Annotated in this window: 46 protein-coding genes; 20 read left to right on the forward strand and 26 right to left on the reverse strand. The window is 70.5% G+C overall.

What is annotated here, in order from left to right; all coding sequences use genetic code 11:
• Positions 1-448: 448 nt before the first annotated feature.
• Both hemW and rdgB read right to left on the reverse strand, forming a co-directional pair.
• Complete coding sequence (gene hemW / locus VEA62_RS01610; protein ID WP_324817535.1) at positions 449-1612, reverse strand: radical SAM family heme chaperone HemW; 1164 nt, start codon at positions 1610-1612, stop codon at positions 449-451.
• Positions 1605-2207 (reverse strand): RdgB/HAM1 family non-canonical purine NTP pyrophosphatase, encoded by a 603-nt coding sequence (rdgB, locus tag VEA62_RS01615; RefSeq protein WP_324817537.1) that lies wholly within the window; start codon positions 2205-2207, stop codon positions 1605-1607. Before rdgB ends, hemW begins: the two co-directional genes overlap by 8 nt.
• A gap of 452 nt (positions 2208-2659) precedes the next feature.
• Between rdgB and VEA62_RS01620 the strand changes: the two genes are divergently transcribed.
• The 4 genes from VEA62_RS01620 (at position 2660) to VEA62_RS01635 (ending at position 4369) form a co-directional block, all read left to right on the forward strand.
• Positions 2660-3229 carry a DUF2975 domain-containing protein gene (locus tag VEA62_RS01620; RefSeq protein WP_324817539.1) on the forward strand — a complete coding sequence of 190 codons (570 nt, stop codon included), beginning with the start codon at positions 2660-2662 and terminating at the stop codon, positions 3227-3229.
• A 61-nt stretch (positions 3230-3290) separates the two neighbouring features.
• Positions 3291-3551, forward strand: a complete 261-nt coding sequence (locus VEA62_RS01625) for a helix-turn-helix transcriptional regulator (RefSeq protein ID WP_324817542.1) — start codon at positions 3291-3293, stop codon at positions 3549-3551.
• On the forward strand, positions 3548-4093 hold the full coding sequence (locus VEA62_RS01630) for a Smr/MutS family protein (protein ID WP_324817544.1): 546 nt from the start codon (positions 3548-3550) through the stop codon (positions 4091-4093). Before VEA62_RS01625 ends, VEA62_RS01630 begins: the two co-directional genes overlap by 4 nt.
• A gap of 3 nt (positions 4094-4096) precedes the next feature.
• The gene (locus VEA62_RS01635) at positions 4097-4369 is read left to right on the forward strand and encodes a hypothetical protein (RefSeq protein ID WP_324817547.1); all 273 of its coding nucleotides are present in this window, start codon (positions 4097-4099) and stop codon (positions 4367-4369) included.
• Here VEA62_RS01635 and VEA62_RS01640 read toward each other — a convergent pair whose 3' ends face one another.
• Positions 4370-5392, reverse strand: a complete 1023-nt coding sequence (locus VEA62_RS01640) for an adenosine kinase (protein ID WP_324817550.1) — start codon at positions 5390-5392, stop codon at positions 4370-4372.
• Between the two features lie 92 nt (positions 5393-5484).
• Here VEA62_RS01640 and VEA62_RS01645 point away from each other — a divergent pair, with 92 nt between their 5' ends.
• Positions 5485-6354 (forward strand): transporter, encoded by an 870-nt coding sequence (locus VEA62_RS01645; RefSeq protein ID WP_324817552.1) that lies wholly within the window; start codon positions 5485-5487, stop codon positions 6352-6354.
• A 165-nt stretch (positions 6355-6519) separates the two neighbouring features.
• On the opposite strand, the gene nth is transcribed toward VEA62_RS01645, so the two are convergent.
• Positions 6520-7269 (reverse strand): endonuclease III, encoded by a 750-nt coding sequence (gene nth / locus VEA62_RS01650; RefSeq protein ID WP_324817554.1) that lies wholly within the window; start codon positions 7267-7269, stop codon positions 6520-6522.
• A gap of 187 nt (positions 7270-7456) precedes the next feature.
• Here nth and VEA62_RS01655 point away from each other — a divergent pair, with 187 nt between their 5' ends.
• From VEA62_RS01655 to VEA62_RS01675, 5 genes are read left to right on the forward strand one after another with little or no spacing between them, the layout of a single operon-like run.
• Positions 7457-8563: an HlyD family secretion protein gene (locus VEA62_RS01655; RefSeq protein ID WP_324817556.1), complete on the forward strand. Its 1107-nt coding sequence runs from the start codon at positions 7457-7459 to the stop codon at positions 8561-8563.
• Positions 8563-10155, forward strand: a complete 1593-nt coding sequence (locus VEA62_RS01660; RefSeq protein WP_324817558.1) for a DHA2 family efflux MFS transporter permease subunit — start codon at positions 8563-8565, stop codon at positions 10153-10155. The genes VEA62_RS01655 and VEA62_RS01660 overlap by 1 nt, the downstream gene beginning before the upstream one ends.
• Positions 10155-10748 carry a TetR/AcrR family transcriptional regulator gene (locus tag VEA62_RS01665; RefSeq protein WP_324817561.1) on the forward strand — a complete coding sequence of 198 codons (594 nt, stop codon included), beginning with the start codon at positions 10155-10157 and terminating at the stop codon, positions 10746-10748. Before VEA62_RS01660 ends, VEA62_RS01665 begins: the two co-directional genes overlap by 1 nt.
• A gap of 58 nt (positions 10749-10806) precedes the next feature.
• Positions 10807-11556: a creatininase family protein gene (locus VEA62_RS01670; protein WP_324817563.1), complete on the forward strand. Its 750-nt coding sequence runs from the start codon at positions 10807-10809 to the stop codon at positions 11554-11556.
• Positions 11557-11582: 26 nt separating this feature from the next.
• Positions 11583-12044 (forward strand): hypothetical protein, encoded by a 462-nt coding sequence (locus VEA62_RS01675; RefSeq protein ID WP_324817566.1) that lies wholly within the window; start codon positions 11583-11585, stop codon positions 12042-12044.
• Between the two features lies 1 nt (position 12045).
• Here the strand turns inward: VEA62_RS01675 and VEA62_RS01680 are convergent, their stop codons facing one another.
• The 3 genes from VEA62_RS01680 to VEA62_RS01690 are packed head-to-tail and all read right to left on the reverse strand — an operon-like array spanning position 12046 to position 16483.
• Positions 12046-13491: an AMP nucleosidase gene (locus VEA62_RS01680; RefSeq protein ID WP_324817569.1), complete on the reverse strand. Its 1446-nt coding sequence runs from the start codon at positions 13489-13491 to the stop codon at positions 12046-12048.
• Positions 13492-13549: 58 nt separating this feature from the next.
• Entirely contained in the window at positions 13550-14407 is an 858-nt protein-coding gene (locus VEA62_RS01685; protein WP_324817572.1) for an alpha/beta hydrolase, read from the reverse strand.
• Positions 14408-14443: 36 nt separating this feature from the next.
• Complete coding sequence (locus VEA62_RS01690; RefSeq protein WP_324817574.1) at positions 14444-16483, reverse strand: AsmA family protein; 2040 nt, start codon at positions 16481-16483, stop codon at positions 14444-14446.
• Positions 16484-16659: 176 nt separating this feature from the next.
• On the opposite strand from VEA62_RS01690, the gene VEA62_RS01695 reads away from it, so the two are divergent.
• Complete coding sequence (locus tag VEA62_RS01695; protein ID WP_324817577.1) at positions 16660-16998, forward strand: hypothetical protein; 339 nt, start codon at positions 16660-16662, stop codon at positions 16996-16998.
• A 68-nt stretch (positions 16999-17066) separates the two neighbouring features.
• On the opposite strand, the gene VEA62_RS01700 is transcribed toward VEA62_RS01695, so the two are convergent.
• Positions 17067-19187 carry a S9 family peptidase gene (locus VEA62_RS01700; protein ID WP_324817579.1) on the reverse strand — a complete coding sequence of 707 codons (2121 nt, stop codon included), beginning with the start codon at positions 19185-19187 and terminating at the stop codon, positions 17067-17069.
• 130 nt (positions 19188-19317) lie between these two features.
• On the opposite strand from VEA62_RS01700, the gene VEA62_RS01705 reads away from it, so the two are divergent.
• The 7 genes from VEA62_RS01705 (at position 19318) to trxA (ending at position 29432) form a co-directional block, all read left to right on the forward strand.
• On the forward strand, positions 19318-20181 hold the full coding sequence (locus VEA62_RS01705) for a GNAT family N-acetyltransferase (RefSeq protein WP_324817581.1): 864 nt from the start codon (positions 19318-19320) through the stop codon (positions 20179-20181).
• A 7-nt stretch (positions 20182-20188) separates the two neighbouring features.
• Entirely contained in the window at positions 20189-20647 is a 459-nt protein-coding gene (gene tsaE / locus VEA62_RS01710; protein WP_324817584.1) for a tRNA (adenosine(37)-N6)-threonylcarbamoyltransferase complex ATPase subunit type 1 TsaE, read from the forward strand.
• A complete protein-coding gene (gene amgK / locus VEA62_RS01715; RefSeq protein ID WP_324817586.1) occupies positions 20640-21725 on the forward strand; it encodes an N-acetylmuramate/N-acetylglucosamine kinase AmgK in 1086 nt (361 codons plus the stop codon). The genes tsaE and amgK overlap by 8 nt, the downstream gene beginning before the upstream one ends.
• On the forward strand, positions 21722-22450 hold the full coding sequence (murU, locus tag VEA62_RS01720; RefSeq protein WP_324817590.1) for an N-acetylmuramate alpha-1-phosphate uridylyltransferase MurU: 729 nt from the start codon (positions 21722-21724) through the stop codon (positions 22448-22450). The genes amgK and murU overlap by 4 nt, the downstream gene beginning before the upstream one ends.
• Entirely contained in the window at positions 22447-25524 is a 3078-nt protein-coding gene (gene addB, locus VEA62_RS01725) for a double-strand break repair protein AddB (RefSeq protein WP_324817593.1), read from the forward strand. Before murU ends, addB begins: the two co-directional genes overlap by 4 nt.
• Positions 25521-28988 (forward strand): double-strand break repair helicase AddA, encoded by a 3468-nt coding sequence (gene addA / locus VEA62_RS01730; RefSeq protein ID WP_324817597.1) that lies wholly within the window; start codon positions 25521-25523, stop codon positions 28986-28988. Before addB ends, addA begins: the two co-directional genes overlap by 4 nt.
• Before the next feature lie 102 nt (positions 28989-29090).
• Complete coding sequence (gene trxA, locus VEA62_RS01735; RefSeq protein WP_324817599.1) at positions 29091-29432, forward strand: thioredoxin; 342 nt, start codon at positions 29091-29093, stop codon at positions 29430-29432.
• A gap of 1 nt (position 29433) precedes the next feature.
• Here trxA and VEA62_RS01740 read toward each other — a convergent pair whose 3' ends face one another.
• From VEA62_RS01740 to VEA62_RS01795, 12 genes are all read right to left on the reverse strand, one after another.
• Positions 29434-30720: a folylpolyglutamate synthase/dihydrofolate synthase family protein gene (locus tag VEA62_RS01740; RefSeq protein WP_324817602.1), complete on the reverse strand. Its 1287-nt coding sequence runs from the start codon at positions 30718-30720 to the stop codon at positions 29434-29436.
• 5 nt (positions 30721-30725) lie between these two features.
• Positions 30726-31619, reverse strand: a complete 894-nt coding sequence (locus tag VEA62_RS01745; RefSeq protein WP_324817604.1) for an acetyl-CoA carboxylase carboxyltransferase subunit beta — start codon at positions 31617-31619, stop codon at positions 30726-30728.
• 10 nt (positions 31620-31629) lie between these two features.
• The gene (gene trpA, locus VEA62_RS01750; RefSeq protein ID WP_324817607.1) at positions 31630-32460 is read right to left on the reverse strand and encodes a tryptophan synthase subunit alpha; all 831 of its coding nucleotides are present in this window, start codon (positions 32458-32460) and stop codon (positions 31630-31632) included.
• The gene (locus VEA62_RS01755) at positions 32457-32879 is read right to left on the reverse strand and encodes a hypothetical protein (protein WP_324817609.1); all 423 of its coding nucleotides are present in this window, start codon (positions 32877-32879) and stop codon (positions 32457-32459) included. Before VEA62_RS01755 ends, trpA begins: the two co-directional genes overlap by 4 nt.
• A 3-nt stretch (positions 32880-32882) precedes the next feature.
• Entirely contained in the window at positions 32883-34067 is a 1185-nt protein-coding gene (trpB, locus tag VEA62_RS01760; RefSeq protein ID WP_414641783.1) for a tryptophan synthase subunit beta, read from the reverse strand.
• Positions 34068-34129: 62 nt separating this feature from the next.
• Positions 34130-34768 (reverse strand): phosphoribosylanthranilate isomerase, encoded by a 639-nt coding sequence (locus tag VEA62_RS01765; RefSeq protein WP_324817614.1) that lies wholly within the window; start codon positions 34766-34768, stop codon positions 34130-34132.
• A complete protein-coding gene (locus VEA62_RS01770; protein WP_414641784.1) occupies positions 34765-35484 on the reverse strand; it encodes a pseudouridine synthase in 720 nt (239 codons plus the stop codon). The genes VEA62_RS01765 and VEA62_RS01770 overlap by 4 nt, the downstream gene beginning before the upstream one ends.
• Positions 35485-35498: 14 nt before the next feature.
• Positions 35499-36398, reverse strand: coding sequence for a class I SAM-dependent methyltransferase (locus tag VEA62_RS01775; RefSeq protein WP_324817618.1), 900 nt, complete (start codon positions 36396-36398; stop codon positions 35499-35501).
• A 19-nt stretch (positions 36399-36417) separates the two neighbouring features.
• Complete coding sequence (locus tag VEA62_RS01780) at positions 36418-37173, reverse strand: dienelactone hydrolase family protein (protein WP_324817621.1); 756 nt, start codon at positions 37171-37173, stop codon at positions 36418-36420.
• Between the two features lie 555 nt (positions 37174-37728).
• On the reverse strand, positions 37729-39333 hold the full coding sequence (gene purH, locus VEA62_RS01785; protein WP_324817623.1) for a bifunctional phosphoribosylaminoimidazolecarboxamide formyltransferase/IMP cyclohydrolase: 1605 nt from the start codon (positions 39331-39333) through the stop codon (positions 37729-37731).
• Between the two features lie 69 nt (positions 39334-39402).
• Positions 39403-40146, reverse strand: a complete 744-nt coding sequence (locus VEA62_RS01790; protein WP_324817626.1) for a hypothetical protein — start codon at positions 40144-40146, stop codon at positions 39403-39405.
• Between the two features lie 34 nt (positions 40147-40180).
• A complete protein-coding gene (locus tag VEA62_RS01795; RefSeq protein WP_324817629.1) occupies positions 40181-40708 on the reverse strand; it encodes a prolyl-tRNA synthetase associated domain-containing protein in 528 nt (175 codons plus the stop codon).
• Between the two features lie 51 nt (positions 40709-40759).
• Here VEA62_RS01795 and VEA62_RS01800 point away from each other — a divergent pair, with 51 nt between their 5' ends.
• The gene (locus VEA62_RS01800) at positions 40760-41500 is read left to right on the forward strand and encodes a DUF6065 family protein (RefSeq protein WP_324817649.1); all 741 of its coding nucleotides are present in this window, start codon (positions 40760-40762) and stop codon (positions 41498-41500) included.
• 125 nt (positions 41501-41625) lie between these two features.
• On the opposite strand, the gene VEA62_RS01805 is transcribed toward VEA62_RS01800, so the two are convergent.
• The 6 genes from VEA62_RS01805 to VEA62_RS01830 all read right to left on the reverse strand — a co-directional run bounded on the left by VEA62_RS01805 (position 41626) and on the right by VEA62_RS01830 (position 46234).
• Positions 41626-42174 carry a CC0125/CC1285 family lipoprotein gene (locus VEA62_RS01805; protein WP_324817630.1) on the reverse strand — a complete coding sequence of 183 codons (549 nt, stop codon included), beginning with the start codon at positions 42172-42174 and terminating at the stop codon, positions 41626-41628.
• An 82-nt stretch (positions 42175-42256) separates the two neighbouring features.
• Entirely contained in the window at positions 42257-42889 is a 633-nt protein-coding gene (locus VEA62_RS01810) for a LysE family translocator (RefSeq protein WP_324817633.1), read from the reverse strand.
• Between the two features lie 43 nt (positions 42890-42932).
• Positions 42933-43541, reverse strand: a complete 609-nt coding sequence (locus VEA62_RS01815; RefSeq protein ID WP_324817636.1) for a hypothetical protein — start codon at positions 43539-43541, stop codon at positions 42933-42935.
• 108 nt (positions 43542-43649) lie between these two features.
• Positions 43650-44117, reverse strand: coding sequence for a translation initiation factor IF-2 (locus tag VEA62_RS01820; RefSeq protein WP_324817638.1), 468 nt, complete (start codon positions 44115-44117; stop codon positions 43650-43652).
• Positions 44118-44224: 107 nt separating this feature from the next.
• Positions 44225-45454 (reverse strand): argininosuccinate synthase, encoded by a 1230-nt coding sequence (locus tag VEA62_RS01825; protein WP_324817641.1) that lies wholly within the window; start codon positions 45452-45454, stop codon positions 44225-44227.
• A 504-nt stretch (positions 45455-45958) separates the two neighbouring features.
• Entirely contained in the window at positions 45959-46234 is a 276-nt protein-coding gene (locus VEA62_RS01830; protein WP_324817644.1) for a type II toxin-antitoxin system Phd/YefM family antitoxin, read from the reverse strand.
• Between the two features lie 119 nt (positions 46235-46353).
• On the opposite strand from VEA62_RS01830, the gene VEA62_RS01835 reads away from it, so the two are divergent.
• The coding region (locus VEA62_RS01835; RefSeq protein ID WP_324817646.1) for an SDR family NAD(P)-dependent oxidoreductase at positions 46354-46753 on the forward strand (400 nt) is incomplete at its 3' end.

Genomic DNA, 46753 nt, shown 5'->3' on the forward strand with positions numbered 1-46753 from the left:
TTCGGGCCTTGCCGGATCACCGTCGGGGCCATTGCTGACCCCGACGCGGGGCGGACATGACGGCATGAAGCTGACGTCAGCAGTCCGCACTCCAACAGCGCGCGGCGAGCAAGCGGGCAGGATCCATCCCCGCCCTCGAGGACCCCCGGACTTTCCGTCATCCGGGCTTCATCGCTCGACCACAGCCCGCCGTCGTCGAGGAACGTGGATCCGACGCCCTCCCCATCGACGGGATGGGTAATAGTATTGGCCGGGTTTTTACCAGGGCGGGTTCGTGACGCTGGCGCGGGGAGGATGCGCCGGGAAATCAGTGGGTTGGCTGTTCGAAGTATGGAGACAGAGGCGGGATTTGCAGCGCAGCAATTCCCGCTTTCATCATCCCGGGGTCTGCGCGGCTGCGCCGCTTGCCCCGGGATGACGAAAGGAAGGGAGACCGGCGCCGCCGGTCTCAGGCGAGCAGGGCCTTCAGAACGGCGTCCAGTACGGGACGTCCCCGCGCGGTGGCCGCGAGGCGGTCGGCGGACTGGACGAGAAATCCGTCGGCGAGGAGATCGGCGAGCGGCCCGCCGTCCGTGGTCAGGCCGAGGGCGGCGAGCCGGGCGAGCGGGACGCCCTCGACGGTGCGCAGACCGAGCAGGATCCTTTCCTCGTCGGCCTCGAAGGGTGTCTGGGCCTCATGCTCCGCCCACGGCGCGCCCGCCGCGACGCCGGCGATGTAGTCGCCGATCCCGCGGTGGGCCACGGTCGCGGTGCGCGCGTCGGCCAGCGTCAGCCGTCCGTGCGCCCCCGGCCCCACGCCGAGGTAGTCGCCGCCGCGCCAGACGTGGAGATTGTGGGCCGAACGGGCGGCGGGGCCGCGGGCGTGGTTGGACACCTCATAGGCCTCGAAACCGGCCCCCTCGAGCACGGCCTGGGTCGTTTCATAGAGGGTGGCGGCCATGTCCTCGTCGGGCGGCGCCCAGGCACCGCGGGCCACGGCGCGGCCGAAGGCGGTCGTCGGCTCTATGGTCAGCTGGTAGGGCGAGACGTGTTCGAAGCCGAGGTCCAGGGCCTCGGTCAGTTCATCGGTCCAGCGGCCCGGCGTATGTCCCGGCCGGGCGTAGATCAGGTCGATCGACAGCCGGCCGAAGACGCGCCCGGCCACGGCCACGGCCCGACGCGCCTCGTCGGCGGAATGGTTGCGGCCGAGGAAGGCCAGCGCCGCGTCGTCGAGCGCCTGCACCCCCATCGACAGCCGGTCGACCCCGGCGTCGGCGAGGGCGGCGAACCGGCCGGCTTCCGCGTCGGTGGGATTGGCCTCCAGGGTGATCTCGATCTCGCCGCGCGGGGGGAACAGGACCCGGGCGCGTTCGATCACCGCCGCCACCGCCTCCGGCGCCATCAGGGAAGGCGTGCCGCCGCCGAAGAAGATCGAGGCGAGACGGCGCGGCCCGGTCAGGTCGGCCTGCGCTTCCATGTCGGCGAGGATGGCCGCGACCAGCGCCGCCTGCTCCTCGTTCCGCCCGCGATCGCGCACGACGTTGAAGTCGCAATAGGGGCAGATGCGGGCGCAGTAGGGCCAGTGGACGTAGAGGGCGAGGTCTGTCCCGGGGTCGAGTACTGGATCAGTCAATCAGCGCCGCCTTGAGCTTTTCGAACGCCCGGGCCCGGTGGCTGATCGAATCCTTCAGCTTCGGATCGAGCTCGCCGAAGGTCCGGTCGTAGCCTTCCGGGATGAAGATCGGGTCGTAGCCGAAGCCCCGATCGCCGCGCGGCGGGAAGGTCAGCCGGCCCTCGACGCGCCCCTCGACCACCACCGCCGGGCCGTCGGGCCAGGCCACGGCGAGGGCCGAGGTGAACCAGGCGCTGCGGTCATCCGAGCCGACCTCGTCCAGCCGCTCCTCGACGCGGCGCATGGCGAAGGCGAAATCCTTGTCGGGACCGGCCCAGCGGGCGGAGAAGATACCCGGCGCGCCGCCGAGCGCCGCCACCGACAGACCGGAGTCGTCGGCCAGGGCGACCTCGCCCGAGCGGTCGGCGGCGTGCCGCGCCTTGAGCAGGGCGTTGCCGGCGAAGGTGGTTTCCGTCTCCTCCGGCTCGGGCAGGTTCAGCGCCCCGGCGGTGACCACCTCGTAATGTCCACCCAGCAGGGCCTCGATCTCGGGGACCTTGCCGGGATTGTGGGTCGCCGCAACCAGGCGCATCCCCTTGATAAGCTTGAGCTTCATGCCGTTCACGCGCCTTGTAACGATCCATTGCCAAAGTTTAATATCGTTAAACGATATGTAACATGACTTCCTGCCGCGCACGGCCTATCTATTAACCCAAGGACGGACGCCGCACCGTTCCTTGATCTGAAGCAAAGACGCACGATCAATGCAGCGGCACAACCAAAGAGGGGTGAAAACATCCCTCGCTCAGGATCGAAAGAGAACGACAATGAACACCATGAACGCTTCCTACTTCATCGAAAAGGTCGGCCACGGCGTGCTGAACGCCTTCCTGCTCGCCGCCCTGCCGACCGCTCTGGTCGCCACCCTCGTCCAGGCCCTGTGATCCTTCTTCTGCTCACAGGAGCTTTGACGATCTGCATGACAAACGCGATGTATAAGACCGCGCGTGGGTTCGCCGGACCCCGCGCGGCATTCGCGCCTGGACTTCCGGCCTGAACGAGGCCCGCATGCGATTCCCGAAGACGAAGGCGCTCGGGATACGCACACCTTCCCTGCCCCATCTGAGCCTGGTCTCGATCTCCAGCGTGGCGAGCACGGCCTGCACCGTCGCCTTCTGGGTCCTGTCCGTCGGCGCCATTCTCGTCCCCGTCGCCGTCGTGGCGCTGAAGCTGCTGGGCTGGTCCCTGGTGACCGCCGGAACCGGCGAGGACGCCATCGTGATCCCCCTGCCCTGGGCCTATGTGCTGCTGGTCGCCACCGCCGCCTTCGCCTATCTGTCCATTTCCGCCCTGATCTTCCGCCTGCTGATCGGCATCGTCGCGACGCTGCGCCTGGGCGATCCCTTCCATCCGCAGAACGTGCGCCGGCTGCACCAGATCGGCGCCGCCTTCGCCTCGGTCACGCTCGGCGTCTGGGTCGGCCAGTTCCTGGTCGCCCGCTTCGTGCGCGGAGCCATGGAGGCGCCAAGCCTGTTCGACCTGATCACCCCGTCCTTCGCGGTCGTCATCATCGTGGTGATCGCCGAGGTCTTCCGCGAGGGCGCGCGCCTGCGCCGTGAATCCGAACTGACCATCTGAGAGCGGATCGCGCGCCGGACCCGCTTTTCGTCCACGCGCCCGCCGGTATAGAGAGTTCCCCATGGCCATCCGCGTACAGCTTGACCGCATCCTCCTCGAACGGCGCATGTCGCTGACCGAGCTGGCCGACCGCGTCGGCGTGACCCTGGCCAATCTGTCGATCCTCAAGACCGGCAAGGCGCGGGCCATCCGCTTCACGACACTGGACGCCCTGTGCCGGGAGCTGAACTGCCAGCCGGGCGACCTGCTGACGCAGACGCCGGGGCCGCAGGACGCCGGCTCGGACGAGGATCCGGACGGGAACGCCCCCGGCACGACATGAGCCGCCGCGACGACCTGAGCCCGGAAGACCGCCGCATCTGGGCCCGGGTCGCGGGCTCGGTGACGCCGTCGAAGCCGAGGAAGGCGCCGCGGGTGACGCCGGGCGTCGCTGTCGCCGATCCGCCCGCCGCGCCTGCCGCGAAGGGGCCGGTCAAGACGCGGGGCGTACCCGCCCCCTACATCCCGCCGGTCAGCGCCCCGGCCCGGTCACGGGGCCTGCCCGAGGAACTGGAGCCGCGCCGCCAGCGCCGGCTGTCGCGCGAACGCGATCCGATCGAGGCCCGCATCGACCTGCACGGCTACGGCCGTTTCCAGGCCCAGGACGCCCTGACCGCCTTCCTGATCGGGGCCCAGGCGCGCGGCTATCGCTCGGTGCTGGTGATAACCGGTCAGGGCCGGCGCGGCGGCAGCGGCGTGATCCGCGCCTCGGTCCACGAATGGCTGCAGGGCCCGGCGCTGCGAGGGGTGGTGTCCGGCTTCGCCTCAGCCGCCCGCCATCACGGCGGCGACGGGGCGCTGTATGTGACGATCCGGAGAATGTGAATCATGGCTCATCTGGTCGCCATCCAGACCTCGACCGGCGAATGGCAGGCCTATGTCGTGGCCCATCCGTCCAACCGCTTCGTGGGCGACGTCGACGTGACGGGCCGCACGGCGCCGTCCTTCCGCTATATGCGGGCCTGGGACGGCGTGCCCAAGGCCGAGGCCGAGCGTCTGGCCCTGAGCTTCAGGGGCGTGCCCAAGGGCGCGCGGCACGCGGCGATCCTGAAGGCGTCCGAAGGTCTGCGCCTCTCCTTCGCGGCCGGAACCCGGATCTGATCAGGCGAGCCTCAGCCCCGTCTCCTTCGCCAGCGCCTCGAGCGACACCATCGGGCGCGGGCCCCAGTGGGCGATGACTTCGGCGGCGGCCAGCGAACCCAGCTTGCCGGCGTCTTCGAGCGGCAGGCCGCGGGCGAGGCCGAGCAGGAAGCCGGCGGCGTACTGGTCGCCGGCCCCGGTGGTGTCGATCACCTTGTCGACGGGGAAGGCGGCGACCTCGACCCGTTCCGCGCCGCCCCGGCCGAAGACCACCGAGCCGGCGGCCCCGCGGGTGACGGCGGCGATGTCGACGATGCGGCCGAGGTGGGCGGCGGCGTGGTCGAAATCCTCGGTCTCGAACAGGGCGTGCAGCTCGGCCTCATTGGCCAGGACGATGTCGGCCGAGGCCTCGATGAACTGCAGCAGCTCGGACCGCCAGCGGTGGACCACGAAACTGTCCGAGAGGGTGATGGCGACCTTGCGCCCGGCGGCGTGGGCGGCGGCGGCGGCGGCCTCGAAGGCGGCGCGGGCCGGGGCCGGGTCGAACAGATAGCCCTCGAGATAGACGATGGCCGAGGCGCCGATCAGGCCGGCGTCGATGTCGGCGGCCTGCAGCTGGTTGGCGGCGCCGAGGAAGGTGCACATGGTGCGCTGGCCATCGGGCGTGACGTTGATCATGCAGACGCCGGTGGCGAGGCCGGCGGCGGCCCCGTCGACGAGCGGCGGGGTGTCGAAGCGCACCCCGGCGGCGCGGATGTCGTGGGTGAAGACCCCGCCCAGGGTGTCGTCGGCGACCTTGCCGATATAGGCGGCGCGTCCGCCGAAAGAGCCTACGCCGGCGACGGTGTTGCCCGCCGAGCCGCCCGAGGCCTCCACCCCCGCGGCCATGGCCGCATAGAGGGCGGCGCTGCGCTGCGCATCGACCAGCTGCATCGAGCCGGCGGTCAGGCCCTGGGCCTCGAGGAAGGCGGGCTCGCAGGGGGCGAGGACGTCGACGATGGCGTTGCCGACGGCGCAGACGTCATAGGCGGGGATCTGGGTCATGGGGCGGCGTTTAGCGAACCCGCCCCGCCGCGCCACAAAAAAACATATAAGGATATCTTTATATGTTTTTCGAGCTCGGCTATAGCGCGGCCATGACCCGCATCGCCGTCCTCACCCCCGACCCCGCCGATCCTTCGTACGATGGCCAGTGGCAGGGGGTGCTGCAGCGGCTCGCCGCCGCCCTCGCGCCCGCCGGACTCGCCGTCGAGGCCAGCGCCTGGACGGACCACGTCGGGGACGCGTCCGGCCTGGCCGACTATCCTCTGGTGCTGCCGCTGATCGTCTGGGGTTATCACCGCGACCACGGCCGCTGGGTGCAGGCGTGCGAAACCTGGGCGGAGGCCGGGGTGCGGATGCTCAATCCGCCGTCGGTGATCGGCTGGAACTCGGACAAGTCCTATCTCGGCCGGCTGGCCGACGAGGGTGTGGCCATCCCGCCGACGATCTGGGCCGAAGGCGTGACCCAGGCGGACGCCGACGCGGCCTTCGACCGCTTCGGGACCGACACCCTCATCGTCAAGCCGCGGGTTTCCGGCGGGGCGTGGAAGACGCTGCGGCTGTCCCGCGGGGAGCGTCTGGCCGACGCGCCGGAGGGGCCGGCGATGATCCAGCCCTATCTGCCGTCGATCGAGACGGAGGGGGAGACCTCGCTGCTGTTCTTCGGCGGGGAGCTGAGCCACGTGGTCAACAAGCGGCCGGTGGCGGGCGAATTCCGCATCCAGGTGCAGTTTGGTGGCCGGTACGCCGCGCTGCCCGAGCCGCCCGCGGGAGCGCTGGCGCTGGCGGAGCAGACGCTGGCCGCCATCGGCGAGGACCTGCTCTACGCCCGCATCGACATGGCCCGCGGGCCGGACGGGGGCTGGCTGCTGATGGAGGCCGAACTGATCGAGCCGGACTTCTACCTCGGCTCGGCGCCGGAGGGCGGGAAGCGGTTCGCCGAGGCGGTCAAGGCCAGACTCTGATCCCTCTCCCGATGGGAGAGGGCTTGAGCGCACGAGCGCGAAGCGGTCGTCCTTGCGCGAAAGGGTGAGGGTTGATCGTCCGGGGGCGGCTCACGCCGACGGACGCAGCCGACCCTCATCCGACGGGGCTCCGCCCCGCCACCTTCTCCCATCGGGAGAAGGGACCTAACTGGCCTCCCCCAGCGCCTGAAGCCCGGCCCGCGACGGGCACAGGTCGCTGATCACGCAGGCGCTGCATTTCGGCTTGCGGGCGGTGCAGGTGTAGCGGCCGTGCAGGATCAGCCAGTGGTGCGCCTTGGGCAGCCACGGATCAGGCACGACCTGGTGCAGCTGGGCCTCGACCTTGTCGGGGGTGGCGGCGTTGGCGAGTCCCAGCCTGTGCGAGACGCGGAACACATGGGTGTCGACGGCGATGGCCGGCTCGACGCCCAGTTCGTTCAGAACCACGCTGGCGGTCTTGCGGCCGACGCCGGGCAGGGACTGCAGCGCCTCGCGGGTCAGGGGGATCTCGCCGCCGTACTGCTCCAGCACGATGCGGCTCAGAGCGATGACGTTCTTCGCCTTGTTCCGGTAGAGGCCGATGGAAGCGATGAAGGGGATCAGCCCCTCCTCCCCCAGGGCCAGCATCTTCTCCGGGGTGTCGGCGACAGCGAACAGGCGGTCGGTGGCCTTGTTGACCGAGACGTCAGTGGCCTGGGCCGACAGGGCGACGGCGACCACGAAGGTGAAGGGGTTGGTGTAGTTCAGCTCGGTCTTCGGATCGGGCATGACGCGGGAGAGCCGCTCGAAGATGGCCTCGACGCGATCCTCGTCCGGCGGCCAGCCGAGCACCGGGACAACCGGGCCGGTGAGGACGGCGGGGCGTTTGGGGGTGGCCTTCGTGCGGCGCGCGGCCTGGGCCCTGGGCGGCTTCATGCCTCGTCGTCGCCGGGCGCGGGAGCCGCGTCAAGTTCGGCCTCGTCGGGTTGCCAGGGCCGGGCGGAGATTAACGGGCTGAAACACGACGTGTCGCCGCGTGGGAATTGTCGGGTTGATTTTTGGACAGTTGTGTCCATTTATGCAGCCGTTCCTCCCCGGACGCCCATCCTTTCGAGCACGACCCATGACCCTGAACCCGGCCCTGAAGAAGCGCCTGCCCCTGATCGTCGCCGCGGTTGCGGGCCTCGCCCTGATCGTGGGCGGGGCCGTCTGGTGGCAGGGCAAGCAACGGTGGGAGGCCACCGACAACGCCTTCGTCCAGGCCGACACCACCGAGGTCAGCCCGCAGATCGACGGCTATGTCGTCGAGGTGCTGGTCGCGGACAACCAGCGGGTCGAAGCCGGCCAGGTGCTGATCCGGCTGGACGACGCGGACGCCCGCGCAAATCTGGCCCAGGCCGAGGCCGAGCTGGCCGCGCTGCAGGCGGGGGTCCAGAACGTCGACGCCCGTGCGGCCCAGGAGCAGGCGATGATCGCCAGCCGCGCCGCCGCCGTCGCCCAGGCCCAGGCCCAGGCCGACCTCGCCCGCCAGCAGGTCACCCGCTACGGGCAACTGGCCGAGAAGGGCTGGGTGTCGCAGCAGCGGATCGAGACCGAACAGGCCGGCGTCCGCACCGCCCAGGCCACCGTGGCCGAAGCCCAGGCGGCCCTGGTCGCCGAACAGCGCGCCGCCGGGGTGCTGGGCTCGACCCGGGACCAGTCGGTCGCCTCGGTGGAACAGGCCCGCGCCGCTGTCGAGAAGGCCCGCATCGCCCTCGAGCGCACCGTCATCCGCGCGCCGGTGGCGGGCGTGGTCGGCGCCCGGGGCGTCCGCGTCGGCCAGTATGTACGGCCCGGCGGGACCATCCTGTCGATCGTGCCGCTGGGCGACACCTATGTGGTCGCCAATTTCAAGGAGACCCAGCTGGACCGGCTGCGCATCGGCCAGACGGTCGAGATCAAGGCCGACGCCTTCAGGGGCGAACCCCTGACCGGCCATATCGACAGCTTCGCCCCGGCCACCGGCTCGGAGTTCGCCCTGATCCCGGTCGAGAACGCCACGGGCAATTTCACCAAGATCACCCAGCGGGTGCCGGTGCGCATCCGCGTCGACCGCCGCGAGGGCGCGGCCCTGCGCCCCGGCCTGTCGGTCGAGGTCAAGGTCGACCTGAAGAGCGAGGGCACGCTGAGCTTCGCCGAGGCCGCCGTCGCGCCGGTGCAGACCGCAGCCGTCGCCTCGCCGGTGTCCTGATGTCCGCCGCCGCCCCGCCCGTCGGCGCCGGCGCATCGGCCGCCGCGGAGCCGCAGGTCAATTGGACGGTCCTGCTGCTGGGCTTCGCCGGCATGGTGATCGGCCAGTTCATGGCCATCCTCGACATCCAGATCGTGGCCTCGTCCCTGCCGCAGATCCAGGCCGGGGTGGGCGCTTCGGCCGACGAGATCAGCTGGATCCAGACGGCCTATCTGATCCCCGAAGTCGTGATGATCCCCCTGTCGGGATACCTGTCGCGCCTGTGGGGGACGCGAAACGTGTTCCTCGCCTCCTGCGCCGGTTTCATGGCCATGAGCGTGGCCGTCGGCCTGTCCGGCTCGGTCGAGCAGATGATCGTCTTCCGCGCCATCCAGGGCTTCGTCGGCGGGGCCATGATCCCGACCGTCTTCGCCGTCGCCTTCACCGCCTTCCCGCCGAAGCAGCGGGTCACCGCCAGCGTCATCATGGGGCTGATCGTCACCCTGGCCCCCACCGTCGGGCCTACGCTGGGCGGCCACCTGACCGAGCAGCTGAGCTGGCGCTGGCTGTTCTTCATCAATGTGCCCCCCGGGCTGCTGGTGCTGTTCCTCGTCGGCCGCTACGCCAATTTCGACAAGGGCGACCCGTCGCTGTCGAAGGGCTTCGACTGGTGGGGTCTGGGCCTGATGGCCGTCTTCCTGATGAGTCTTCAGTTCGTACTCGAGGAGGGGGCGAAGAACGACTGGTTCGCCGACGACCACATCCTGCTGCTGGCCGTGGTCGTGGCCCTGACCGGTCCGGCCTTCGTCTGGCGCGCCCTGAGCTATCGCAATCCGATCGTCGAGCTGCGCGCCTTCGCCAACCGCAATTTCATGGTCGGGGTGGTGATGACCTTCACCGTGGGGGCGGCCCTGTTCGGCGGCACCTTCCTGCTGCCGCTCTTCCTCGGCCGGGTGCGCGGCTATTCCTCGGCCGAGGTCGGCACCACCATGGTCGTCTCCGGACTGGCCATGTTCCTGACCGCACCGTTCGCCGGCCGGCTGGTGCGTCTGGTCGATCCGCGCATCCTGATGTTCACCGGTTTCATGATGTGCGCCTGGTCGATGTGGGACGCCCATGCGGTGACGACGGAATGGGCCTTCTGGGAATTCGCCGGGGTCCAGGCGTTGCGGGGCGTAGGCGTCATGATGGCCATGATCGCCTCGCAGCAGGTGACCATGTCGACCCTGCCGCCGCATATGGTGAAGAACGCCTCGGGTCTGGTGAATCTGTTCCGCAACGTCGGCGGGGCCGTAGGCCTGGCCATGCTGAACACCTCCCTGACGACCAACACCGCCCTGCACATGAGCGAGCTGACGCAGAACATCACCAACACCAACACCGGCATGCAGGGGCTGCTGGCGGCGATGCAGGAGCGGTTCGCCGGCTCGCTGGACCCGGCCGGGGCGGCGATGAAGGCGGTCTACGGCATGCTGAACCTGCAGGCCACGACCCTGGCCTTCGGCGACGCCTTCGCCATGCTGGCGATCGGCTGCGCCCTCGCCGCCTTCGTCACCCTGACGGCGAAACCGGTGAAGGCGGCGCCCAACGCCCCTCCGGTGGAGGCCCACTGATGGCGCGGGTGCGCGGACAGGTCGATGAGACCAAGACCGAAGCCATCCTCGAGGCGGCGCAGGTGCTGTTCTCCGAACAGGGCGGCGGCGTGTCGATGGAGGCCATCGCCAAACGGGCGGGCGTCTCGCGCCAGACCCTCTACAACCGCTTTCCGTCCAAGCTGGAGATCGGGCGGGCGCTGGCCAGCCGTCGCTCGGACGCCATCAGCGCGCCCCTGCGCGACGGCGGCGACCCCGAAATCGTGCTGACCACCCTGGCGGCCGTGCTGCTGGACAAGATCATCGGCGACGACGGCAAGGCCTCGATGCGGGGCGTCGCCCTGATGTCGCCGCACGCGCCGGACGTGGCCCTGGCCATCTATGAAGCCGGCCCCCGCGAGAGCCTGCGGCGGCTGTCGGCCTGGCTGGCGGAGCAGGACCGCAAGGGCGTGCTGTCGGTCCCCGATCCCGATCTGGCGGCGGAGATGTTCGCCGGAATGGTGCTGGGTCACGGCCATCTGCGCGGCGTGCTCGGCGTACCGCATCCGCCGATCGATCGCGACGCCCGGGCCGGCGAGACGGCGCGGCGGTTCCTGAGAGCCTTCGCCCCCTGACGGTTGGCGAGAGGGGCCAATCGGCCTAGACCCCGCACTGTCTGTTCCGGAGTTCCCCATGCTGATTCACCAGTCGTCCTGGCCCGAGATCGACGCGCGGCTGAAGACCGTGAAGACGGTGGTCGTGCCGATCGGATCGAACGAGCAGCACGGGCCGACCGGCCTGCTGGGCACCGACTGGCTGTGCCCCGAGATCATCGCCCATGCGGCGGAGAAGCGGGACGGGCAGCTGGTCGTGGCCCCGACGTTCAACATCGGCATGGCCCAGCACCACCTGGCCTTCGCCGGCACCATCAGCCTGCGCCCCTCGACCTTCATGGCGGCGATCACCGACTGGGTGTCGTCGCTGAGCCGGCACGGTTTCGAGCGGATCTATTTCCTCAACGGCCACGGCGGGAACGTCGCCACCATCGAGGCGACCTTCGCCGAGATCTACGCCGAGTGGAGCTTCGTCGAGGAGCAGCCGCCGTTCGTGCTGAAGCTGCGCAACTGGTGGGACCTGCCGGGCGTGCACGGCTTCTGCACCCGGATGTTCCCGACCGGCCACGGCATGCACGCCACCCCGTCGGAAATCGCCGTGACCCAGGCGGCCTATCCGCATCTGGTCAAGACCGCGGTGATGGAGCCGAAGATCGCGCCGGTCGGGCCGATCCGCGATGCGCTGGACTATCGGGCCCGCTTCCCCGACGGACGCATCGGTTCGGATCCGCTGCTGGCCAGCCCGGAGAAGGGGCAGGAAATCATCGATGTGGCGGTCCCCGCCCTGCTCAAGGATGTGGCCGAGTTCAGCGCCGAGGTCTTGCCGTAACCACCATTGGCGCGCACGGTCGGCGCATGACAGCGATCCGACACGCCGCCCGCACCGCCCGGGCGGGACAGGAACTTCTTCAGGCCTCGGGGGACGTCATCGCCCGGCGGCTCGAGATCGTGGCCGAAGGCTTGCGCGACCCGCTGAAGGCGGATCTGCGTGAAATGAGCCTGATGGGTTCGGAAAAGGTCGAAGCCCTGACCGCCTCCGCGGCCGTCGGGCTGAACAGCGTGGCGGCCATGGCCGCGACCACCGCCGCCGTCGCCGCCCGGGAGGCGGCCGCGGCCCAGGGGGCGCTCGGGGCGGTGCTGAAGTCGGCCAGTCCGGCCGAGGCGGCCCTGGCGCAGGGCGCCTGGATGACGGCCGCCATGGGCCGCGCGGTCAGCGACGGCTGGACCTTCGGGGCCACGATGCTGAAGCTCCAGGCCGACGCCCTCGCGCCGATCCACGCCGCCGCCGTCGCCAACGCCAAGCGGCTGAGAAAATAGCCTACCGGAACGGGGGCTCGTCGAAGGCGCGCAGCTTGCGCGAATGCAGACGCGCGCCCTCGGCCCTGAGCAGGTCGACCGCCTGGATGCCGATCTGCAGGTGCTCCGAGATCGAGCCCTCGTAGAAGCGGTTGGCCTGGCCCGGCAGCTTGATCTCGCCGTGCAGCGGCCGGTCGGAGACGCACAGCAGGGTGCCGTAGGGCACCCGGAAGCGGTAGCCCTGGGCGGCGATGGTGGCGCTCTCCATGTCGATGGCCACGGCCCGGCTCTGGTTGAAGCGCTGGGCCGAGCGGGCGTAGCGGAGCTCCCAATTGCGGTCGTCGGTGGTCACCACCGTGCCGGTGCGCAGCCGCCGCTTGACCTCCTCGCCGGGGGCGCCGGAGACCATTTTGGCGGCGTCGTAGAGGGCGCGCTGGACCTCGGCGATCGACGGGATCGGAATGTCCGGCGGCAGCACGGCGTCCAGCACATGGTCGTCGCGCAGATAGGCGTGGGCCAGGACATAGTCGCCGATGATCTGGCTGTCGCGCAGGCCGCCGCAGTGGCCGATCATCATCCAGGCGTGGGGACGGGTGACGGCCAGGTGGTCGCAGATGGTCTTGGCGTTGGACGGGCCGACGCCGATGTTGACCAGGGTGATGCCGTTCCAGCCCGGCGCGGTCAGGTGGTAGGCCGGCATCTGGTGCTTCTTCCAGGCCGCGTCCATCACCGCCTGCTCGGGGTTCGGCGTGTCGCGGGTGATGACCACGCCGCCGGCGCACGACAGCGTCTCATAGGGGCTGGCCGGGTCGGCCAGCTGGGCGCAGGCCCAGCGCACGAACTCGTCCACGTAGCGGTTGTAGTTGGTGAACAGGATGTAGGACTGGACGTCTTCCACCGGCGTGCCGGTGTAGTGCCGCAGCCGGGCCAGGGAGAAGTCGGTGCGCAGGCCGTCGAACTGGGCCAGCGGGAAGTCCCGGCCGGTGTCGAACAGGCCGTCGGAGATCTCGTCGCCGATATGGGCCAGGTCGGTGGTCGGGAAATAGCGCGCCACGGCGGCGGTCTGGCTGCGGTCCAGCGCGACGTCCGAGCCGTCCATCACATAGGGGAAGGGGATTTCCTGCTCCGACGGACCGACGTCGAAGGTGGCGCCGTAGTCGGCCTCGAGCAGGCCCAGCTGCTCGGTCAGATAGGGGCGGAACAGCTCGGGCCGGGTGATGGTGGTCGAATAGACGCCGGGCCGCGAGATGCGGGCGTAGGCGCGGCTCGCCAGATTGGCCGGTCGCTCGCCGAACCAGCTGACCCTGAGCTCGGGATAGGAGAACAGGCCGCGGGCGCGGGCTTCGGGGTCGGGACGCTCGCCTGTGGCGAGGAAGGTACGCACCGCCTCGCGCAGGTTGGCCACGGATTGATCGTAGAGGGTCTGGAGGCGGTCCAGAGCCGCCTGTGCTGTCATCGTTTCTGTCATGGCCTCCCTTACAGGAGGACTTTGACGAAGGCGAGACGGTGTGGCCGGCCCGGCTAGATCAGGCCAGTTCGCGACCCAGGAAGGCGACGACGTCGTCGAGCACCGGCGCCTTCTTGCGGAACAGCGGCGAGAAGGTGGCGATCAGGTCGGCGTGGTTCAGTCCGGGATACAGCTTCGCCTCGCAGCGGCCGCCGACCGCCGTCATCCGCTCGCACAGGATGGTGGTGTCCTCGGCGTGCACCAGTTCGTCCTCGGTCCCGTGGCCCAGCCACAGGGGCGGGGCGTCGGGGCGGACGAAGGCCACCGGCTGGGTCAGGGTCAGGTCGGGGGCGCGGCCGAAGGCGTTGATCGAGGCCGGAACGTCCAGCGGCAGGAAGTCGTAGGGTCCGGCCAGACCCGCGGCGGCCCGGATCAGGTCCGGGGCCCCCGCCGCGGCCATGTAGCGGCGGTCGAGCGTGATCATCATGGCCAGATGCGCGCCCGCTGAATGGCCGACGACGCCCAGCCGCCGAGGGTCGCCGCCATACCGTCCGGCGAGGTCTCCGGCCAAGGCCGTCGCCGCCGCCGCGTCCTCGATGAAGGCGGGGAAATGGACCTGCGGGACGATCCGGTAGTCGGGCATGGCCACGACGAAACCCCGCGCCGCGAGCGCATGGGCCGCCCAGCCGTACTGCGAGCGCGCGCCGGAGTCCCAGCCCCCGCCGTAGAAGAAGACCAGCACCGGCCACGGGCGGGCCGACGCGGCGGTCGGGGCCAGGATATCGAGCCGTTGCCGCGGATCGTCGCCGTATGAAACGCCGCTCGCCACCCGCCGCACCCCGCTGTCGCGCGGCCCCAGAGCGTTCAGCGCCCCCAGCGGCGAACAGGCGGCCGTGACGGCGGCGATGGCGGGGGCGAGCAATCCTCTTCGGGTCATGAGTGCAGATACGCACGAAGCGGGGCTTTGGCTCAATCACCTCGCCGAGGATATCAGGGCGCCGCAGTTGGCGTCCTCGGCGAGGCCCGGGTCGACGAAGGCCGCCAGGGCCGCGAACGGGTTGACCAGCGCACCGAGGATGGCGCCCAGGCCGACCTGCTTCGCCACCTCGCCGCGATCGACGTCGACCTTCGGCGAGGTCAGGGAGCCCTGGACGGTGATCGGGGCCCACAGCCGCACCAGCCGGGCCTCCTTGGTCTCGCCGTCGATGCGCAGGTTCATGGTCTCGGCGCCGAGGTCGATCGTGCCGCTGCCCTGGGCCACCACGGGCGTGGTGTCGATGACGAAGGTGCGCGCCGTCGCCGTGCCGCCGCTGACCGTGAAGTCGGCCACGGCGCAGCGGATTTCGGCGGTGGAGTCGTCGTCGAGCTTGAACAGGCCGGCGAGGACGTTGATGCCCATCAGTTCGGCGAAGGCCGCGCGCATCCGGCCCTGCGGCACGACCAGGCTGACGGTCCCCTTCGAATTGGCGGCGAAGTCGTGCACCGAGGCCCCCGGCCCCTCCAGCCGCGCCCGGCCCAGCGCCCGGCCGCTGACCGTGGGCGCGCCGTTGCGGGCCGGGATGATGGACTCCAGCGGATAGCCCCGCAGACGGAAGTCGATGGCGCTCCAGGGCGTGTCCCGCGTCGCGTTGATCTTCGCCGTGCCGCGCAGCTCCCCCCGGTTGAAGGTGAAGGCCACCGGATCGAGATCGAGGACTCCGCTCTTCAGGTCCGCGCCGATGTCGACCTGGCGCACGTCCAGCTCGTTGCGCTTCACCCGCGCCGCCCTGTAGCGCAGCGTCCCGTCCATGACCCGCAGGCGGTCGACGTTCAGCGGCGCGTCGGGCAGCAGACGGCCGGGCGCGCCCGAGCTCACCACCGTATCGCCCGAGGGCGTGACCCGCGGCCGGGCGCCCAGCACGGCCATCAGGTCGTCGATGTCGAGCAGGCGTGAGCGCAGGTCGGCGTCGACCCGGCGCCGGTCGCCGGCCTTGTCGACCACCACCTTGCCCGACAGGTCGGACGAGCCGACTCGGCCGCTGAAGTCGGCGAAGGTGAATCTGGCGTCGTCGCGCGTCAGCCTGCCCGCCAGCCTGTAGGGCGGGGTGTTGGGCGTGGTGACGCCGGTCAGCAGGTAGATGTCGGCGAGGTCGCGGCCCTGCAGCCGGAGATTGGCGTTGAACTGGCCGAGGTCGAACGGCCGGGTGATCGAGCCGTCGGCGATCAGGCGCGTGCCCACTCCCGCGATCTCGCCATGGAAGGTGTAGGGCCGGTCGCGGCGGATGTTGATGAAGGGGCCGCCCCTGACCAGCACCGTCAGCGGCGTCCCGTTGATCGTGCCCTTGCCGTCGAGGTGGAAACCGGCCCGGCCGTCGGAACCCTCCCGCGCGTTGACGGTGGCTTCCAGCCTGATCTTGCGGCGCCGCTCGTCGAGCGAGACCTGCCCGTCCTGGATCAGCAGCCGGTTGATCGGCGGCAGTTTCAGCCCCTCGCCCGTATCCGGCTGATCGGGGTTCAGCCGCCAGCTCTTGCGCCCGTCTTCGGTCGAGATCAGCACCACCGTCGGCCGGGTGATCTGGACCAGCGGCATCTCGACATGACCGCCCAGCAGCGCGCGCAGGCGGACAGAGGCGCGCAGGTCCTCGACCTTGAGCGTGTCCTGCTCGCGCGCCCAGTCGGGACCGCCGATGCGCAGATCCTGCACCCGCGCCGAGGGCGTCCAGCTGAACAGATTGACGTCGAGGTCGCCATTGAGCTGGATTTCCCGGTCGTAGCGCGCCGAGGCCCAGCGGCCGATCGGGCCGCGCAGCATGTTCCAGTCGAACAGCAGCAGGAACAGGACGACGGCGGCGACCAGCGCCAGGGTGATGCTGGCGGCGATCTTCTCGGGCAGGGCGGGCCGGCGCGCCGCCGCACAGACCGGGTCATTGGCCACCACCCAGTCGCGCCAGCCGCGCATCCGCGCGCCCGCCGGCGCCAGCGCCCGGTCGCGCACAACCAGCCAATGCGGATTGTCTTTCAAGGGGTTGGACAAGCAGGCGCTCTCCGTCGAGCCGGGAGAACGCGCGAGCGTCGCGAAAGGCTCATCTCCCGCCCGGCGCCCGTCTGTAAAATTTCATACTTCGATTTGTCGCAAAATATTTACATTGACGCAGATCGGCGCATGGTTCGCTCCGCGCCCTGAGCAATTCGGGCGTTATGGAGGTTCAGATGCGCAACCGACGCCCGCTTGTCGCCGCCGTCCTGATGGCCGGTATGACTGTCGCCACCAGCGTTTCGGCCCAGACGCCCGGCCAGAGCCGAACGACCGGCGCCGACCCGGCGTCCGCGCGCGGCGTGCTCATCTGCGAGAGGGATGCGGCCAGCCGCCGGGCCTTCGCCCGGGAATACGGGGCCATGCCGGTGTTCATCACCGCCCGCGAGGCCGTCGGGGTGCGGCCATCCGAGCCGGCGTGGAGCGCCCCGCGCTGCATGACCGAGGTCGAACACGCCAAATTGCGCGACGCGACCCGCCAGGACTCGCAGACGAGGGTCGCGCCGCGGTCCTGACGGCGGTCTGAAACGAAAAAGGCGCGCTTCCCGCCCGGGGAGCGCGCCTTCGCGTCGTCGCGACGAAATCAGTCAGCCGGCTTCAGATGCTTGTCGAGCCAGCCGAACACCTCGGTATGCCATTGCAGGCTGTTGGCCGGCTTCAGCACCCAGTGGTTCTCGTCCGGGAAGACGATCAGCCGGCTTTCGACGCCGCGCCGCTGCAGGGCGGTGAAGGTCGACAGGCCCTGGGCGGTGGGGATGCGGAAGTCGCGGTCGCCCTGGACCACCAGCATCGGATCGCGCCAGTTCTGCACGTGGTTGGCCGGGTTGAAGGCCTGATAGCCGCGCGGGTTCTCCCACGGCGTACCCCCGTACTCCCACTCGGTGAACCACAGCTCCTCGGTCGAATAGCCCATGCCGAAGGTGTCGAAGACGCCGTCGTGGTTGACCAGGCAATCGAACTCGCCGGGCCAATTGCCCGCGATCCAGTTGATCATATAGCCGCCGTAGGAGGCGCCGAGGGCGCAGGCCTTCTCTCCGTCGAGGAAGGAATAGCGCTGCTGCGCCGCGGCCCAGCCCTTCTGCAGGTCTTCCAGCGGGCGGTCGCCCCAGTGCTGGCTGATCGCGTCGGTGAAGGCCTGACCGTAGCCGGTCGAGCCGTGGAAATCGATCATCACCACCGCATAGCCGGCCCCGGCGTAGGTCTCCGGGTTCCAGCGGTAGGACCAGCTGTTGCCGAACGAGCCCTGGGGCCCGCCGTGGATCAGGAAGGCGACCGGGTATTTCCGGCCCTCGACGTAGTTGGCCGGCTTGATCACATAGCCGTGCACCGTCTCGTCGTTCCAGCCCTGGAAGGTGAACTGCTCGGCCTCGCCGAACGCCTTGGCGTCGAGCTGCGGGTTCACGTCGGTGATGCGGCGCGGCATCTCGCGGCCGAGGAAGGTCTTCACGAACAGTTCGCTGGGACGGGTCAGCGAGTCCTGGGCGAAGACGAAGCCCGACGGCGTCTGCTGGAAGGCCGAGACGTGGCCGGGGCCGGTCACGGGCGTGACCACGCCGTTGCGGGTGTCGATCGAGAAGATCCGCGTCTGGCCGACATCTCCGGCGGTGACGTAGAGGGTGGCGCCGTCGCGCGACCATTGCAGGCTGTCGGCCGAGCGATCCCAATCGGCGGCGACCTGACGGACCTGACCCGTCTGCACGTCCCGCAGGAAGATGGCGTATTTGTCGGCCTCGAAGCCGGGGCGGGCCATGGCGCGGTACGCCAGGGTGCGGCCGTCCGGCGAGAACACCGGGCCGGTGTCCCAGGCGTCATTGTCGTCGGTCAGGTTTTCGAACGTGCCGTCGCCGCTCAGGCCGTTGGTGCGCCAGAGATCGAAATTGGTGCTCCACGGCTCGCTCTGGCCCGCCAGCCGCGCCGAGAACACCACGGCGTCGCCCTCGGGCGTGAAGGTGAATTCGCCCTCGTCGCCGAACGGCCTGGAGGGGGTGTCGCCGTCGAAGCCCCTGGTCACCCAGACCGGCTCGCCCGAGCCGTCGGTGTCGACCACGAACAGGTGGTTCTGCGTTCCGTCGTTCCAGGTGTCCCAGTGGCGCACGAACATGCGGTCGTAGACCTGGCCGGTGCTCTTGCTGTCGGCCTCGGCCTTCGTACGGTCCACCGTGCAGGCCAGGTCGGCGCAGGACGGGAAGACCGCCAGCGACACCACGACCTTGCGGGCGTCGCGGCTCAGACGGTAGGCGTTGACGTCGAGGGGCAGGTCGGTGACCTGCACCGGTCCCGTCCCGTCGGCGTTGGCGCGCCAGACCTGGCTCGTGCCCGAACGGCCCGACAGGAAATACAGCTTGCCGTCCGAACCCCAGCGCGCCGTGTTGGCGCCGCCCTCGTTGATGGCCAGCCGCCGGCCTTCGCCCGGATCGCGCAGGTCCATGATGTAGAGCGCGCCCTGGCGGCGGTTGGCCTCCACGTCGGTGGTGGTCACCGAATAGACCACCCAGCGGCCGTCGGGGGAGACCTGCGGATCGCCGAGGCGGTTGGCGGAGATCATATCGCGGTAGCTGAAGGCTTCGGCCGCCTGGGGGGCCGTCGTGGAGGCCGCGGCCGGGGCGGCGGCCCCGTCCGGCGTCCCTGCGAGGGCGGGCAGGCCGGCGGTCGCAAGCAGGGCGGCGGCGCTGAGGCCGGTCAGGAGGCGGGTCGTGGGACGCATGCGCGGGGATCCTCGGCGTTGAGCGGATTTCACGGCGCGAAGGGGTGGCGCCGCGGCAGCGGTCCGTCAATGCCATGACGGCTTTCGAAGCGCTTGCGGACCGCCGCCGGACCGGCGACAACCGGCCGCCATGACCGCCGTCGCCCCGAGCCCGCCCGGACCCGCCGAGCCGCACATCTGCGATGTGCTGATCGCCGAGCGTGCGCCGCGCCTGACCGGTTCCGCCCTGTGGCCGCTGGCCCGTCCGTTCCTCTACAGGCTGCTGAACTACCGCCACGCCGTCCGCATGGCCGACGCCGTGCGGCCGCTCTCGGGGGCGGAGGCGCTCGACTATATGAGCGACCTGCTGGGCCTGAAGGTCGCCGTGATGAATCCCGACCGGATCCCGGCCGCGGGACGTTCCATCGTCGTCGCCAACCATCCGACCGGCATCGCCGACGGGATCGCCGTGTTCGACGCCATACGGGCGCGGCGTCCGGACGCGATCTTCTTCGCCAACGCCGACGCCCTGCGCGTTTCGCCCCGGCTCGGAGAGGCGGTCATCCCCGTCGAATGGGTCGTCGAAAAGCGCACCCGGGAGAAGACGCGGGCCACGCTGCAGGCCGCCCGCGAGGCGTTCGAGGCGGGCCGCTGCGTGGTCATGTTCCCGGCCGGCCGGCTGGCGCGGGCAGCCAGGGACGGGTCGGTGACCGATCCGGAATGGGCGCCGACCGCCGCCTCCCTGGCTCGCAAATACGATGCGCCGATCGTGCCCATCCACGTGGCCGGCCCGACCTCGCGCCTGTTCCACTGGTTCGACCGCATCTCGCCCGAGCTGCGCGACATCACCCTGTTCCACGAGCTGCTCAACAAGAAGCGCAAGCGGTTCTTCCTCAAGGTCGGCAAGCCCATCCCGCCGTCGCGGCTGGACATCGACGCGGCCCGCGCCACCTATGCGCTGAAGGCCTTCACCGAACGGGTCCTGCCCAGCCAGCCGGACGCCGACTTTGCCTGAGCCGGAGATGACGCTCGCTCTCGGGGACGCGGCGGCCACGACGCGGCTTGGCGCGGCCATCGCGCCGTTGCTGGCGCCGGGCGAGGCGGTGCTGCTGTACGGGCCGCTGGGGATGGGCAAGTCGACGCTGGCGCGGGGGCTGATCCGGGCCCTGACCCGCCCGGACGAGGACGTGCCGTCGCCGACCTTCACCCTGGTGCAGTTCTACGAGAGCGAGCCTCCGGTGGCGCATTTCGATCTGTACCGGCTGACGCGCGCCGCCGAGGCCGCCGAGATCGGGCTGGACGAGGCGCTGGACGAGGGCTGCGCGGTGATCGAATGGCCCGAACGGCTGGGCGATGATCCGTCGGCCTGGCTGGGACCGGACCGGTTGAGCGTCCGGCTGGCGGAACACGGCGCGGGCCGCGTTGCGACCGTTTCTGGCGTAGGGGCATGGGAAACGAAGCTGAAGAACCTGCATGTCTGACCGCGAACAACAGCGTCTCGACTTCCTGAAGGCGGCCGGCCTCGCCGAGGCCGTGCGCGCGCCCCTGCCCGGCGACGCCTCGACGCGCCGCTACGAGCGGCTGACCGCCCCGGACGGACGGACGCTGATGCTGATGGACCAGCCGCCGGCGGCGGAGTCCCAGCCCTGTGACCCGACCTGGTCGCCGGGGGAACGCCGGACCCGCGGCTGGAACGCCGTGGCGCGGCTGTCGGCCGGACGGATCGAGGCCTTCGCGGCGGTCGCGGCGCACCTTCGCGCGCTGGGCCTGTCCGCCCCGGAGATCGTGGCGATCGACGCCGCTGCGGGACTGGCTTTGCTGGAGGATTTCGGCGACGACCTGTTCGCCCGCGTGATCGAGCGCGGAGAGCCCGAAGAGCCGCTCTACCTGGCGGCGGTCGAGGCCCTGGCCCGGCTGCACGACGCCGAAACGCCCGAGATTCTGGTGGGAGCGGCCGGCGACTGGCCGCTGCTGGTCTATGACGCCACCGCGCTGAAGGGCGGCGCCGACCTGTTCGTCGACTGGATGCCGAGGCTGGAGCCGCGGCTGCGGTTCTCCGAGGACGCGCTGTCGGCATGGGACGACTCCTGGGCCCCCATCGTCCAGGGCGCCGAGCGACACGCCTCGGTGATGGCGCATCGCGACTATCACGCCGAGAACCTGATCTGGCTGCCGGAGCGCGAGGGCCCGGCGCGCGTCGGGATGATCGACTTCCAGGACGCGGTGCGAGCCCATCCGTCGTGGGACCTGCACTCGCTTTTGCAGGACGCCCGCCGCGACGTGACGCCCGCGCTCGAGGCCCGGGCGCTGGACCACTATTTCAGCCTGCGGCCCGGCGTCGACCGCGAGGCCTTCATGCGCGACTACGCCGGGCTGGCCGCGCTCAACGAGGCGCGCATCCTGGGCATCTTCGCGCGGCTGATCGTGCGCGACGGCAAGCCGCGCTACCGCGCCTTCATGCCGCGCGTCTGGGCCCACCTGGAACGCAACCTCCCACTGGCGGGACAAGCGGTGTGGGAGTGGTTCGAGCTCCACGTTCCCGCGGAGCTGCGCCGATGAACGCCCCCGCGACCGCCATGGTGCTCGCCGCCGGGCTCGGTACGCGCATGCGTCCCCTGACCGACGACCGGCCCAAGGCCCTGGTCGAGGTGGCGGGGCGCGCCCTGATCGATCACGTGCTCGACCGGCTCGCCGAGGCCGGGGTCGAGCGGGCGGTGGTCAATGTCCACTGGTTCGCCGACCGGCTCGAGGAGCATCTGGCGGCCCGCGGGCGCGGCCCGGCCATCGTCATCTCCGACGAGCGGGCCGAACTGCTGGAAACCGGCGGCGGGCTGAAGAAGGCGGCGCCGCTGCTGGGCCCCGATCCGGTGTTCGTGGCCAATATCGACAGCGTCTGGAGCGACAATGGCCGGGAGGGGAATTCCGCGCTGAATCAACTCGCTCGCCTGTGGAATCCGTCAATCATGGACGCGGCCCTGCTGCTGGCCCGGCGCGAGGGTTCGATCGGCTTCGAGGGCGCCGGCGACGTCTTCCTCGGCGACGACGGGCGGCTGACCTTCCGCGGCGAGGCCGCGGAGGCGCCGTTCGCCTATATGGGCGTCCACATCTGCCGTCCCGACTATGTCGCCGACGGGCCGGAGGGGCCGTTCTCGCTGAGCGGCTACTGGCGCCAGTCCGCCGCCGCCGGCCGGCTGTACGGCTGCGTGCTTGACGGCGACTGGATGCACGTCGGCGACCCGCAGGCCCGCGACGAGGCCGAAGCGAGACTGGCGGGAGGCGGATGAGCGCCCGCTTCGACCCGTTCGCGCCGCCGGGGCCGCGCTGGTACGCCATCGAGGCGCGGCGGCCGTTTCTCGAGGATCTCGCCGCCGGGGTGCTGGACTGGCTGGGCGAGCATCCGCCCGAGGCCCTGTCCGACGCGGTCATCCTGCTGCCCAACCGCCGCGCCGCCCGCGCCTTCACCGGAGCCCTGACGAAACTGGCCGGCGACCGGCCCGTCCTGCTTCCACAGGTCCGGCCGCTGGGCGATCTGGAGGAGGACGAACCGCCCTTCGCCCCCGGCGAGCTGGGCCTCGACCTGCCGCCGGCCATCGCCCCGCTCACCCGCCGCTTCGAGATGGCGCGGATGATCGTCGAGGATTTCCGCCCCGGGCTCGCGCCATTGCGGGCCCTGGAGATGGCCGACGCCCTCGGAGGGTTCCTCGACTCGTGCCAGCTCGAGGAGATCAACGAACTGGAACGCGTGGCGACGCTGGTAGAGGGCGATCTGGCCGAGCACTGGCAGGAGTCGGCCCGCTTCCTCGGCCTCGCCGTCGAGGCCTGGCCGAAGCGGCTGGAGGCCATGGGTCTGGTCGATCCGGCCTGGCGGCGCGCCCGCCTGCTGCGCCTGCTCGCCGGAGCGTGGACGGAGCGGCCGCCGACGCAGCCGGTCATCGCCGCCGGCTCGACCGGCACCGCCCCCGCCGCGGCCGACGTGCTCGCCGCCGTCGCCGCCGCGCCGCAGGGCTGCGTGGTCCTGCCCGGGCTGGATCGGGATCTCGACCCGGCGGTCTGGTCCCGGTTGGGAGACAACGAACAGCATCCGCAGAACGCCCTGTGGCGGCTGCTGGCCCGGCACGGCGTCGGGCGCGAGGCGGTGCGCCCTTGGCGCCGGCCGCCGGAAGAGCCCGCCCGCGCCCTGAGGGGCCGGGCGCGGCAGCGCCTGCTCAACGAGGCCCTGCGCCCGGCCGAGGCGACGGACGACTGGCGCGATCTGATCAGGGACCTCCGCGCGGAGGCCTTCCGCGAGCGCTCGGCCGATCCGATCGCCCAGGGGCTGGAGGGCCTGTCGGTGGTCACGGTTCGCGCCGAGGAGGAGGCCGCGGCCACCCTCGCCCTGATGATGCGCGAGACGCTGGAGACCCCCGGCAAGACCTGCGCCCTCGTCACCCCGGACCTGGCGCTGGGCCGGCGCGTCGCCGCCCGGCTGGAACGCTGGGGCGTGGTCGCCGACAATTCCTCCGGCCAGCCGCTGGCGCGCATGGGCGCCGGTCGACTGGTCGACCTCGCCGCCCGCTTCGTCGCCGATCCGCTGGACCCCCACGCCCTGCTCGGCCTGCTGAAGCACCCGCTGGTCCGCCTTGAACTCGACGGCGCCGGATCGGCGACGGCCATCAGGGCGCTCGAGGAGCACGCCCTGCGCGGGCCGCGCCTGCGCGACTGGGCCCGGGCCCGCCGCGCCCTGCTGAAGGCCGGCGAGCCCCGGGACGACGGCGCGGCCCGCTCTGACCGGACGCTCGAGCGCGTCGCCGCGGCGCGCCGCCTGCTGGACCGGCTGGAGCGACTGTCCGACGCCGCCCGCGCCCCCTTCGTCCCGGACGCGCCGCTCGACGCCGCCGCCCGCGCCCTGACGGTGCTGGTCGAGGCGCTGGCCGGTCAGGACGCCTGGGCCGGGCCGGACGGCGAGGCCGCCGCCGCGCTGCTGGCCGGGCTGATCGAGGGCGGGGCCTCGCTCGGCGACGTCTCCCGCGCCGACTTCGCCGAACTGGTCCGGACCCTGCTGACCGAAGAGACGGTGCGCACCGGCGGGGCCAACCAGCCGCGCCTGCGCATCCTCGGCGCCATAGAGGCGCGGCTGGTGCGCGCCGACCGCATGATCCTGGCCGGGCTGGAGGAGACCGTCTGGCCCAACGCCGCCCCCACCGATCCCTTCCTGTCGCGGCCGATGCGCAAGGCCCTCGGCCTGCCCCCGCCCGAGCGGCGCCTCGGCCAGACCGCCCAGGACTTCGTCCAGGCCGCCTGCGCCGACGAGGCCATCCTCGTCCATTGCGAACGGCGCGGCGGCCAGCCGGCTGTGAAGTCGCGCTGGCTCTGGCGGCTGGAGATGCTGACGCGGGGGGCGAACGCGGACGATACGCCGGTCGAACTGGACCGCCCCTCGCGTCATCTGGATCAGGCCCGCGCCCTCGACGCCCCCGCCCGCGCCGCCCCCGACTACGCCCCGCGTCCCGCTCCGCGCCCACCCGTGGAGGGCCGCCCGCGCGAACTGCCGGTCACCGGCGTCGAGCGCTGGGTGCGCGATCCCTACGCCATCTACGCCCGCTATGTCCTGAACCTGAGACAGATGGACCGGCCCGGTCAGTCGGCCGAGGCCCTGGCGCGCGGCAACGCCGTTCACAAGGCCGTCGAGCGGCTCACCCTGTCGTGGCCCGAGGCCCTGCCGGAGGACTGCGCCGACCAGCTCGAAACCCTGCTGCTCGAGGAATTGACCCACCACGGCTTCGAGGAGGCGGCCATGGCCCGCGAAGCCCCCCTGGCCCGCAATTGCGCCCGCTGGCTGTCGGCCTGGGAGGCCGAGCGGCGCGCGCGCGGCGTCGAGATCCGGGTCGAGGAAAAGGTCGAGATGCTGATCCCCGCCCCGGCCGGCCCTTTCAGGCTGACCGCCAAGGCCGACCGCATCGAACTGTCCTCGACGGGCGCGGCCGTGCTCGACTTCAAGACCGGTCAGATCCCGTCGCCCAAGCAGGTGAAATCCGGCTTCTCCCCGCAGCTGACCCTGACCGGCGCCATCCTCGCCCACGAGGGCCTGTCCGACACCGGCCCGGTGAGGCCGGAGGAACTGACCTATGTCCGGGTCGTGGGCCGCAAGGTTCCGGGACAGGCCGCGGTCCGGGCCAGCGGCGACGAGGCCGCGGCCCTGTCGGAGGCGGCGCTGGAAGGGCTGAAGACCCGCATCGCCCGTTTCGACGAAGAAGCCACCCCCTACCTCTCGTGGGTGGCGCCGCAGTTCATGGGCTCGTTCGGCGGCAATTACGACCACCTCGCCCGGGTGTGGGAATGGCATGTGGTCGGCGGCGAAGACGGCGGAGAGGCCGAATGAGCGCCCGCATCCTGCCCGACCCGCACCAGATCGCCGCCGCCGATCCGCGCCGGTCGGTGTTCGTCACCGCCAACGCCGGCTCGGGCAAGACCTCGACCCTGGTCGACCGGGTGGCCCGCCTGCTGCTGGAAGAGGTCCAGCCCGGCGAAATCCTGTGCGTCACCTACACCAAGGCCGCAGCCGCCGAGATGCAGGCGCGGCTGTTCGACCGGCTGGGCGAATGGGCGGTGATGAGCGACGACAGGCTGGCGCAGTCGCTGGCCGATCTCGACACCCGCGATCCCGCGTCCCTGACCACCGCCGACCTGTCGAAGGCGCGGCGCCTGTTCGCCAAGGCGCTGGAGACGCCGGGCGGGCTGAAGATCCAGACCATCCACGCCTTCTGCGAAAAGCTGCTGCGCCGCTTCCCGATCGAGGCCGACGTCACCCCCGGCTTCACCGTGCTGGAGAACGAGGCGGCGCTGGCCCTGTCGCACGAGGCGCGGGAAGAGCTGGCCCGGCGCGCGCTGGCCGATCCCGAGGGGCCGGTCGGGCGCGCCTACAGCCATTTCGCGGTCGAACTGGACTGGGGATCGTTCCAGTCGCTGCTGGCCATGATCGAGGCCGACCGCGCCAAGCTGACCGACTATACCGCCCGCGTCGCCGACGGACGGGCGCCGGCGCCGCACGTCCTGGTGGGCAGCGGCCCGGACGAGACGCCGGAGTCGGTCGAGGCCGACTTCCTTCACTGGCTGAATCGCGGCCAGTGGAACCTGGTCGCCGAGGCGATGGCGACGGGCTCGGCCAATGACCAGAAGTGCGCGGCGCGGATGCGCGGGGCCGCGTGGACCTTCGCCGGTCTCGCCGACGTCTTCCTGACCAATGGCGAGGCGCGCAAGGCGATGGCCACGGCCAAGGCGCCGCCGAACGCCGCGGCGCGGCTCGACGACTGGCAGCTGAAATACCTCTCCGCGCTGGAGACCATGCGCAAGGCGCGGGTGGCCCAGGACACCATCCATGTCCTGACGCTCGCCGAGGTCCACGCCCGCCTCTACGACCAGGCCAAGGCGGCGAAGGGCGCGCTCGACTTCGGCGACCTGGTGGCCCGCACGGTCGATCTGCTGACCGGGAAGGCCTCGGCCGCCTGGGTGCTCTACAAGCTGGACGGCGGCATCGAGCACGTGCTGGTCGACGAGGCCCAGGACACCGCGCCCCAGCAATGGGACATTCTGCGGGCCCTGACCGAGGGCTTCTTCGCCGGCGAGGGCGGCCGGCGCTTCACTCCCGTCCCGGCCTCGGGACAGCGGCTGGACCGCACCGTGTTCGCGGTCGGAGACGAGAAACAGTCGATCTACTCCTTCCAGGGCGCGAGGCCCGAGCGGCTGCGCCAGGAAGCGCAGCGCTACGATTCCCTCGTCACCGGATCCGGGGCGGCCTTCGACGGCGTCGAGCTGGCCACCTCCTTCCGCTCGACGCCCGAGGTGCTGAAATTCGTCGACGCGGTGTTCGACAGTCCCGGGCGCACCGCCGCCCTCGTGGGCGAGGAGATCGCGGCCATTCCGCCCCATCTCGCCAAACGGGAAGGCCAGCACGGCTGCGTCGACCTGTGGCCGCTGTTCGAGGATGTGAAGCCGCCCGAGCCGGACGTCTGGGATCCTGTCGATCAGGAACCCGGCACGAGCGGCCGCAAGCGGCTGGCCGCGGGGCTGGCCGCCGAAATCCGCCGTCAGGTCGAGACCGGCGAGGCGGTGTATGACCGCAAATCCCGTAAGCTCCGCCCGTGCGGATGGGGCGACTTCCTGATCCTGGTGCGCCGGCGCGACGCCACCTTCGAGGAGATCATCCGGGCCCTGAAGATCGCCGGCGTGCCGGTGGCCGGCGCCGACCGGCTGAAGCTGTCGTCGCACATCGTCTTCGACGACCTGATCGCCCTCGCCCGCTTCGCCCTGTTTCCGGACGACGATCTGAGTCTCGCCGGCGTGCTGCGCAGCCCGTTCTGCGACGTCGACGAGGACAGCCTGTTCGCCCTCGCCGGCGGCAAGGACCGCCAGAAACTCTGGCGGGAGCTGGGCCAGCGGGCGACGGAGCGGCCGGAGTGGTCCCACGCCCGGGACCTTCTCGCCTTCGCGCTGGACAGCCGCGCCCGCGATCCGTTCGCCTTCTTCTCCGGCCTGCTCAACCGCGTCGACGCTTCGGGCCTCTCCGGCCGCGCCCGCATCCTGCGGCGGCTGGGCCGCGAGGCCGAGGAGGCGATCGACGAGACCCTCAACCAGGTGCTGTCGGCCGAGGATCGGGGGGCGGTCGATCTCGAGACCTGCGTCGCCCTGCTCGAGGCCGCCGACGTCGAGGTCAAGCGCGAGCTGGAAGGGCCGCGCGGCGAGGTGCGGGTGATGACCGTGCACGGGGCCAAGGGGCTGGAAGCGCCGATCGTCATCCTGCCGGACACCACCTCGCGGGCCAAGGCCCAGGGCCCCGGACTCATGCCGGTGGCGCTGGACGACGGCGCCGAGGCCTGGCTGATGTGCCCCGGCTCTTCGAAGGAGGACTGCCCGGCCTCGAAGGCCGCGCGCGAGGCCCGGCAGGCGCGCACCGACGCCGAGACCCTGCGCCTGCTCTACGTCGCCCTGACGCGCGCCCGCGACCGGCTGATCGTCCTCGGCCGCGCCTGCGGGAATTCGAAGCAGGGTTATGACGAGGGCAGCTGGTGGCAGGCCCTGACGGAAACCTTCGACCGCCTCGGCGACCGGGTTCGCGACATCGGCGACGGCGTCCGGCGCTTCGGCGCCGATCCCGCCCGGCTCGCCCCCGCTCCCGCGGCGTCCGCGGGCCGCACCGCCCGGCCCGACTGGGCCGGGGCTCCGCCCGCCGCGGATACCGCCGCCCGCTCCGCCGCGCCCTCGCAGATGGAAGGGGCGGTCCGCATCCCCGCCCCCTCGCCGCTGGCGGTCGCCGCCGGCCCCGGGGCGCCGCTGGGCCGGTTCCGGCGCGGGGATCTGATCCATCGCCTGCTGGAGCGCCTGCCGGAGATCACGCCGGCGGAGCGGACCGCAGCCGCCGCGCGGATGCTGTCCCGCGAACGGGACCTGACCGACGAACATCGCGCCGAGATGATCGCCGCCGCCTTCTCCGTGCTCGACGACGCGCGGTTCGCCCCCGTCTTCGGCCCCGGCTCGCGGGCCGAGGTCGCCCTGTCGGGACACGCGCCCGAGCTGCCGCCCGGCGTGGCCGTTTCGGGCCGGATCGACCGTCTGGTGATTACGCCGGATCGGGTGCTGGTCGTCGACTACAAGACCAACCGCCCCGCCCCCGACCGGATCGAGGACGCCGACCCCGCCTATGTGCTGCAGCTGGCGGCCTATGTCGCCGTGCTGAGGCGGCTGTATCCCGATCGGCCCGTCGAGGCGGCGCTGGTCTGGACGGACGGGCCGAAGCTGATGCCGGTCCCGCCGGGGCTGATGGACGCAGCCATGCAGGCTGCGCGTTGATTTGATCGGCGACGCGCCCCACATCGCTTCCGAAGGGCCGGAATCATCCCATGATGCCCGGCTGAATTCGAACCGCGCCCCGTGCGGCGCCAAGGAGAGCCCATGGCCACCGTCAAGGTCACCGACGACAGCTTCGACGCCGACGTCCTGAAATCCTCCACCCCCGTGCTGGTCGACTTCTGGGCGGAGTGGTGCGGCCCCTGCAAGCAGATCGGTCCGGCCCTCGAACAGATCGCCGACGAGCTCGCCGGCAAGGTCGTCATCGCCAAGGTCAACATCGACGACAGCCCGATGGTCCCGTCGCGCCTCGGCGTGAAGGGCATTCCGACCCTGATGCTGTTCAAGGACGGGCAGCTGGCCTCGATGAAGGTCGGCGCCATGCCCAAGGGCAAGATCGTCGAATGGCTGGCGGAAGCCGGGATCAGCGCCTCGGCGGCGGCCTGATCTAGTCCGGCCAGGTCTCGCGGCTCGCGCCCAGCACCTCTCCGGCGAGGTAGAGCGAGCCGCAGATCACCACCCGGCCGGCCCCGAGGCGGAGCGCGCGATCCAGCGCCTCCGTCGCCGAGGCGCAGGCGGTCGCCCCCAGGCCGTGGCCGCGCGCCACCGCCGCCAGCGCTTCCGGATCGGCCGCCGCGCCCTCGAAAGGCGTCGTGAACACGGTCGCGCCGGTCGCCTTCAGCGCCTCGAAGAAGCCGCCAGCGTCCTTGTTGGCCAGCATGCCCACAACCAGCGCCAGCGGACGCGGCGCCCGGGTCTGGCGTTCCATCAGCGCCTCCGCCAGGGCTGCGGCCGCATGCGGATTGTGCCCGCCGTCCAGCCACAGTTCGGCGTCGGCCGCGCGCGCCGCCTCGCCATAGGGGCCGGCCGTCAGGCGCTGCATCCGCGCCGGCCAGCGCACGATGCGCAGGCCGTTGGCGATGGCGCTCTCCGGCAGATCCAGCTCCAGCGCCACCGCGACCGCCAGGCCGGCGTTGGCCACCTGGTGCGGTCCGGCCAGAGCCGGGGCGGGCAGGTCGAGGAAGCGGGTCTGGTCCTGGAAGGCCATGCCGCCGCGTTCGGCCCAGGCGTCGAAATCCACGCCCATCACCGTCAGCGGCGCCCGCACAGCTTGGGCTGCGACCTCGATCGCCGCCATGGCCTCGTCCGGCTGATGGGCGATCAGGCCGCGCGCGCCGGCCTTGAGGATGCCGGCCTTCTCGACCGCCACGCCGCGCAGACTGGTCCCGAGGAACTCCGCATGATCGAGATCGACCGGGGCGATGACGCTGAGCAGCGGCCGCTCGATGACGTTGGTGGCGTCCAGAACCCCGCCCAGTCCGACCTCGACGACGGCCAGGTCGGCCGGGGTCTCGCTCATGGCGAGGAAGGCGGCGGCGGTGGTGCTCTCGAACACCGTGGCCTGGCTGCCAGAGGCGTCGATGGCGGCCTCGACCCGGTCGAGGACGGCGTTCAGCGCGTCGTCTTCGATCAGCCGCCCGGCCAGGCGGATGCGCTCGTTGAAGCGGACCAGATGGGGCGAGGTATAGGCGTGGACGCGCAGGCCCGCCGCCTCGGCGATGGCGCGGATGAAGGCGACGGTCGAGCCCTTGCCGTTGGTTCCGGCGACATGGATCACCGGCGGCAGGCGGTGCTGGGGGTCGCCGAGCGCGGCGCACAGGGCGCGCATCCGCTCCAGCGACAGGTCGATGCGCTGCGGGTGACGCGCTCTCAGTCTTTCCGAGATCGGATCCACGGGCGTCAGGCCGCCCGGCGCTTCCCGCCCATCAGCATCGACAGGATCTGGCCCAGCACCCGCGGCAGGTCGGCGCGGACGACGACGCGGTCGACCATGCCTTTTTCCTGCAGGTATTCGGCGCGCTGGAAGCCGGGCGGCAGCTTCTCGCGAATGGTGGCCTCGATGACGCGCGGACCGGCGAAGCCGATCAGGGCGCCCGGCTCCGCCAGGTGCACGTCGCCGAGCATGGCGTAGCTGGCGGTGACGCCGCCGGTGGTCGGGTCGGTCAGCACCACCACGAACGGCAGCCGGGCGGCCTTCAGCTCCTGGATGGCCAGGGTGGTGCGGGCCATCTGCATCAGGCTGAGCGCGCCCTCCTGCATCCGCGCCCCGCCGGCGGCGGTGAAGCAGACCAGCGGCACGCCGCGTTCGATGGCGGTCCGGGCGGCGGCGATAAAGGCCTCGCCCGCGGCCATGCCCAGCGAGCCCCCCATGAAGGTGAAGTCCTGCACGATGACCACCGCCGGCGTGCCGTCCAGCTCACCGAAGCCGATGGCCATGGTGTCCTTGCGCCCGCTCGCCTTGCGCGCCGCCGCCAGCCGCTCCCTGTAGGGCTTGCCGTCGGAGAATTTCAGCGGGTCCTCGGGCACATCGGGCGTGTCGATGCTTTCGTACTGGCCGCCATCGAAGGTGAAGCGCAGCCGCGTCGGCGCGTCGATGCGCATGTGCCGCCCCGACGGCGTGACCCACAGCGACCCCTCGAGGTCGGAGCGGTACAGCATCTCGCCGGTGTCGGGATCCTTGACCCACAGATTGTCGGGCGTATCCCGCCGGCTGACGATCTTGCGCACGCCGGGCGCGAAGCGGGACAGCCAGCCGCCGCGCTTTTCCTGCTGGGGTTTGTTCTTGTCGACCATGAGCGGCGCTTTAGACGGTTTCCGGCGTCCTTGCACCCCGGACCGCGTCCGCGAGCGCCCTGACCCTGGACAGAACGCGCGCCGGCGCCGCTTCGTTCGCCTCGAGCGCCGCAGCGACCTCGTCGACCAGCACCGAACCGGCCACCACGGCGTCGGCCACCCGGGCGATCTCGGCCGCCCGCTCGGGTGTCTTGACCCCGAAGCCCACCGCCACCGGCAGACCCGAAGCCGCCCGCACCCGCGCCACCGCCGGGGCGACCGACAGGGCCTGCGCCTCCTTGACCCCGGTCACGCCCGCGACCGAGACGTAGTAGACGAAGCCCGAGGTGCGTTCGGCGATGATCTTCAGCCGGGCGTCGTCCGAGGTCGGCGTGGCCAGGCGGATCAGCGACACCCGGGCGGCGTCCAGGGCGTCCGACAGCGGCCCGGCTTCTTCCGGCGGGCAGTCGACCACGATCACCCCGTCCACGCCCGCCGCCGCCGCGTCGTCGGCGAAGGCCCGGTAGCCGTAGGTCTCGATCGGGTTGAGATAGCCCATCAGGATCACCGGCGTGTCGGCGTCGCCCTCGCGGAAGGCCCGCGCCAGATCGAGCGTGCCCTTCAGGGTCAGTCCGGCCTTCAGTCCGCGCAGGGCGGCGCGCTGGATCGGCGGCCCCTCGGCCATGGGATCGGAGAAGGGAAAGCCCAGCTCGATGATGTCGGCCCCCGCGGCCGGGAGGCCGCGCAGGATCTCCAGCGCCTGCTCCCGGGTCGGATCGCCGGCCATGACATAGGCCACGAAGCCGGCGCGGCCCTCGGCCTTCAGCGCCGCGAAACGGGCGTCGATACGCGCGGTGGTCATTGTTGCGGAGCCGCCTCCGCGCCCGGCTGCCCGGCGCATACGTCGCCCGGGATGACGCCGAAGCCGAGGTAGCCGGTCGCCTCCGGCCCGGCCGGCCGGGAGGTGTCGTAGAAGGCCTGCATCTGCAGGCCGTCGCAGCCGCCGCCCTCGCGCCGCTTGACGAAGACGACGCGGTTGTCGTCGCCCCCGGCGGCGATCCAGCCGCGGCCCTCGAGGTCGGCGACATAGGCGTCGGCAAGGCCGCCGATTCCGGCCAGCGGAGCGCTGACGCAGAAGGCCTTGCCGGCCAGGCCGTAGAGGTTGCCGCAATCCGGCGCCGCCGTGGCCCCGGCGAGGATCGGCACGTCGGGAAGCGAGCCCTGGGCCGCGGCCGGCGCCGCGAGCGCGGCCGCGGCGGCCGCCAGAAGGATGAGTTTCATGGTCTAGAGCTCCACGCCGAGATGCTTCGCCACGGCGAAAATGTCCTTGTCGCCCCGCCCGCACATGTTGAGTACGACATCGCCGCCCTTGCCCACTTCCCTCGCGATCTCGCCGACCCGGGCGAGGGCGTGGCTGGGCTCCAGCGCGGGGATGATCCCCTCCAGCTTCGAGCACAGCTGGAAGGCCTCCAGCGCCTCGGCGTCGGTGGCGGCGCGGTATTCGGCGCGGCCGATGTCCTTGAGCCAGGCGTGCTCCGGGCCGATGCCGGGGTAGTCGAGACCGGCGGAGATCGAATGGCCCTCGAGGATCTGGCCGTCGTCGTCCTGCAGCAGATAGGTGCGGTTGCCGTGCAGGACGCCGGGGCGGCCGCCCTGCAGCGAGGCGGCGTGATCGGGGCCGTCCAGCCCGCGCCCGGCCGCCTCGACCCCGATCAGACGCACGCCGGCGTCCTCGATAAAGGGGTGGAACAGGCCGATGGCGTTGGAGCCGCCGCCGATCGCCGCCACGCAGGCGTCGGGCAGCTTCCCCTTGCGGGCCAGCATCGAGGCGCGGGTCTCGCGCCCGATCACCGACTGGAAGTCGCGCACCATGGCCGGATAGGGGTGAGGCCCCGCCGCCGTGCCGATCAGGTAATAGGTGTCCTCGACATTGGTCACCCAGTCGCGCATCGCCTCGTTCATGGCGTCCTTGAGCGTGGCCCGCCCGGACGTCACCGGCACGACCTCGGCCCCCAGCAGCTTCATGCGGAAGACGTTGGGCGACTGCCGCTCGACGTCGGTGGCGCCCATGTAGACGACGCACTGCAGGCCGAAGCGGGCGCAGACGGTGGCCGTGGCCACGCCGTGCTGGCCGGCTCCGGTCTCGGCGATGATGCGCGTCTTGCCCATCCGCATGGCCAGCAGGATCTGTCCCATGCAGTTGTTGATCTTGTGCGCGCCGGTGTGGTTCAGCTCGTCGCGCTTGAACCAGATGTCGGCCGCGCCGTAGTGGGCCGTCAGCCGCTCGGCCAGATACAGGGGGCTGGGCCGTCCGACATAGTCGGTCAGGAAGCCGTCCAGTTCGGCCTGGAACGACGGATCGGCCTTGGCCGCCTCATAGGCCGCGTCCAGCTCGTGGATCAGCGGCATCAGCGTCTCGGCGACGAACCGGCCGCCATAGGGGCCGAAGCGGCCTTCGGCGTCGGGCATGGCGTAGCGGTTGGGAAGGATGGCGTTCACGGGACAGGTCTCGCGCGGGGGAGCGGCGGAAATCAGGCCGACCGCGCCGCCTCGAGGAAAGCCGCGATCAGGGCAGGCTCCTTAACACCGGGCGCGCTTTCCACGCCAGAGGACACATCGACCATGGGCGCGCCGGAAATGCGGATCGCCCCGGCGACGTTGTCCGGGGTCAGGCCGCCGGCCACGAACCACGGCCGGCGGAAGGCGCGGCCCGCCAGCAGGGTCCAGTCGAAGCGCGCCCCGACCCCGCCAGGCAGCTGCGCCCCCTCGGGCGGCCTGGCGTCGAACATCAGGTGGTCGACGAACGGCTCCCAGGCCTCGGCTTCGGCGAAGTCCTCGTGCGTGCGTATCGGCAGGGCCTTGATGATCCCCGCGCCGGTCAGGACCCGCGCCCGCTCCGCGCTGGCGGGAGTTTCCGAGCCGTGCAGCTGGATCAGGTCGGGCTTGAGGATCAGGGCGATCGCGGTGAGCAGGGCGTCGTCGGCGTCGACGGTCACGGCCACGATTTTCGCCTTGCGCCGCGCCCGCTCGAACAGGGTGGCGGCGTGCAGCGGTTCGATGTGGCGCGGGCTCTTCGGGAAGACCACCGCCCCGACGAAGGCCGCGCCTCCGGCGAGGGCCGCGTCCAGCGTTTCCGGCGTGGTCAGGCCGCAGATCTTGGCGAGGGTCATGCGGCGAATATGGCGTCGATCTCGCCCGGTTCCAGCAGGCGCCAGTCGCCCGGGGCCAGATCGTCGGGGAGGGCGAGGCCGCCGATGCGCTCGCGGTGGAGGGTCTCGACGTGGTTGCCGACGGCGGCGAACATGCGGCGGACCATGTGGTAGCGGCCCTCGGTGACGGTGAGGCGGGCCTCGGTCGGCGAGAGGGCTTCCAGTTCGGCGGGAGCGAGGGGCTTGTCCTCGCCTTCCAGCACCAGCCCGCCGGCGGCGAACAGCGCCTGTTCGGTCCCGGCGAGCGGTCGGGCCAGGGTGGCGCGATAGACCTTGGCGACGTGGCGTTTGGGGCTGATGACCCGGTGCAGCAGGTCGCCGTCGTCGGTGAGCAGGAGCAGGCCGGTGGTCTGCTTGTCGAGCCGGCCGATGGTGGAGATGGCCGGGTCGCGGCGGCGCCAGCGGTCGGGCAGGACCTCATAGACCAGGGCCCCGTCCTCCTTGTGCGAACAGGTCATGCCCAGCGGCTTGTTGAGCATCAGCACCAGCCCCGGCGGCGGGTCGAGGGGTTCGCCGTCGATCCGCATGCGGGACGGCAGGTCGGGGGTGACGGGGATGCGCTTCGAGACGTCGGTCAGATCGACGCCGTCGAGGACGATGCCGCCGGCCTTGCCGAGCCGGGCCATTTCGGTGCGGGAGCCGTAGCCCATGGAGCCGAGCAGGCGGTCCACCCGCATCGACACGGGCTTGCTCACTTCACCGCCTCGATCACCTTGTAGCCGCCCTGGTCGGCGACCGGCCGCGAGCGTTTGAAGGCGGCGGCGATGTCGGCCTCATAGGGCAGGTGGCGGTTGGCGACGAGCCACAGGACGCCGCCCTTCTTCAGCATCGCCGCGGCCTGGCGGATGAAGGCCTGGCCGAGACGGCGGTCCTCGGCGCCGCCGTCGTGGAAGGGCGGGTTCATGACCACGAAGTCGAGGTCGCCGGCGGCCTCGACGGTCCGGGCGTCGGCCCAGTCGAAGGTGGCGCGCGGGTCCTGGACATTGCGGCGGGCGGCCTCGACGGCGCGGCGATCGAGGTCGATGAGGCGCAGCGAGGTCACGGCGGGGGAGCGAAGGACCACCGTGGCGAGGGCCCCGTAGCCGCAGCCGAGGTCGGCGCCGGCGCCCTTGAGCGGCGGCAGGGCCTGGGCCAGCGCCATCGTGCCGGCGTCGACGCGGTCCCAGGCGAAGACGCCGGGCTGGGACCAGGCCTCCAGCCCGGCCACGAGCCGCGGCGCGCCGGCCTCTATGGCCTCGTCGAGCCCGGTCACCGTGTCCGGGCGGATGACGACGCAGCGGCGGTGGTGGGCCTTGGCGCTCTCGCCGATCTCGAGGCCGAAGGCCTGAAGCTCCTTCTTCAGACGGGAGCCGCCCTTGTCCTTGGGGGCCATGACGTCGAGGCGGCCGCCGGGCTTCAGCGCGCGCAGGGCGAGGGCCAGGGTATGGCGCCGCTCCAGTACGCCGGGCGGGGCGTAGATCATGACGGCGTCGGCCGAGCCTTCGGGCACGGATTCGAGCGGGGTCGAGCCGGGGATCAGGGGCGAGGTCTGGACGGCGTCGCCGGGCGGATCGAACACGGCGGGCGGGCGGCCGTAGAGGAGGGTCGTCATGGCGCGGTCCCTAGACCAATCAGGCGGCGGGCGCGACCGCCACATCGTCGAGCAGGGCCCGGAAGCGGCGCAGGGCCTCGTCGCTGAGGTCGGGGTCGTAGCGCATCGGCGGGGCGGTCATCGGCTCGTCGAAGCTGTGGGTGCCGTCGGCGATCCAGGTCTCGACCTCGGCGCCGCAGTTGCGGACCATGTCGTGGACCCGCTCGGCGTTGCGCACCGTGGTCAGGTGGTCCGAGCGGGCGATGACGGCCAGGGTCTTTGGGCAGTGCCGCCACGGCCGCATGCGGTTGAGGGCGGCGAAGCCGACGTAGGGGTAGGCCAGATACGTCGCGATCACGCCGTCGAGGCTGACGTTTCCGGGGTCGGCGAGGCCGAGGGCGGGGCGGGAGCGGTCGGCGCTCATCGCCTCCATGATGCCCCAGCCGCCGTGGCTCCAGCCGGCGAGGGCGATCTTCGAGGCGTCGACGTCGGGGCGCCGGGACACCCCGTGCAGGGTCGCCAGTATGTCCCCTGCCCGCTCGTGGCCGCGCAGCAGCAGGCCGGTGCAGACGGTGGCCATGGCGAACTCCCGGCTCCAGCCGCGCATGCCGTAGGAATCGATGGTGAAGGCGCGCCAGCCGGCCTGTTTCGCGGCCTCGGCGTATTTGGGCAGGTGACCGCGCAGGCCGCCGCAGCCGTGGAACAGCAGCACCGCCGGGCGCGGCCGGTCGTCATCGGGGCCGACCATGGTGGTGTGGGGCTCGAGCCGGGCCCAGCGTCGGGAGAGGGTGTCCATAGCTGCACCATAGCCGAGGGCGGACACGGCGGAAGCCGGGATCGGGCCGGAGGGTTTTACCCGGGTGAAACCGGAAAATTCGGGTTGGCGGAGTCGGCAGCGTCGGCGCCGGAATTCGGTGTGTCAGAGTCGGCAGAGTCGGCATCGGCCGAGGCGGAGTGGAGGCGGGCGCCGGCCTGGGCGGCGGGCGCGGAGAGCTGCGATGTCAAAGACCGGCCGGCATTATGGGGCCGCCGCTTCCTCAGGCGGGTTCGTGACGCTGGGAATTTCGCAAGCGCCTGGAATCGCTGGGATTTGGCCGCGAAATTATGATGGCTGGCGGGAATAGTCAGCACGAATCTCGCCCTTCTCCCCTTGCGGGAGAAGGTGGCGGGACCGGCGGAGCCGGGACCGACGGATGAGGGGTCGCGCCGGCGGATGGATGGGCTGGCGCGACCCCTCACCCGATCCCGCGGCCGATCGCCTCGCTCTCGGGCGAGATCTCCCTCTCCCGCAAGGGGAGAGGGCGCGCTCAAGCAGCGAGCGACCGCGTCGCGAGCGGTAGCGCCCCAAGTGTCAGTGCCGGAAGACCCGCACGCCGGTGAAGGCCATGGCGACGCCCTGTTCGTCGGCGGCGGCGATGACCTCGTCGTCGCGGATGGAGCCGCCGGGCTGGATGACGGCGGTGGCGCCGGCGGCGACGGCTTCGAGCAGGCCGTCGGCGAAGGGGAAGAAGGCTTCGGAGGCGCAGGCGCTGCCCTGGGCCAGGGAATGGGCCAGGCCCTTGGCCTCGCCGGCTTCGCGGGCGCGGATGGCGGCGATGCGGGCCGAGTCGCGGCGGTTCATCTGGCCGGCGCCGATGCCGGCGGTCTGGCCGTCCTTCGCATAGACGATGGCGTTGGACTTGACGTGCTTGGCCACGGTGAAGGCGAACAGCATGTCCTCGATCTCCTGCGGCGTCGGCTGGCGGCGGGTGACGATCTTCAGGTCGGACGGGGCGATGCGGCTGCGGTCGCGCGACTGGACGAGGAAGCCGCCAGCCACCGAGCGGAACACCTCGCCGGCCGCCAGCGGATCGGGCAGGCCGTCGGTCAGCAGCAGGCGCAGGTTCTTCTTGGCGGCGAAGATGCTCTGCGCCTCTTCATCCGCGCCGGGGGCGATGACGACCTCGGTGAAGATGTCGGTGATCAGTTTCGCATCGGCGCCCGTCAGGGTGCGGTTGACGGCGATGACGCCGCCGAAGGCCGAGACGGCGTCGCATTCCAGCGCCCGGGCGTAGGCCTCGGCGAGGTCGTTCCCGACCGCCACGCCGCACGGGTTGGCGTGTTTGACGATGACGCAGGCCGGGGCCTCGAATTCGGCGACCAGCTCATAGGCCGCGTCGGCGTCGGCGATGTTGTTGTAGCCCAGCTCCTTGCCCTGCAGCTGGCGGGCGTTGGAGACGCCGGGCCGCGCGTCGCCGGTGCGGTAGAAGGCGCCGCTCTGGTGCGGGTTCTCGCCGTAGCGCAGGGTCTGGGCCAGGGCGCCGGCGATGGACTTGCGGGCGGGGGCGACGTCGCCGACCTGCTGCGCGAACCAGCCGGAGACGGCGGCGTCATAGGCGGCGGTGCGGGCGAAGGCGCGGGCGGCGAGGCGTTTGCGCAGCTCAAGGCTGGTCGCGCCGTCGGCTTTCAGGGCGTCGAGCACCTCGTCCAGCCCGGCCTTGTCGACGCAGACGGCGACGTAGCCGTGGTTCTTCGAGGCCGAGCGGATCATGGCCGGGCCGCCGATGTCGATGTTCTCGACCGCCGCCTCGAAGCCGCCCCCGGAGGCCACGGTGGCCTCGAACGGATAGAGGTCGATCCAGGCGATATCGATGCCGCCGATGTTGTGCTCGGTCATGGCCTGCGCATGCGAGGGTTCGTCGCGCACGCCCAGCAGGCCGCCGTGCACCACCGGGTGCAGGGTCTTGACCCGGCCGTCCATCATCTCGGGGAAGCCGGTCAGGTCGGCGACGTCCTTCACCGGCAGGCCGAAGCCGGCGATGGCGGCGCGGGTGCCGCCGGTCGAGACCAGTTCGACGCCGAGGTCGTGCAGGGCGCGGGCCGCGTCCTCCAGCCCGGTCTTGTCGCTCAGCGAGATCAGCGCGCGCTTCGGCGCCACGCGGTCGGGCGCGGGGGGAAAGTCGGGAGCGGCGGGCATGGCGGCGATCCGGGTCTGTGCTGGGGAGGTCGGGAGACGCGGGCGCTCTAGCAGGAGAGCAGGCCAAAGTCAGCCGCCGCGATTGAGAGCGCCTCCGACAGTGACCTCCTGCACGACCAGCCCGTCCCTCGGCCCGGACCTCCTGCTACGGATCGCGAGCTCGAGACCGGGCGGCCTTTTTCGGTCGCCGTCCGCATGAATGAAAATCCGGTCGCCGCTCCCCTCCTCCCATTGAAGGGGTTCGATCCACGCTATGTGTCGGGGATTCAGCGTGCGCAGGGTTGGGAATGGATCGCAGCTGCCCGTTCGATCAGTACAGCGTGTTTCAAAGCTCGTATCGCCGTCCTGAGCGTCGCGACGGATGGCCTCCAGCATCGTCACGGTTTCTTCCGGCCGTCCGGAACCGACGTACTGGAAGAGATTTCCGAAGTCCCGGAAATCTGAGCAGTGCGAGCCCACCATGTTCTCAAGCCCGTAACGGTCGTCGACATTGAGTCGCGCCGGGTGGTTCTCACTTCCCAGAAAGACAGTGTGGACTGACACTCGGCAGAGAGTATCGCCTGCCGGCACAGCCTTCGGGTAGAACTCCAGATAGGGACCACCGCCCCACCGGGATCGGGAATCCGCCACGAAGCTTGGGGAGGCGGGACCGAAGAGAGCCCGGCCGAGCACGCTGGTGGGCAGATGATCCAGCAACACCGTTGATCGTCCGAGCCCAAATGGAAGAGCCATCAAGCCGGTAATCAGGACCGCCAGAACGGTGCCCAAGAGTACCCCGCCAGCCATCCATGCCAGTCCAATCCAGCGCCTCATCGTCCCCTCCGCTGAAGCTTCGCCGTATGGGGCTTCAAGATAGTGTCGAGAAATCGACCACGATCGGCTCTCGCCCGATAAGCTCCAGGAACCGCCGGAAGTTCGCCTGCGTCAGCGCCGTCGTCGCCGTATTGGTCAGGGGGTGGAAGTTGACGATGTCGGCGTCCCACAGGGCCTGGTCGAGGACGAAGGTGACGCGCCGGTCGACGTCGTTGATCAGGCCCAGCGCGGTGACCGAGCCGGGGCGGACGCCGAGGGTTTCCCACAGCAGGGTTTCATTGCCGAAACTGAGGCGGGCCGAGCCGATCCATTTGTCGGCGCGCTTCAGGTCGATGACCGTGTCCTGACGGGCCGAGATCAGCCACAGCCGGCCCTTCTTGTCCTTGAGGAACAGGTTCTTGGTGTGGGCGCCGGGCATGGCGGCCTTGAGCTCGAGGCCTTCCTCGACGCGGAAGACGGCGGGGTGGTCGACCGTGGTCTGCGCGACGCCGTTGTCGGCCATCCAGGCCAGCAGGCGGTCGCGGTCGAAGGCGGGCGGAGGCGGCGTCTTGTGTTCGATCATGGGGCGCAGTTAGTGAGGGGAACCATCCTCGATACCGTCCGGAGCGCCGCCGTGGAACTGGAATGCTACCCGATGTCGGACCAGCCCTGCGACATGGTCCCGGGCCGGCAGCCGCGCGACTGGATGGACGCCTTTCCCAGCCGGCATCCGTATCGCTGCCTGCCGCTGACCATGGCCAACACCACCGGCTGGGAGATTCTCTGCCCGATGAGCTTCACGGCCGAGTGGAACGGCGGGCCGAGCCAGAACGACATCGTCATCACGCCTGACCGGCACGCGCCTAACCTGCACCATTTCGTCACCTCGCATTTCTCGCGCGGGGTGATGACCATGCATCCGCAGTATCTGTTCCGCACCCCGCCGGGCTGGGGCCTGCTGGCCTCGGGCGCGCCCAATCACGTCAAGGACGGGATCGCGCCGCTGACCGGGCTGATCGAGACCGACTGGCTGCCGTTTCCCTTCACCATGAACTGGATCTTCACCCGGCCGGGGCGGGTCAAGTTCGAGCGCGGCGAGCCGTTCTGCTTCATCACCCCGATCGAGCACCGCAAGGCCGAGGCCTTCGAGCCGGTGATCCGTTCGCTGGACTCCAATCCGGTGATGAAGGGCCAGTTCGAGGCCTGGAACCGTCAGCGAACCGACTTCAACAAGCGGCTGGCCTCGGGCGATCCGGACGCGGCCAGGGAGGCGTGGCAGCGGTTCTACTTCAAGGGCGAACTGCCCGAGGACCTCGGCGCCGCGCCGCAGACGCATGCGAACAAGCGGCGGCTGAAGGCGCCGAGGTTGGGGTAGGGATCAGGCGGCAGGCAACAGGCAACAGGCAACAGGCAACAGGCAACAGGCGTGATCAGAGCGTCCGGGCCGGCGTCAAGCGCGGTCGACCCTGTTGCCTGCCGCCCGTTGCCTGATCCCTCGTCCTACATCGCCCGCGGCACGCGGGGGCCGAGGTTCTGGACCACTTCGCGGGCGTCGAAGGCGTTGGGGTCGCCGGCGGGCTTGGGTCCGTTCCCGACCACGATCTCGGCGGTGGCCTCGTAACGATCGATCTCGCGGACATCGAGGTCCGGGCCGAACGGATCGCGCCACGGGCTCCAGTAGCCGCGGCGGTAGTAGCGCCACGACGGACCCCAGAACGGGCTGTACCGGTCGTAGTAGAAGGGATCGGGCGAGGCCTGGTAGCGCACGTCCCGGTCGGTGGCGCGATTGACCGTGGCGAACCAGTCGTGCCCGCTCTCCAGCGTCACCTCGGCGGCGCGCAGCAGCAGGCCCATCTCGACCTGTTCGCGCGAGGTCACCGAATTGCCGGCGAAGCTGACGCGGAAGCGGTTCTCGTCGACCCGCATGTCGGAATAGCCGTAGCGGCTGCCCTGGCCGGCGGGGCCGTAGGGAGTCGCCGTCGCGCAGGCCGAGAGGGCCAGCGCCGCCGTCACAGCGAGCAGGACGGGCTTGAGGACGCGAGTCTTCATCTGAATTCTCCTTGGGCGCCCAGAAAACGCCTTCGCTGCTGAACGGCACATGAACAACGCGGTTCCGCCGCCGGACAAGCCCTTATAAACGCGAAACAATAAGCACCGACGCCGCCAGCAGAAGAAGGCCGGTGGCGAAGGCGAAACCGCGCCTGAAACGCGGCTCGGACATGCGCCGGGCCAGCGCCGCCCCGCCCAGACCGTAGGCGGACATGGAAAGCACGTCCATGCCGACGGTGGCGAGGGCGAACAGGGCCAGCTGGGGCGCGGCCGGGCGGGTGACGTCGAGGAAGGGCGGCAGGACGGCGCTGAAGAAGAGGACGATCTTGGGGTTGGCGATCTGGACCATGAAGCCGTCCAGCAGGGCGCTGCGGCCGAGGCGGATCGTCGGGGCGTGCGGATCGGCGGCGGTCGCGAAGGCGCCCCTGAGGGCGTTGAGCCCCAGCCAGGCGACATAGAGGGCGCCGGCGATGGAGATCAGCCGGAACAGCTGCGGCAGGGCGACCACCAGGGCGCCGAGGCCCAGCGCCGCGGCGGCGAACCAGACGAGGGTGGCGGCGTTCATGCCGACGACGCCGGCGAGGGCCCCCGCCGGGCCGCGCTGCACCCCGTTGGCGACCGAGAACAGATTGGCCGGCCCCGGGGTCGCCGCCATCACGGCCATGACCCCGAGAAAGGTCAGATAGAGCTGCGGATCGACGGGCAGGGCGGACATGGCCGCCGTGTCGCGTCAGCGGCGGCCCCGGTCAAGCCGGAACTCAGTCCTCGTCGGCTTGCGTCTCCGGAGCGGCCTCGACCGCCTCGACCGTATCCAGCGCCTCGCCGACGGCGTAGTCGGCGACCAGGCCGTAGGTGGCCATGTGTTCGGGGTCGTTGGAGGCCCAGGCGCCGTTGACCACCATGCCCTGGGCGCCGGCCATGGCCCCGCGGATCTCTTCCGCCGCCCCGGCCTCGCCCATGGCCCCGGCGGTCAGGGCGGCGAAGTCGACGTTCGCCAGGGCCTGGGTGGTGACGGCGCCGACGTCGACGCCGGCCAGGGCTTCCGCGACGATGGCCTCGACGTCGATCTCGGCCAGGGCCTCCGCGGCGAGGCCGGCGGCGTGCTGCGTCACCAGGGCGGTGAAGGCGTTCACGTCCGGCTGATATTCGGTCCACAGCGAGGCGATGCGCAGGTCGCGCTGCTCCTCGGTGAGGCTCTCATCTTCGGAAATGGCCTCGGCGCGCTCGCCGAACGATTCCATCCGGGCCTCGAAGGCTTCCGCCGCGGCTTCGATCGCCTCCTCGGAGGGACCGCGCGCGTCCTGGGCGACGGCGGCGGACAGGGGCAGCAGGGCGAGGGCGGCGGCGAGGGAAAGGGCCTTGATCATGGCGGGGCTCCTGAAGGACTCGCGCAAAGTCCGCCGAACGCCGTCAGGCCTCAAGTGAAATCGCGGTAAGGCGGCGGACGCGAACGTCCGCCGCCTGTCGCGGGACGGTTACTGGGCGGCCGCGGGGGCGGCCGGAGCCGTCGCCTGGGCCGAGAGCGCGGCCTGGGCGCCAGCGCGGATCTGGCCCGGGATGCCGCTGAGCGCGGCGCGGACGCCCATCTTGGCCGCCGACATTTCGGCGCGCTTGGCCTCGTCCGTCTCGGCCGCCGCCTCGGCGTCGATGAAGGTTTCGAAGTCGGCGATGAAGCTGTCGATGTCCGGCTGGTAGCGGGCCAGGATGGCGTCGACATCGGCCATGCCCCTGGCCTGGTCCGAACCGGCGCCGGTGATGGCGGTTTCGAGTTCGCCCTGCATCAGCTCCATGCGGGCCTTGAAGGCCTCGCCCCGGGCCTCCATCGCCACTTCGGCGGCGGACGGGGCTTCGGCGGCCGGCGGCGCGGCCGGGGCGTCCTGGGCGATGGCGGGCGCGGCGAAGGCGAGAACGGCCGAGGCGGCGAGGATGATGCGAAGAGACATAGAAGGTTCCTGACAGGTCGAAGGAGCCCATGCTCCTGCCCGCAAGTTGGCGCCAATCCGCGGCGAGGGCGAGGCCATTTTCGGCGCCCCGCCCCCGTCTGCCGGCGTCAGTCGCCGCCGCGCTGATCGCGCTTGCCCAGCACGCGCAGGCGCAGGGCGTTGAGCTTGATGAACCCGGCGGCGTCCTTCTGGTCGTAGGCCACGGCCCCGTCTTCGAACGTGACCAGTTCCTGGTCGTACAGGCTGTTGGCGCTCTCGCGGCCGATGACGGTGGCGTTGCCCTTGTAGAGCTTGACCCGAACCGTGCCCGAGACCCTGGCCTGGGAATGGTCGATGGCGGCCTGCAGCATCTCGCGCTCGGGCGAGAACCAGAAGCCGTTGTAGATCAGGTGGGCGTATTTGACCGCCAGCTCGTCCTTCAGATGCATGGCGCCGCCGTCGAGGGTGATCGACTCGATGCCGCGGTGGGCGGCCAGCAGGATGGTCCCGCCGGGGGTCTCGTAGACGCCGCGCGACTTCATGCCGACGAAGCGGTTCTCGACGAGGTCGAGGCGACCGATGCCGTTGTCGCGGCCGAGGTCGTTGAGCTTGGCGAGCAGGGTCGCCGGGCTCATGCGCACGCCGTCGATCGATACGGCATCACCCTTCTCGAAACCGATCTTGATCACGGTCGCCTTGTCGGGCGCAGCTTCCGGGGAAATCGTGCGCATATGGACATATTCGGGCGCTTCCCGGCTCGGGTCTTCCAGCACCTTGCCCTCGGAGGAGGAGTGCAAGAGGTTCGCATCGACGGAGAAAGGCGCCTCGCCCTTCTTGTCCTTGGCGACGGGGATCTGGTTCTTCTCGGCGAAGTCGAGCAGGTCGGTGCGGCTCTTGAACGACCAGTCGCGCCAGGGGGCGATGATCTTGATGTCGGGGTTCAGTGCATAGGCCGAAAGCTCGAAGCGGACCTGGTCGTTGCCCTTGCCGGTCGCGCCGTGCGCGATGGCGTCGGCGCCGGTCTTCCTGGCGATCTCGATCAGGTGCTTGGAGATCAGCGGCCGCGCGATCGAGGTGCCGAGCAGGTAAACGCCTTCATAGACGGCATTGGCGCGGAACATCGGGAAAACGAAGTCGCGGACGAATTCCTCGCGCACATCTTCGATGAAGATCTCCTTGATGCCAAGCATCTCGGCCTTCTTGCGCGCCGGTTCCAGTTCCTCACCCTGGCCGAGGTCGGCGGTAAAGGTGACGACCTCCGCACCGAGTTCGGTCTGCAGCCATTTCAGGATGATCGACGTATCCAGTCCGCCCGAATAGGCGAGCACGACCTTTTTCACGTCCTTGGGAAGCGCCATGATGAGCAATCCGTTGAGAGGGTTGGAATTGCCGGTCTTTTAACGCGATTGGCGGGAGTTGCAAGTCCCAGTCGGATCGCGAATCCCCTCATGCTCCCCGTGGAACCGGTATATGCGAGGCCTTCTTTGCCAGAGTCACGAAACGCTGCTTCACCTGTGTGAAGAGCGCGGGCGGCAAGGGGCCATAATAGCCGCTTTCGGTATCGAGCGGTCGGATGTCAGGTCCGGGCCAGACAAACGGTTGCTTTCGGTCAGAACGATCCAAGATCTTTCGTCGTCAAGTTGGAGCCGCTGCTTTACCGCGCGTGGTATTTCGATCGCGTCTGCCGGATTGCCCGGCGGAAGATGCGTGATCGGCAGCACACGGACAATCGACCTGCCCTTCTCGTCTGTCTTAACGAGTGCGAGCACGAGGCATGGTCGGTCCTTGTCGGCTTCGCGACGCCTTGCAGGTATTGCCGGTGCCAGAGGTAGGAATATCGAAATAGGTAGCCGACCTTGATCTCATCGGGGAACATCGTCGGCCGCGAGTTCCTGATCGAGATATTCGAGGCCGTCTTCCATCTCGGAGTTCTCGATGGCAGCCAATTCTCCCGCAGGCAACGCGCTCGTCAGTTCGACGGTGCGTTCCAGCTTCGAAAGCCGAACGAAGTCTTCATACGCCATCAGGACAGTGCGTGGCCGCCCGTTCTTGGTGATGACGACGGGCTCGCGCAGCGCACTGTCTTGATAAGCGCCGAAATTCTTGGATATAGCCGCGGCGGGAACTCTTGAAACCATCGCTATTCTCCTTGTGGGAATACTACGGAAGTTCCGCAATTGCCGCAGGTATCTTGAGGCTTGCTTATGTTGGCCGTCGCGCTAGAACCAGTGTCCTCAGCATTCGAAAGGCGGCAATCATGAGCGCTCTTCATCCCGTCTTCAAATCCGGCAACACTGCCGTCGTCACCGGCGCCGCTTCCGGCATCGGTTTCGCCGCAGCGAAGGCGTTTGCCGGACTTGGCTTGAACGTGGTGCTCGCCGATCTCGGCGGCGACAAGCTTTTGGCGGCGGAGAAGGAGATTGCCGCGCTCTCGCCGCGCGGGGCCGACGCCGTGGCTGCCATCCCGACCGATGTCAGCAAGATCGAGGATATCAAAATCCTCGCCGATGACGTCGCCGCCCGCTTCGGCAATATCCATGTGGTGATGAACAATGCCGGCGTGCAGGGTGGTTCGGCCCTGTTCGGCCCGCTCGAGCAGTGGGAGAAGGTCTTCGCCGTCAATCTCTGGGGTGTCATCCATGGCAGCCGCGTCTTCG

The organism is Brevundimonas sp. (assembly GCF_035627475.1).
Taxonomy (GTDB): domain Bacteria; phylum Pseudomonadota; class Alphaproteobacteria; order Caulobacterales; family Caulobacteraceae; genus Brevundimonas.

Coding starts and splice junctions, on each gene's coding strand:
- rdgB (WP_324817537.1), bottom strand. CDS start 2,207: ATGAAGCTCAAGCTTATCAAGGGGATGCGCCTGGTTGCGGCGACCCAC.
- VEA62_RS01620 (WP_324817539.1), top strand. CDS start 2,660: ATGCGATTCCCGAAGACGAAGGCGCTCGGGATACGCACACCTTCCCTG.
- VEA62_RS01625 (WP_324817542.1), top strand. CDS start 3,291: ATGGCCATCCGCGTACAGCTTGACCGCATCCTCCTCGAACGGCGCATG.
- VEA62_RS01630 (WP_324817544.1), top strand. CDS start 3,548: ATGAGCCGCCGCGACGACCTGAGCCCGGAAGACCGCCGCATCTGGGCC.
- VEA62_RS01635 (WP_324817547.1), top strand. CDS start 4,097: ATGGCTCATCTGGTCGCCATCCAGACCTCGACCGGCGAATGGCAGGCC.
- VEA62_RS01640 (WP_324817550.1), bottom strand. CDS start 5,392: ATGACCCAGATCCCCGCCTATGACGTCTGCGCCGTCGGCAACGCCATC.
- VEA62_RS01645 (WP_324817552.1), top strand. CDS start 5,485: ATGACCCGCATCGCCGTCCTCACCCCCGACCCCGCCGATCCTTCGTAC.
- nth (WP_324817554.1), bottom strand. CDS start 7,269: ATGAAGCCGCCCAGGGCCCAGGCCGCGCGCCGCACGAAGGCCACCCCC.
- VEA62_RS01655 (WP_324817556.1), top strand. CDS start 7,457: ATGACCCTGAACCCGGCCCTGAAGAAGCGCCTGCCCCTGATCGTCGCC.
- VEA62_RS01660 (WP_324817558.1), top strand. CDS start 8,563: ATGTCCGCCGCCGCCCCGCCCGTCGGCGCCGGCGCATCGGCCGCCGCG.
- VEA62_RS01665 (WP_324817561.1), top strand. CDS start 10,155: ATGGCGCGGGTGCGCGGACAGGTCGATGAGACCAAGACCGAAGCCATC.
- VEA62_RS01670 (WP_324817563.1), top strand. CDS start 10,807: ATGCTGATTCACCAGTCGTCCTGGCCCGAGATCGACGCGCGGCTGAAG.
- VEA62_RS01675 (WP_324817566.1), top strand. CDS start 11,583: ATGACAGCGATCCGACACGCCGCCCGCACCGCCCGGGCGGGACAGGAA.
- VEA62_RS01680 (WP_324817569.1), bottom strand. CDS start 13,491: ATGACAGAAACGATGACAGCACAGGCGGCTCTGGACCGCCTCCAGACC.
- VEA62_RS01685 (WP_324817572.1), bottom strand. CDS start 14,407: ATGACCCGAAGAGGATTGCTCGCCCCCGCCATCGCCGCCGTCACGGCC.
- VEA62_RS01695 (WP_324817577.1), top strand. CDS start 16,660: ATGCGCAACCGACGCCCGCTTGTCGCCGCCGTCCTGATGGCCGGTATG.
- VEA62_RS01700 (WP_324817579.1), bottom strand. CDS start 19,187: ATGCGTCCCACGACCCGCCTCCTGACCGGCCTCAGCGCCGCCGCCCTG.
- VEA62_RS01705 (WP_324817581.1), top strand. CDS start 19,318: ATGACCGCCGTCGCCCCGAGCCCGCCCGGACCCGCCGAGCCGCACATC.
- tsaE (WP_324817584.1), top strand. CDS start 20,189: ATGACGCTCGCTCTCGGGGACGCGGCGGCCACGACGCGGCTTGGCGCG.
- amgK (WP_324817586.1), top strand. CDS start 20,640: ATGTCTGACCGCGAACAACAGCGTCTCGACTTCCTGAAGGCGGCCGGC.
- murU (WP_324817590.1), top strand. CDS start 21,722: ATGAACGCCCCCGCGACCGCCATGGTGCTCGCCGCCGGGCTCGGTACG.
- addB (WP_324817593.1), top strand. CDS start 22,447: ATGAGCGCCCGCTTCGACCCGTTCGCGCCGCCGGGGCCGCGCTGGTAC.
- addA (WP_324817597.1), top strand. CDS start 25,521: ATGAGCGCCCGCATCCTGCCCGACCCGCACCAGATCGCCGCCGCCGAT.
- trxA (WP_324817599.1), top strand. CDS start 29,091: ATGGCCACCGTCAAGGTCACCGACGACAGCTTCGACGCCGACGTCCTG.
- VEA62_RS01745 (WP_324817604.1), bottom strand. CDS start 31,619: ATGGTCGACAAGAACAAACCCCAGCAGGAAAAGCGCGGCGGCTGGCTG.
- trpA (WP_324817607.1), bottom strand. CDS start 32,460: ATGACCACCGCGCGTATCGACGCCCGTTTCGCGGCGCTGAAGGCCGAG.
- VEA62_RS01755 (WP_324817609.1), bottom strand. CDS start 32,879: ATGAAACTCATCCTTCTGGCGGCCGCCGCGGCCGCGCTCGCGGCGCCG.
- trpB (WP_414641783.1), bottom strand. CDS start 34,067: ATGCCCGACGCCGAAGGCCGCTTCGGCCCCTATGGCGGCCGGTTCGTC.
- VEA62_RS01765 (WP_324817614.1), bottom strand. CDS start 34,768: ATGACCCTCGCCAAGATCTGCGGCCTGACCACGCCGGAAACGCTGGAC.
- VEA62_RS01770 (WP_414641784.1), bottom strand. CDS start 35,484: ATGCGGGTGGACCGCCTGCTCGGCTCCATGGGCTACGGCTCCCGCACC.
- VEA62_RS01775 (WP_324817618.1), bottom strand. CDS start 36,398: ATGACGACCCTCCTCTACGGCCGCCCGCCCGCCGTGTTCGATCCGCCC.
- VEA62_RS01780 (WP_324817621.1), bottom strand. CDS start 37,173: ATGGACACCCTCTCCCGACGCTGGGCCCGGCTCGAGCCCCACACCACC.
- purH (WP_324817623.1), bottom strand. CDS start 39,333: ATGCCCGCCGCTCCCGACTTTCCCCCCGCGCCCGACCGCGTGGCGCCG.
- VEA62_RS01790 (WP_324817626.1), bottom strand. CDS start 40,146: ATGAGGCGCTGGATTGGACTGGCATGGATGGCTGGCGGGGTACTCTTG.
- VEA62_RS01795 (WP_324817629.1), bottom strand. CDS start 40,708: ATGATCGAACACAAGACGCCGCCTCCGCCCGCCTTCGACCGCGACCGC.
- VEA62_RS01805 (WP_324817630.1), bottom strand. CDS start 42,174: ATGAAGACTCGCGTCCTCAAGCCCGTCCTGCTCGCTGTGACGGCGGCG.
- VEA62_RS01810 (WP_324817633.1), bottom strand. CDS start 42,889: ATGTCCGCCCTGCCCGTCGATCCGCAGCTCTATCTGACCTTTCTCGGG.
- VEA62_RS01815 (WP_324817636.1), bottom strand. CDS start 43,541: ATGATCAAGGCCCTTTCCCTCGCCGCCGCCCTCGCCCTGCTGCCCCTG.
- VEA62_RS01820 (WP_324817638.1), bottom strand. CDS start 44,117: ATGTCTCTTCGCATCATCCTCGCCGCCTCGGCCGTTCTCGCCTTCGCC.
- VEA62_RS01825 (WP_324817641.1), bottom strand. CDS start 45,454: ATGGCGCTTCCCAAGGACGTGAAAAAGGTCGTGCTCGCCTATTCGGGC.
- VEA62_RS01830 (WP_324817644.1), bottom strand. CDS start 46,234: ATGGTTTCAAGAGTTCCCGCCGCGGCTATATCCAAGAATTTCGGCGCT.